This window comes from Mesorhizobium sp. Mes31 (genome assembly GCF_024519675.1).
In the GTDB taxonomy this organism is placed as follows: domain Bacteria; phylum Pseudomonadota; class Alphaproteobacteria; order Rhizobiales; family Rhizobiaceae; genus Mesorhizobium.
This window is the reverse complement of the sequence record NZ_JALJRL010000002.1, coordinates 225378-282302: the sequence shown is the minus strand read 5'-3', so window position 1 is coordinate 282302 and position 56925 is coordinate 225378. Positions and strand designations below refer to the sequence as shown.

Genomic DNA, 56925 nt, shown 5'->3' with positions numbered 1-56925 from the left:
TTTGCCGCCGCGCTGTCGGACCCGCTGCATCGAGGTGTTTCCAGCACAATGACGCAGCCGTCGAGGTCGTTCGTGGCCAGATGCGCGTAACGCATGGTCATCGACAGCGTCTGGTGGCCGAGCCACATCTGTACGCGCCTGATATCGATGCCGCCCTGGACAAGACGCGAAGCGCATGTATGGCGTAGGATGTGCGGCACCACCTGATCGTCAGCGCCAAGACCAACCTCGGCCTTTGCGTCGTTCCAGATGGCACGGAACTGTGCCTGGCTGAGCTTGGTGAATGGGCCTTTGGGCCGGCGGCCTTCGGTGGCAGGCAGCTTGATGACCTCCTTCACCCGCTCGGTCATCGGAATGGTGCGGCTGCGGCCGGACTTGGTGATCCAGAAACTGACGCGATGCTCCTGGATGTCATTCCAGATCAGCCCCAGAGCCTCACCGAGGCGGCATCCGCTATCGACCAGGAAGACCGAGAGCCTGTAGGCATCCTCGCTGCGGCTCTTGATGGCAGCAAACAGCCTGGCCTCTTCGTCCCTCTCGAGGAAACGAATCCGCCCCGCCCGCTCCTTCTGGCGGCGGAACTCAGGCAGGCTGTGGATGTCTCCCATCTTGTGAGCCTTGCGCAGCAGTTTGCTGAGGGCAGCCATCTTTCGATTGATGGTTGCGTTGCTGTTGCCGCGCTGGCGCAAGGTGCCGATAAGGTTGTCCAGGGTACTCTGGTCAAAGGCGCTGAAACGCTCCCCGAGGAGAATCTCGTCTATCTCGCCGATGAAGGAGCTGACATTGTATTTGTGCCGCCCATCATCCCACAATATATCCCGATATGCTGAAAAAAGATCCCCAACCCTATGCGACGTTACTTCTCGTATCTTGTTGTAGGTATATTTAAACTTTGAATTTTGAGAAGAGAACACCGCAAAATGATCAGAGGGATTACCCTCTTGAATCGCTTCGTTTGTCATTATGAGCCACACCCCCGAGTGGATAGGTCAGACCTAGCCCACATCAAGGCGTCCTTTCAAGAGTTTTGAATCACGCGATTGTGATTTCATCCGCCAGATGGGGATCCCACGAAATCCTATCGCAGATTCAATTCAGCTACCGATTCCCCCTTTTCCTTCTGTCTGCCCAAGCCCAGTCACGAAACAAAAACAGCCCGGGCGTGGAAGCGCCCGGGCTGGATTTCACCTGTAAGGAACCAGCCCTTAGAACGAGCGCTGGAAGCGGAGGATACCGCCGACGCCGTCGCTGCTGGGGTGCCAGTCGCTATCGGCCTTGTTGAAATAGTCGACTTCGGCCGTGATCGTGAAGCCGGGGACGATGTCATAGGCGATGTTGGCAGCGAGACCGAGGGTCTTGCCTTCGTCATACGAGGCCTGGACGTTGAACGAGGTCTTCTCGTTGATCTTGTAGGTGCCACCACCCCAGATCGCCCAGTTGCCATCCCACAGCTTGTAGAAGTTGTAGTCGGTGTTCGAGTCCGAACCGTAGCCGCCGATGATGAACAGCGACAGCTCGTTGGTAGCATTCACATCCAAGCGAACCTTGCCGGCAACTTCTTCCGCGTTGCTCTCGTAAGCGAGAACGCCGGTGATGGCGCCCCAGCCCTGCGTGTACTTCACGCCGCCGACGACATGCGGGACATAGCTGTTGATCGTGTAGTCGCCCTCGCCTTCTTCGAGCGAGACAACGGCCGAGAAGCCGTTACCAGCGTCGAAGTAGTACTGGATGACGTTGGTGTCGAAGTCGCCATAGGGAACGATCGTGTCGTCGATGACGTTGCCGGCGTAGCCGATGAACGTATCGAAGGCCGATTCGTCCTTACCGACGCGCAGACCACCGAGCTGGATCCAGGCAAAGTTCAGCGAGATGCCCTTGTTGCGAGCCTGCCAATGGTCGGCAACATCCGTGGTCGCGTCGAAATAGTCGCCCGAGTTGTTGCCGAAGTTGATGCGGGTTTCGGTGTAGGTCTTCAAGGTGCCGAGTTCGGTTTCCTGGCCGGTCCAGGTCTTCAGCGTGAAGCGAGCCTGCTTCCAATAGGTGTCGTGGAAGCCGCCGTCGACGATGTCCGGAGCGTTCTGCACGCCTTCGCGGTCACCCACGCCGATGTCATAACGGACATAGCCGCCGATGCGCAGGCAGGTTTCGGTGCCGGGAATGTAGAAGTAGCCAGCGCCGTAGACGTCGCAGATCTTGACGTATTCAGCGGGTTCCGGCTCGGCGACGACGACGGCGTCGGCGGCGCGCGCACCGGAAACTGCGATCAGGGCCGCAGCGGAGCCGAGAAGAAGGCTCTTGATGTTCATTTTCTGACCTCCAGTCAGAATCGAACAAAACAGCGTTGTCTTCGGCGTATTTTGGCGCGAAGTCGCGCGGCCAAAGCCGCGCCAATCGTATCTATCTACCTGTTTTAGTAGGGTAACTTCTGGCTTGCCGCCACTGGGGCGGGCAAAAGTGGCGGAGAGGATGGGATTCGAACCCACGAGAAGCTTTTGACCTCTACTCCCTTAGCAGGGGAGCGCCTTCGACCACTCGGCCACCTCTCCGTTGCGCCGCTGGATAAAGAAAAGCGCCGGCACAATCAACAAGCCCGCGTCATTATATGGAAAAATAAGAAGGCACCGAACCCCGGCTTTTCCGCGATGTGGCGGTTCTGCGGCAATTCCCCGGCCAGCGACTCGGGGCTTTGCCATGATTCCGTCGGCCGATCGCCGGATTCGCCCGCAAACAAGGGGTTGCGGAGGGGCGGATGGTTAACGAGAGCTTTCTGAGTGAGGCCAAATCGTGTCATTTGTGCAACAACGCCAGGGGATAGCAGCCGAACAGCCCTTTCGCCGGTACGATCGTTGTTGAACGCCGCTGCCTCATGGGTAATGTCGATTTCGAAGGAGCGGCGCGGTGCGCATCTTTTTCGGTAGTGGGGATGGGGCAGGGAACGCTGTCCTTCAGCAAAGAATACCCAGACCCGTTTTTTAACTTTTGACTGGAGGTCAGAAAATGAACATCAAGAGCCTTCTTCTCGGCTCCGCTGCGGCCCTGATCGCAGTTTCCGGTGCGCGCGCCGCCGACGCCGTCGTCGTCGCCGAGCCGGAACCCGCTGAATACGTCAAGATCTGCGACGTCTACGGCGCTGGCTACTTCTACATTCCCGGCACCGAAACCTGCCTGCGCATCGGCGGCTATATCCGTTATGACATCGGCGTGGGTGACATCGGCTCGTTCGATGGCGCGAGAAGCGCAGATCACATGACTCCTGGCGACAACAACGCTACCTACTACAAGAATGCCCGCTTCACGCTGAAGACCTGGACCGGCCAGGAAACCGAGCTCGGCACCTTGAAGACCTACACCGAGACCCGCTTCAACTTCGGCAACTTCCAGACCGATACGGGTAGCTACATCAACGACGCCCACAACAAGGACGTTTCGCTGAACTTCGCCTGGATCCAGCTCGGTGGCCTCCGCGTCGGTAAGGATGAATCGGCCTTCGATACGTTCATCGGCTACGCCGGCAACGTCATCCAGGATACGCTGGTTCCCTACGGTAACTTCGACACGAACGTCGTCCAGTACTACTTCGATGCCGGCAATGGCTTCTCGGCCGTGGTCTCGCTCGAAGAAGGTTCCGGCATCGATACGATCGACAGCTATGTTCCGCATGTCGTCGGCGGTGTGAAGTACACGCAGGGCTGGGGCGCCATCACCGGCGTTGCCTCGTATGACAGCAACTACGAAGAGTGGGCCGGCAAGGTTCGCTTGGATGTCAACGCTACGAACGAACTGTCGCTGTTCATCATGGCTGGCTATGGTTCCGACGACAATCTCAATGACTTCCGCGGCGGTCGCGGCTTCTACAAGCAGTGGGGCGGCAACTGGGCAGTGTGGGGCGGTGGCACCTACAAGTTCAACGAGAAGACCTCGTTCAACCTCCAGGTGTCGGCTGACGATGACAAGAACTGGGGTGTCGCGGCTAACGTAGCCTACGACGTCGTCCCCGGCCTCACGGTCACGGCCGAAGTCGACTATGCCCACGACGGCAAGTTTGGCGATCCGGACAATTTCAACTGGACTGGTGCGGACAAGAAGAACAGCGTCGGCGGTATGCTCCGCTTCCAGCGTTCGTTCTAATAGATTTCGCTTCGTCGAAATCGGAACCCGGCGGGCAACCGCCGGGTTCTTTTTTTGGAGTTGCCAGGCGCAGCCGATGGAATTCGGCATTGCAAGTGCAAAATCTGACGAAGGAAGCGTTAGTAGTTATCTACGAGGTCGCCCCGGGCCTCTCGGGATTCGCACGTCTTTTCGCTCGGGCACGTTGTTCGAGAAATAAACGTACTACCGCTGGGGACGCGATAGCATAAGCAGATTCGTGACCTTCAATCCGCTATGGGATCGTCGAGCTCAGCTTACGCCTCGGCAAGGTCACCCAGAGACTGTATCAACGGCTGAATCTCGTTCTCATAATTCTTCCAGCGCTTGACCGACGATTTGTAAATCGGTTGACGAACCTGCCACCGACTGGGCGTGTTGACCGAGCCATCCCTATCGAAAAAGCGCAGGCAGGCATCGTCCCAGGGCAATCCGAGATAATCTATGAGCCGGCGCGACTGCTCCTCCTGATTTTCGATCAAAGTCTCATAGCGATTTTCGAAAATACGTCCGGGGAAAACCCTGCCCCAATGGCGCATCAAGCGATCATATTCCCTGTAGTAAAGGCCCAGTGTCTGAAGATCGGCGCTGTAGCTGTGCGCTTTACTGAATTGCAGGACGAAGCAGGAGATGCAATTGTCAACGGCATCGCGGCGGCAATGAATGATGCGCGCGTTGGGGAAGAGAATGCCGATCAGACCGATCAGCTCGAAATTGTGAGGCATCTTGTCGACGATCCGAAGCGCATCAGGAGCCCGCTCACGCAGATAGGCAAGGTGTTCCTCGGCCAAAGTCCTGGTCAGATCGGGACTAATCGTCGCGATTGATTCGCCAAAATTCGCGTTGGAGCGGTCTCCCAGGCCAATCCCATGGGCCATTCGTCTAAGCTTGCTGAGCTCGCCGGCGCCATGAACATCGGGATGGCTGGCGCAGATCTGCTCAGTCAGCGTCGTGCCCGAGCGAGGCATGCCAACGACGAATACCGGCAGCTCCGAGGGATTGCCATAAGCGGCCGTTGAAGCCACCAGCTCCGGCGTGAACGTTTCGATCATGGCATCGACCCAACGACGGTAGTTTTCCAGATCGAATTTGTGACCGGCGGCTTGATTTCCCTTCTTGAAGTGGTCCATCGCCTCCTTGTAGCGATGCATGTCATTGAGCACCTTCCCGGCCGCGTGATGAAGCGCTGCCGCTCCCTCCGACCCGTGGTTCGGGTCTCGAAGCTCTAGCAGGATTGCCGCGAGTTCCGGCGGCTCTTCCGTGTATTTGCGTGTGTGTACAAGCGCATAGTACGCAGCCGGCACCTCGATGCGCCGCTCTACTGCCTTTTTCAGATGAGCCGCGGCTTCGTCCATACGACCAAGGTTTGCGAGTGCGCGGGACAGCCCTATCCGAGCCAAAGGATGATCTCGCGCGAGTTTCAGCGCCTTCTCGAAGAGCGGCAGCGCCATCTCCCCCTTGTCAAACACATTGTAGGTGTTGCCGAGGGCGCAAAGCGCCTCCACCATATCCGGCTTCATGGCCAAGGCGTACTGAATGTGCCGTATCGCTGGCGAAAACTCGCTGACCTTGAGATAGGCTTCCCCCAAGCTAAGGTGGTAATAGGGGTTGCGAGGCTCGGCTCCCACCGCGCGTGCGAAATACCGCAAGGCCTTTTCGCTATCGAACTCGAGCCCCAGCGTCCCCAGTATGTACAGCGCCAGGGGATGTTCGGGCGTTCGCGCCAGAACCCTGAGGCAAAGTTCCTCGGCCTCAGGCAGCCGCTCGGCCTGCTGCAGTTCGAGTGCCTGCCTCAACAGCATGTCGTCAGCATGCGTGCGGGACAGGGCGACCTTCGGCTGGGCTTTCGGAGGGGCGGCCTTAGGCGATACCGCCTTCGTCGAGGGTTGGGTCTTGAGGTGCTTTGCCCAGGCGGGCGGCAATCGGTTGCTCATCCTATCTCGCTAGCAAAAGCGGCACGGAGAATCCAGTCTTGGTGCCGCAACGGGATGCTAAACCAGAGCTGATCTCAACGGACCGGCCATCGGCCGATCTCGCCAAACGTGAGAACGGCCGCCCCGTTTCTGTTCTGGCCGAGCAGCGTCACGGATCTGCCTCCCGGCAACTTGCGTGCGCCCTGCCGGCAGGTTAGCAAGAAGGCCCTTTCCAAGCGAGCCTTCGCCATGCGCCAACGCCCTCCCCTGACGCCGCTCATCGCGGCACTTCCGTCGACGGTCCCGTTTGTCGGCCCCGAAGCGCAGGAGCGCGAGCGCGGTCGCGCCTTTCGCGCCCGCATCGGTGCCAATGAGAGCAGCTTTGGTCCCTCGCCACGCGTCATCGCCCGCATGGCCGAGATCGCCCGCGACATGTGGATGTATTGCGATCCCGACAATCATGATCTGAAGGTTGCCGTTGCCGGGCATCTCGGCGTGGGCGCCGAAAACGTGGTTGTCGGCGAAGGCATAGATGGCCTGCTCAGCCTCGTGGCACGCATGTATGTGGCATCAGGCGATGCCGTGGTGACCTCGCTCGGCGCCTATCCGACCTTCAACTTCCATATTGCCGGCGTCGGCGGGCGGCTGGTCACGGTCCCCTATGAGAACGACCGGGAAAGCCTGGACGGCCTGCTTGCGGCGGCGCGCCGGGATAAGGCGCCGTTGGTCTACCTGTCCAATCCGGACAATCCGATGGGCAGTTGGTGGGAAGCGGGCGAACTCACCCGCTTCATCGAAGCACTGCCGGAAACCACCATGCTGGTGCTCGACGAGGCCTATGGCGAACTTGGACCGGCCTCGGCGCTGCCGCCGATCGACATCTCACGGACGAACGTCATCCGCATGCGCACCTTTTCGAAGGCCTACGGGCTGGCCGGCATACGCTGCGGTTATGCCGTTGCGGAGGCCGAAGTCATCCGCGACTTCGAGAAGATCCGAAACCATTACGGCGTCAGCCGCATGGCGCAGATTGCCGGCGTCGAGGCGCTTGCCGACCAGGACTATCTCGAAACCGTGGTGACGCGGGTCGCGGCCGGTCGCCGGCGCATCGCGGCAACCGCCGAGCAGAACGGGCTGAAGCCGCTGCCTTCAGCGACCAATTTCGTCACCATCGACTGCGGCCACGACGGCGCCTTCGCGCTGAAAGTGCTGCAGGGGCTGTTGTCGCGCGACGTGTTCATCCGCAAGCCGATGGTGCCGGTGCTCGACCGCTGCATCCGTGTCAGCGTCGGCCTCGACCACGAACTCGACATCTTTGCCGAGGAACTGCCTGGCGCGCTGGCAGCGGCGCGGGGCAATTAGGGTCCGTTTGTAAGCAAACCGCGGGCATACGAAGCTCACAAATCCAGTTCCCAGGTCTGACCGGTCAATTCCTTGCCGAAACTGTGATGGCGCTCCTGCGAGACCAGCTTGAAGCCGGCGCGCTCGTAGATCGCGCGCGCCGCGATGAGGATGTCGTTGGTCCATAGCATGAGCCTGATGTAGCCACTGGCGCGGGCCTGGCTCACGCACTCCGCGACAAGGCGTTTGCCGATGCCCAGGCCGCGGGCCGCCGCCTCGACATGCAGCATCCTCAGCTTCGCAACCTCGTCGTCCAGATGCACCAGGAACACCGCGCCGACCGGCTCGCCGCCGCGTTCGGCGATCCAGCAGAAATCGCGGCCGGGCACGAAATTGCGGATAAAATCGACGCCAATCTCCGCGAGCATGGCTTCGAACTCGATGTTCCAGCCATATTCCTCGGCATAGAGTTGGGCCTGCCGCTGCACGACCCAGCCGATGTCCCCGACACGGTGCGGCCGCAACACCACCACGTCATTCCCGCAGGCAGGATCACCCAGCAATTTCCCAACCTTGCGCAACGCGTCGCCCAGTTCATGCAGCCTGTCGTCGGGCACACTTTCGATCAACCGCGCCGTGTCCCGGTCGGCGGCCGCCTGAAGCCTCGCAAGTGCTGCCTCGCCCCTGGGCGTCAGCGAGAGAACCCTGCGCCGCCGGTCGGTCGGATCCGTTCGGGCTTCGGTCAGCCCCTCGCCCGCAAACTTCCGCAGAATCCGCGTGAGATAGGCGGGATCGACACGCAATTGCCTGGCGATTTCGGACGCCGCCGGGCCATTCTCCAACCGAAAAGCTCCGGCCAGGAACCCTCGCTCGCCAGCGATTTCGGGAGCAGCGGGGCTGCTGTGGTGGCCCAACTCAAACAGCACGCGCGCCTCTGTCAAGGTGAACGCGCTCTGTGTCAGGGTCTCGTCGAGAAGGCCGACGGTCCGGGTGTAGAACCGGTTGAAGTGGCGTATCTGCCCCACCAATGCGTTGCGTTCGTCCAACATCTGCATCCAACTCCCGACAAGGCAGTTGCATTTTCCAAAATTGATGGACTGAGTCAATTAAATTTCGAACCCGGAGAACCCAGCTATTGCGTCATGCGCGCAATTCTCAGGTTGCATTCCCTGAGCCAGGCACCAGATTCCATGGAGACAGGCTTGGAGAGATTCATGGCTGGTCGTCGCAGGGAAGTGCGGGCGCACGTTTACGGCAACGTGCAAGGCGTCGGCTTCAGGCTCTGGGCTCGGGGCGAAGCCACAAGCCTTGGTCTTGCGGGCTGGGTTTGCAATGAAGCGGACGGATCTGTAACGGCCCAGATTGCTGGCCGCGATGAAGCGGTCTCGACAATGATCGAGCGACTCTGGAAAGGGCCGACCGGGGCTTCGGTTTCCCGGGTCGACGTCGAGGAATTGGCAGCCGGAAGCGTCCCTGTCGGGTTCAGGATCATTGCATGACGGCGAAGTTGGCCGGCACTCTTGAATTAATTGAACGTTCGTTTTAATATCGTTCCACGAAGGGACGACAATGGCGCGCACCACCGGATCCGATGGCGAAAAGACCGAAGCGGCGATCCGCGAGGCGGCGGTCAACCTGATCGCGCGTTTTGGCTACGAGGCGATGTCGATGCGCCAGCTTGCCGCCGAGGTCGGCGTTCAGGCAGCCGCGCTCTACCGCTATTTCCCGACCAAGGAAGACCTTCTGTTCACGCTGATGCGCGAACACATGCAAGGCCTGTCCCAAGCGTGGGAAGCAGCCAAACCGGTCAATGCGAGCCCGGCACAAAGGCTCTCGGCCTATGTCGAAAACCATATCGCTTTCCATATCGAGCGTCGCCATGCCACGCATGTGTCGAACATGGAATTGCGCAGCCTGTCGCCCGAAAGGCTGACACAGATCCTGCGCATGCGCACTGCCTACGAAAAGGAACTGCGCGCCATCCTGCGCGATGGCGCCGAAGCTGATGTGTTCAGCATCGACGACACCGGGCTGACGGCCATGGCGCTGATCCAGATGATGACCGGCGTCATTGTCTGGTTTCGGCCGGGCGAGCGGCTGTCGATCGCTGAAGTGACGGCGACATATCTTTCAATGACAATGCGCCTGGTCGGCGCGGCATCCGCTACAGCGCCGCGCGTCTTTTTAGACGCGCAAAGGACGCTGTAGAATTTTTATTTCGCGCATGATCCCTTTCCGAAAATCAAAGTCGATTTTCGGGGTCATGCGGCAGGAGGAACGACATGTACACGAACACGCTCAGCTTCGGGCATGACGAGGATATCGAGGCGCTGCGCGACATGGTGCGGCGCTTTGCCCAGGACAGGATCGCGCCGATCGCCGCCGACATCGACCGGTCGAACGAATTCCCGGCGCATCTGTGGCGCGAACTCGGCGCGCTCGGGCTGCTCGGCATTACCGCCGATCCCGATTTCGGCGGCAGCGGCATGGGCTATCTTGCCCATGTGATTGCCGTCGAGGAGATTTCTCGCGCCTCGGCATCGGTCGGCCTCTCCTACGGCGCCCACTCCAATCTTTGCGTCAACCAGATCAACCGCTGGGCGACACCGGCGCAAAAGGAGAAATTCCTGCCACCGCTATGTTCGGGCGAACGCGTCGGCGCGCTCGCCATGTCGGAATCCGGCGCCGGCTCCGACGTCGTCTCGCTCAAGCTGCATGCCGAAAAGCGCAATGACCGCTATGTGCTCAACGGCACCAAGATGTGGATCACCAACGGGCCGGACGCCGAAACGCTGGTGGTCTACGCCAAGACCGATCCGGAGCGGAAATCGCGCGGCATCACCGCCTTCATCATCGAAAAGGCTTTTGCCGGTTTCTCCGTGGCGCAAAAACTCGACAAGCTCGGCATGCGCGGCTCCAACACCGGCGAGCTGGTGTTCGAGGATGTCGAGGTGCCGTTCGACAACGTGCTGCACGAGGAAGGGCGAGGCGTCGAGGTGCTGATGTCGGGTCTCGACTATGAGCGCACCGTGCTCGCCGGCGGCCCGATCGGCCTGATGGCCGCGTGCCTCGACGTGGCGATCCCCTATGTGCATGAGCGCAAGCAGTTCGGCCAGGCGATCGGCGAGTTCCAGCTGGTGCAAGGCAAGCTGGCCGACATGTACACCACCATGAACGCCGCGCGCGCCTATGTCTATGCCGTCGCCGCCGCCTGCGATCGCGGCCAGACGACACGAAAGGATGCCGCCGGCTGCGTGCTGTTTGCCGCAGAGAAGGCGACGCAGATGGCGCTCGACGCACTGCAGCTGCTCGGCGGCAATGGCTATATCAACGAATATCCGACCGGCCGTCTGCTGCGCGATGCCAAGCTCTATGAGATCGGCGCCGGCACGAGCGAAATCCGCCGCTGGCTGATCGGGCGCGAGATCATGGCGGAGGGGGTATAGAATGGCCGTTCTCCAGACCCAGATATCCCCCTCCTCCGACACTTTCCGCGCCAATGGCGAACGCATGCGCGCACTGGTCGCCGACATCGCGGAGAAGGCCGCGGCCGTCGAGCGCGGTGGATCCGAGGAGGCGCGTGAGCGCCACGTTTCGCGTGGCAAGCTGTTGCCGCGCGAGCGCCTTGCCCTGTTGCTCGACACCGGCTCGCCCTTCCTCGAGATCGGCCAGTTCGCCGCATGGTCGATGTATGGCGAGGAGATTTCCTCGGCCGGCATGATCGCCGGCATCGGCCGCGTCGAAGGCACCGAGGTGATGGTCGTCGTCAACGACGCCACGGTGAAGGGCGGCACCTACTACCCGCTGACCGTGAAGAAGCACCTGCGGGCGCAGGAGATCGCGCTGCAAAACAATCTGCCTTGTATCTACCTCGTCGACAGCGGCGGCGCCAATCTGCCCAACCAGGACGAGGTATTTCCCGATCGCGAGCATTTCGGCCGCATCTTCTACAACCAGGCAAACATGTCTGCCGCCGGCATCCCGCAGATCGCCTGCGTCATGGGCTCCTGCACGGCGGGCGGCGCGTATGTGCCGGCGATGTCGGACGAGACGATCATGGTGCGCAACCAGGCAACCATCTTCCTCGGCGGCCCACCGCTGGTGAAGGCGGCCACTGGCGAGGATGTCAGTGCCGAGGATCTTGGTGGCGCCGATGTGCACACAAGGCTTTCCGGTGTTGCCGATCACTATGCGCTGGACGACGAACACGCCTTGGCTATCTGCCGGCGCATCATCAAAAATCTGAATCGGAACAAGACGGTAAGCCTTAACTTACAGAAACCGATTCAGCCGCTTCATCCGGCGGATGAACTCTATGGCATCGTGCCGACGGATCTGCGCCAGCCCTATGACGTGCGCGAGGTGATCGCCCGCATCGTCGACGGCTCCGAATTCGACGAGTTCAAGCAGAACTACGGCACGACGCTGATCACCGGCTTCGCCCACCTGCATGGCATGCCGGTCGGCATCATCGCCAACAATGGCGTGCTGTTTTCCGAAAGCGCGCTGAAGGGCGCGCATTTCATCGAATTGTGCTGCCAGCGCAAGATTCCGCTGGTCTTCCTGCAGAATATCACCGGCTTCATGGTCGGCAGGAAATACGAGGCCGGCGGCATCGCCAAGGACGGCGCCAAGCTGGTGATGGCGGTGGCCACCGCCAGGGTGCCGAAGGTGACCGTCATCATCGGTGGTTCGTTCGGCGCCGGCAATTATGGCATGTGCGGCCGTGCTTATTCGCCGCGCTTCCTGTGGATGTGGCCGAATGCGCGCATTTCGGTGATGGGCGGCGAGCAGGCGGCGACGGTGCTCGCCATGGTCAAGCGCGAAGGCATCGAGCGCAAGGGGGGCGAATGGAGCGCCGAGGAGGAAGCAAAGTTCAAGAAACCGATCCTGATGAAATACGAGCATGAGGGCCATCCGCTCTACTCATCCGCCCGCCTCTGGGATGACGGCATCATCGACCCGGGGAAGACGCGCGAGGTGCTGGCACTTAGCCTTTCAGCGGCGCTCAATGCCGAGATCGAGGACACGCGCTTCGGCGTGTTCAGGATGTGACATGTACGACATCGGCGACAGGGTCCGCATCCACACCGGCGACATCACCAGGCTGGCCATCGACGCCATCGTCAACGCCGCCAATTCCTCACTGCTGGGGGGTGGTGGGGTAGACGGCGCCATCCACCGGGCGGCCGGGTCGGAACTGGAGTTCGAATGCCGCATGCTCAATGGCTGCAGGACCGGCGATGCGAAGCTGACGAAGGGCTATCGGCTGCCGTCGCGCCATATCATCCACACGGTCGGGCCGGTCTGGCAAGGTGGTGGCAAAGGCGAGGCCGAACTGCTCGCGTCCTGCTATCGCCGTTCACTCGAACTCGCTGCCGCCAATGACTGTCGCACAGTGGCGTTTCCGGCGATCTCGACCGGCATCTATCGCTATCCCAGAGATGAGGCCGCAGAGATCGCTGCCAGGACAGTCAGTACATTCCTCGAACAGAAGACAATGCCGGAGACCGTCATTTTCTGCTGCTTCGACGATCAAATGGCGGAACTATACCGGCAGGCCGTTGCTGCCCTGCGAAAAGGCTGAACTGTATGGACCAACCGATTCACCAGCATAGGCAGCCAAGAATCTCCACCAACGAACTGGCAGCGAAGCAAAAAGTTCGCTACTGCTCGTCGCGCTCAGTGCAATGGGAATGGGGTAAAAATGAAACTGAAATATCTGCGGACAGCGTCCACTTCGATACTTGCAGGGTTTCTTATATTCGCCTCGTCGGGTGCCGGCGTGGCCGGATCGCTAGCCGGAAGCGAGGGCGACAAGCGGTTCCCGCCGGCTTTGAATGGCGATCCGAAATCGCCATGCACCAAGGCCTACAAAGCCTATGTCGCGGCCAGCGGCCATTCCGCCTACGCCACCACGCCGTATTCCAGGGTGGTGTCACTCTACATCCTCTGCGGCGCGCGGCTGAATGCGCCGTCGCAAAAGGTGGCGGAAGAGCTGGCGATGAAATCCTGCCTTGGCACGCGCGCGCACTACAAGGTGACGAATGGCGGCGCCTGCGAGATCGCGGCGTCGAAGTAGGCAGGCGTCTGTCTGGCTGGCGCCGCCCGAGGCTAACCCGGGAGGTTCCATGTTCGGCAAGATCCTGATCGCCAATCGGGGCGAGATCGCATGCCGTGTCATTCGCACGGCACGAAAGCTTGGCGTGCGCACCGTCGCCGTCTATTCGGATGCCGACGCGAGATCCCTGCATGTCGAGATGGCCGACGAGGCCGTGCACATTGGTCCCTCGCCCGTCGGCGAAAGCTATCTGCGCGGCGACAGGATTGTCGCCGCAGCGCTGGCGACGGGCGCGCAAGCCATCCATCCCGGTTACGGCTTCCTGTCGGAAAACCCTGAGTTCGTCGACCAGGTGGTGGCAGCGGGGCTGACCTTCATCGGTCCGTCGGCGGCCTCGATCCGCGCGATGGGGCTGAAGGACGCCGCCAAGCGGCTGATGGAAAAAGCCGGTGTGCCAGTGGTGCCGGGCTATCATGGCGAGGCGCAGGAGATCGTGCTGCTTGCCTCCAAGGCACGCGAGATCGGTTATCCCGTGCTGATCAAGGCGCGCGCCGGCGGCGGCGGCAAGGGTATGCGGCGGGTCGAGCATCCCGATGAGTTTTCCGAGGCGCTGTCTGGCGCGCGACGCGAGGCAAAGGCCGCCTTCGGCGACGACCGCGTGCTGGTCGAAAAATATGTCGACAAGCCGCGGCACATCGAAGTGCAGGTGTTCGGCGATAATTTCGGCAATGCGGTTCACCTCTATGAGCGCGACTGCTCGGCGCAGCGCCGCCACCAGAAGGTGATCGAGGAGGCTCCCGCCCCCGGCATGACGGACGCGCTGCGCAAGGCGATGACGGAGGCGGCGGTAAAGGCCGCCAAGGCGATCGGCTATTCGGGCGCCGGCACCGTCGAGTTCATCGTCGATGCCTCGCAGGGCCTGAAAGCCGACCGCTTCTGGTTCATGGAAATGAACACCCGCCTGCAGGTCGAGCACCCCGTTACCGAAATGGTCACAGGCACCGATCTGGTCGAGTGGCAGCTCAAGGTCGCGTCAGGTGAGAAACTACCGAGGACGCAAAGCGAGATCGTGCTCGCCGGCCATGCCTTCGAGGCGCGCATCTATGCCGAGGATGCGGCAAAGGGCTTCCTGCCCGCGACCGGCACGCTGCACCATCTGAAATTTCCGGACGCAGCACTTGAAGGTGCCCGCATGCGCATCGAGACCGGCGTGCGGGCCGGCGATGCCATCTCGCCCTATTATGACCCGATGATCGCCAAGCTGGTCGTCCACGCAAAAGACAGGCAGGCGGCACTGAAAGCGCTCGGCGCGGCGCTGTCGCAAACCGAGATCGCCGGCTCGACCGTCAACACTGCCTTTCTCGCCGCTCTTGCCGCGGATCCAGACTTCGCGGCGGGCGATGTCGACACTGGCCTGATCGCCAGGCACCAGCCGGCGCTGACCGAGGTCGCGCCGCCGAGCGGCGAAACCATCGCGGCGGCCGCCCTTGCGGCCTCTGGCGCGGGAGCACTGCCGCTGTCCAGCGAGCCATGGTCTTCGCTCGCGGGCTATGCACATTTCCACAGCGTGGCGCGGCGCACACGGCTGAAGTTCGGCGAAGAGGATATCGTGGCGCGGGTTTCGGTGCGGCCGGATGGGCGGTTCCAGGTGGCGCTCGATGCACCCTATGACAGCACCAATTCGCATGACTTTCGCGCCGTCCCTCGCCTCGCCGTCTGGCCAGGCCACGTCACCGTGTTCGAAGGCGCCGTCGGCTATACTTTCACAGTCACGGACCCGTTGGCGAGAGCCGATGAGGCGGCTGGCGCCACCGGCAGCCTGCGTGCGCCGATGCCGGGGCTGGTCAAGCTGGTGCGTGCGGCACGGGGCGATGCCGTGACCAAGGGCCAACCGCTGCTGATCCTCGAGGCGATGAAGATGGAACACACCATCGCCGCGCCGCATGACGGAGTGATCGCCGACATCGCGGCCGAGGGAGCACAGGTTACCGACGGGACAGTGCTGGTGCGATTCGTCGAGGAACAGAGCGCTTCGACCACTGCTGCGACCTGACAGTTCGGAAGCGGACAACGGATCGGAAGCAAGAATGGCCGGGGCGAACCCGGCCAGACGGACCTTCAGGCGCAGTTCCCGAACAGACGCGCAAAAGCGTCAATACGAGCAATAGTCCTGAATACGAAACCCGACCTGTCATTGCTGGACAAATTTGGCCGGCATTCGAATGTCGGTCTGTATTCCCAGAGCCTCCGCTGCCCAATCTCTCATTTCGGGGGAGGCATCACCTGATCGTAGTATGGACACGGCCAGCGCCGCGACGTCCGCGGGGGGTTTTTGGTTGGCGCCTCTATACATGAAGTAACCAGCCAGGATGGCACATCCTATCGAGATGGCCGGTGGTGCAAACTGCATTGCCGTCAAAGCCATTGCGCGCCAGCGGGCGGTTGGGCTGATCTTGGGAAGCACATCCTCGTCGTCAATAAGCTCAGTCATTCCAATCCTCCCGCGGTCGGTAGAATGCCTTCCAGTAGAGTGGACTACATTAGTTAAATTGCGATAAAACTTATCGGGAATGGCGGGAGGGGCGATTCATCCTAAGCGTGTTCGCGGCGCCGCATTGGCAAACTGTGCTGGATTGCCAAGGACAAGGCCAAGGGCGTTCGCCATGACCAAGGCTGGAATGTGGGCGATCTCCCATGGATGTAAAACCCGTCACATGGGTTTTGGCTCCGCCTTGTCGGGCAAGCGGTTAACACCGCCAACCGCGCTTGCATCAGCCACAATCTCTTGAATGACAAATGGCCGGGACGAGCCCGGCCATTTCATTGGTTATCTGGTCGCCGGAGCGACGTCAGCGATTACTGCGCGATCGGCGCGTATTTGCCGTCGTGCCACTGGTTGATGTCGTAGCTGGCATTCTTGAGATCGCCCTTCTCGTCGAAGGTGACATCACCGACAACGGTGCTGATCGGTGTGCCGTTCTTCAACGCTTCGGCAACCTTGGCCGGGTCGTCGCTGCCGGCGCGCTTGATGCCCTCGGCGAAAGCCTGGATCACGGCATAGGAGAACAGCGTGAAGCCTTCCGGCACGAAGCCGCCCGCCTTGATCTTCTCGACCGCCGCCTTGGCTTCTGGCTTTGCCTGCGGATCCGACGGGAATACGAACATGGTGCCTTCGCCGGCCGGGCCGGCAACCTGCCAGAATTCCGGCGAGGCGATCGAATCCGGCATGATCAGCTGGAACTTGACGTTCTGCTCTGCCGACTGGCGCAGGATCAGACCGGCTTCAGGATGGTAGCCGCCGAAATAAACGACGTCGGCCTTCAGTTCCTTCAGCTTGGTGACGAGTGCCGAGTAGTCCTTCTCGCCAGCATTGATGCCTTCGTAGTCCACCTCCTTGAGGCCGCCGGCATTCATGGTTGCCTTGACGGCGTCAGCCACGCCCTGTCCGTAGGCGCTCTTGTCGTGCAGGACGACGACGTTCTTGCCGGCATACTTCTTGGCGATCCACGGGCCGATGAAGGCGCCCTGCGCATCGTCACGCGTATAGAGGCGCATGATCGTCGGCCAGCCGGCCTTGGCCGCAGCGTCGGTCAGCACCGGGTTCGAAGAGGCCGGGCTCATCATCAGGGCGCCGGCTTCGGCATAGACAGCGGAGGCCGGGATGCTCGAACCCGAGCAGGCATGACCGTCGACGAATTTGGTGCCGTCGGCGACGATGCGATTGGCGACCGAGACCGCCTGCTTCGGGTCGCACTGGTCATCCTGGATGTCGAGCTTGATCTTGCTGCCATTGACGCCGCCGGCGGCGTTGATGGCGTCGGCGGCGGCTTGCGCTCCCTGCTTGAACTGGTCGCCGATGGTGGCGAGCTGGCCGGTCATCGGGCCGACCACCGAAACGGTGATGTCGTCGGCGAATGCGACCGGCGCACTCATCATCAGGCCAAAAACGGCCGCGCTCAAAATACTCATTTTTTTCATGATAATAGAACTCCTCCACTCACGCGCGGCCGCCCCGGCCGCGCTTCTTCCAGAGAGGCGGGACAATTTCATCCTTCGTTGGGCCTGTCTAGGCGCATTGGCGGCACTCGATTGGGCCTGCATGATCTCATCCACGCCAAAAAAACCATGCCAACCTTGTTCCGGCTGGTCATGGCTCTTTTGCCCGTCGAGCAATTTCCAAGCGCCCCCGCGCCAGAAAATCCCGCTCGCCTTCCCCGTGTCGCACGGCTCGGCCTGGCAGGCCTGCCGCGTTCTTTTTCTTAACGTCGTCGACCGTCTTGCGCGGCCTTCTATTCCGCCGGGTCTGGCCGTCTGTGCGGTCTTGATCCCGGAGCTTCCCTGTCTTCGATAGGTCTGTGGGCGGATCTCAGTGCATGGTCATCCATTCGCGGGCTTCGCGCAGCGCCTTGGCGATCTCCACCTTCGACATGGCGGCCGACAGTTCCGAGCGCAATTCCGCCGCGCGGGCCGAACCCTTGATGGCGGCAATGTTGAACCATTTGTGGGCGGCGACGACATCGGTCTCGCAATCGCGGCCGGTCGCATACATCATTCCCAGCTCAAAAAGAATGTCGGCCTGGGCAGTTGCCCCCATGGCGCCGAAGCCGGCTTCAAGCATTTCAAAACGTGCCATTTTCAATCCCCTGTTCTGGCCCTGTCTGGCTCCCGAGAGCTGCCTCCGTTTGTCTTGCCGGGCCGCTCTTTCGATGCTTTCGAGAATGCCGTGCAGGCTTGAATCCGTCGTTAAATGGCGTGCTTAATTTGAGGAAAACAAAGCTAAAACAAGAGGTAAACGCGGAAATTCGTTAAGGATACGAAGCCAGCAACTCAGCCCGTTTGCGCCAAATTTGACGAAAATTTTAGCGGCGGCCTTCAACACTCCGCTAACCACGAGAGACAAAGGCAATGCGCCGATCGTTTCAGTTTCCCGCCGACGGGGCGTATTCAGACGTCTTTAAAATCCCGAAGTCTTCCGCAGCGGCACCGCTTTTGTTTTGCCGGGAGCTGGATTAACTTACGTTTGCGTAAACGGCAGACCGGCGAGGCGGAGCATCCGGCCGGATATCCAAAGGGAGGAAGAGCATGTTTCGAAAAGTGAGCCTGGCCCTTGCGGCCACGTTGATCATGGCGGGTGCGGCGTGGGCCGATCCGATCGAAGGCAACTGGAAGACCCAGGCCGGCTCAACGGCCGCCATCACGGGCGGCGGCGACACGTTTTCCATCACGCTGAAGTCGGGTAAATATGCCGGCAAGAACATCGGCTCGTTCAAGGTGGCCGGTGACAACAAGTATACCGGCACCATAACGGACCCGGAAAACGACAAGACCTATTCGGGCAAGGCGTCGGTCTCCGGCACCTCGCTCAAGATGAGCGGCTGCGTGCTCGGCGGGCTGATCTGCAAGAGCCAGACCTGGCACAAACTCTGATCTACCGCATGCTTGCGAGATGACGACGGGGCCCCGGCGGGCCCCGTTTTCGTTTGTCGAGGCGCGACACGCCGCTTCGGCCGCTCTCGTACCGGCGCCCGTCGGGGCCGACGCCGGCGCCTTCAAAACACCGTCAACCAATTTGAACCGCAGATGAACGCCGGCATCAGAGCCGGTTCAGTCGCGCTCGGGCATGCTCCTGCGTGTTGAAGGAGACACGACCCAATGCTTGCCCGCCGCTTCACCATCGTCTGCCTGCTCATGAGCCTGTTTGGAATGTTTTTCGCCATCCTCGTCGCCGAGGCCGGTCGTCCGACCCGCGCCTGGGACGAAGCAAGCTCCAGAACCTGCCGCCTCGGCTGCCCCACCCACCTTCGCAACTGAGCCAAAGAACCAAGATCTCGAAAAGAAAAGCAGAACACCATGAACCGCATCGCCGCCAACGCTCTCAAGACCCTTCGGCTTCTGCCGCGGGCGGCGCTTATCCTGATGGTTCTGGCCGCTCCGGTCCTGGCCGTGCCGATGATGCGTGCCGATGCCGGGTCGACGATCGACGCACCGGCCCTGAAGAAGACCGGCGTCGGCTTCGTGCTTCTGGTCAGCCTGCGGCGCGGTTGAAGAAAAACGACGCTCTGGCCGCCTTCAGTCGCGTAACCCCTCCCAACATGTCGTCCAAGTCTCTATATTGAGACATGGAAAAGCGAATCTACCCTCAAGCCATCGAATCTGTCGTCATGCCGGAGCCTTTTGGCCGGCAAAGCTTCAACAGCGCCGAAAAAGCCGTCACGGCGCTGCAAGTGCTTTACGACCGCAACACCAGGTTCCTGCGCGACTCCTTTGCGGCGCTTGCCGCAGCGGGCGGCGACAACGGCAAACGCTACCGCGCCTTCTATCCGGAGATCGGCGTCACCACCAACTCGTTCACCCAGATCGACTCGCGGCAGGCCTACGGGCATATGCCGACGCCAGGGCATTTTTCGACCACCATCACCCAGCCGGGCCTGTTCGAAAGCTACCTCGTCGAGCAGTTGCGCCTGATCATGCGCAATCATGGTGTCGCGGTCACAGTGTCGGAATCGACCACTCCCATCCCGCTGCATTTTGCCTTTCTCGAAGGCACTCATGTCGACGGCGCGGCGGCCGAGCGCATCAAGCGGCCGATCCGCGACCTGTTCGATGTACCGGACCTCGACGGCACCGACGACCAGATCGCCAACGGCACATTCGAAGTGCCATTCGGCGAGCCGAGGCCGTTGGCGCCCTTCACGGCGCAGCGCATCGACTATTCCCTGCACCGCCTGTCGCACTACACGGCGACTACGCCGCAGCATTTCCAGAACTTCGTGCTGTTCACCAACTACCAGTTCTACATCGACGAGTTCGTCGCCCGTGCCCGGGCACAGATGGCGGAAGGCGGCCACGGCTATGCCGAATTCGTCGAACCGGGCAATGTCGTCACCAAGGCCGGACAGAGCGCGCCCAGCGAAGGCGTGGCGCCGCCGCGCCTGCCGCAGATGCCGGCCTATCACCTGAAGAAGCCGAACCATGGCGGCATCACCATGGTCAATATCGGCGTCGGGCCTTCCAACGCCAAGACGATCACCGACCACATCGCCGTGCTGAGGCCGCATGCCTGGGTGATGCTTGGTCACTGCGCCGGGCTGCGCAACACCCAGGCGCTGGGCGACTATGTGCTGGCGCATGCCTATGTGCGCGAGGATCATGTTCTCGACGACGATCTTCCGGTCTGGGTACCGATCCCGCCGCTGGCCGAGATCCAGGTGGCATTGCAGGAAGCCGTCGCCGAAGTCACCGGCCTGTCCGGCTATGACCTCAAGCGCATCATGCGCACCGGCACCGTCGCCACCATCGACAACCGCAACTGGGAACTGCGCGACCAGCGCGGACCCGTGCAGCGCCTGTCGCAGTCACGCGCGATCGCGCTCGACATGGAATCGGCGACCATCGCCGCCAATGGCTTCCGCTTCCGCGTCCCTTACGGCACGCTGCTGTGCGTCTCGGACAAACCGCTGCATGGCGAACTGAAGCTGCCGGGCATGGCGACCGAATTCTACAAGCGGCAGGTGGCGCAGCATCTGACCATCGGCATCAGGGCGATGGAGAAGCTGTCCGAAATGCCGATGGAGCGGCTGCATTCGCGCAAGCTCAGGAGCTTTTCGGAGACGGCGTTCCAGTAAGACGATCCGCGCACTGCCATGGGGCATTGCGTCATCTTGATTGGGCCGCATTCTTGCCGATAACCGAGCCAGTATCCTATCTGGCAACCCATGCAGACCTGACCCAATGAGACGCAGTCGAGACATGGCGGCTTCACTGGCATTCATCGCGATGATGATGTTCTCGGTTGCCGTGGTGGCCGGGTTCTTCGGTGCCCTGCATCCGGCCTTCGATTCTTTTTCGCATTTCCGCGTCCATCTGGCCGTGTTGATGGCGCTTTGCGCGCTGCCGCTGCTGGCCACAACATTTCGGCTGCAAGCGGTCGCGGCGCTGCTTTTCGCCGTGGCGGCCTCTGCCACCACCTTGAACGCGCTGCCCAGCCCGTGGCCGGTTCAGGCTGCCTATGAAGCCAAAAACAAGGGCCTCGCGGTCTACCGACTGCTGCAGATGAACCTGCGCTACGACAATCCGACGCCGAAGAAGGTGCTGTCGCTGATCGGCCGGACCAATCCCGACGTGATCACCCTCGACGAGGTGTCGGCGATGTGGACGACCGAGCTCGGCTATATCGGCAGCGCATATCCCTATCGGATTCTCTGTCCTTACCCGAACGGCATATTCGGCGTCGCGCTGCTCTCGCGGCGGCCCTTTGCCGCTGGCACCGAGCCGCATTGCGAGCGGCGCGGCGCCATGGCGATGGCGACCGTCGACTTCGGCGGCATTGGCGTCGATGTCGCCGCGATCCATCTGAGCTGGCCATGGCCACGCGAGCAGTACTGGCAGATCGGTGAGCTCACGGAATCGCTCTCGTCGCTCGGCGAGACCGCCATCATGGCGGGCGACTGCAACGCTGTGCCATGGAGCGCGGCCGTGCGTCGTGTAGCCTCGCTCGGCGGGCTGACCGTCATGCCGTCCGCCGGACCGACCTGGACCTACATCAAGTTGCCGGATTTCCTGCGCCGCTTTGCGGGGCTGCCCATCGACCAGGTTTTCAGCAAGGGATCGGTGCTGATCCATGGCGCATCCAGGCTCGAGGAGACAGGTTCGGACCATCTTCCGGTCCTGGTGGAGTTCTCAGTCCAGGCCGACGGCAAGCAGCCTGACGACGAGCACGCGACGGCGCTCGCTGCGAGCGATCTGCCCAGCAAGCCCCACGGCTGACACAGGCTCTTCGTCATCTCAGGCAATTCCAGGAAAAAGGGCGGAGCAGCAAAGCGACGCCGCAAGGACCCTGGATGATGAACGGATCGCTCAAGGCTTTCCCATCAGGGCGGCGATCAGATGTTCGACATGGCCGCCCTCGCTATGCTCGCGTTGATCGAAGGCGTTCTGCCTGGCCTCGTATTCGGCATAGGCGACCTTGATGCGTCGCCGCGCCTCGCCGCGCGTCTTGTAGCAGGATGGGTCGTCGGCGATCTTGAGGCCGGTGATCGACCTTTCCGTGGCGCGCATCATCTCTCTGGCAATGCGGCCATGGGTTTCCTCATGGGCGCGAACGCCGGCGAAGAACCGGTTCCAGCGCTTTTTCAGCGCCGGCGTCGTGGGCGAAGCAACGCGAGGGAAGGTATAGAAGAGGTTGAGCGTGCCGTTGGCCCGCCGCAGCCGGCAGAAGCCATTTACCTGCCCGACGTCGAGATCCCAGTCGACGGTATAGGCGGTTTGGGCGATGGCATGCGTCATGAAGCCGTGCTTGGGGCCCTTGCTGTCCATGGCGTCGACGAGAGTGGCGCCCGAGCCTCCCGTGATGTCGTAGGTCCGCGTCTGGACCACGACCCTGGTGCCGGCCAAGGCTTCCGGCGCACAAAGGGCGCCGATGGCAACGAGGCATGTCAGAATGGTCCGGCGCATGGGTCTTTCTCCCTATCCGTAGATAAGGGAACCACAAGCCGGTGGCCGTTTCAACGGTTCTGCTGCTCTACATGCCTTGGTGGACCGGCGTTTCGCCGCTTCCTTGCCGCCGATGGTCGACGCGGCCCAAGTCGGCGCCGTGGCTCACATGTTCTGGTAGACCGGCCCTTCACCGCCTTGCGGCGGCACCCAGTTGATGTTCTGGTTCGGATCCTTGATGTCGCAGGTCTTGCAGTGGACGCAGTTCTGCGCGTTGATGACGAAGCGCACGTCCTTCGCCGCGGGATCGGCTGCTGCATTGCCGTCCTTGTCGACCCATTCGTAGACGCCGGCCGGACAATAGCGTGTCGAGGGTCCGGCAAAGACATCGTGTTCGGAACGCTTCTGCAGGTCCATGTCGCCGACCAGCAGGTGGACCGGCTCGTTTTCCTCATGATTGGTGTTGGACAGGAACACCGAGGACAGCCGGTCGAATGTCAGCACGCCATCGGGCTTCGGATAGGCGATCCTCTTGTGCTGGGCGGCAGGCTCGAGCGCGGCATAGTCGGCCTTGCCATGCTTCAGCGTACCGAAGGGCGAGACGCCGAACAGCGTGTTCAGCCACATGTCGAGGCCGCCGAGGCCGACGCCGACAATGGTACCGAAACGCGACCAGAGCGGCTTGACGTTGCGCACCTTCTTCAGGTCCTTGCCTATGTCGGTCGCCCGCCATGCCGCCTCGTAGGAGGAAAGCTCGTCATTGGCGCGGCCGGCGCCGATCGCCTCGGCGACATGCTCGGCCGCCAGCATTCCTGACAGCACCGCATTGTGGGAGCCCTTGATGCGCGGCACGTTGACGAAGCCCGCGGCGCAACCCATCAGCGCGCCGCCTGGGAAGGACAGTTTCGGCACCGACTGCCAGCCACCCTCGGTGATGGCGCGCGCACCATAGCCGAGCCGCTTGGCGCCTTCGAACGTGCCTGATATCGCGGGATGGGTCTTGAAGCGCTGGAATTCTTCGAAGGGCGACAGCCAAGGATTCTTGTAGTTGAGATGGAGGACGAAACCGACGGCCACCTGGTTGTCCTCGAGATGGTAGAGGAAGGAACCGCCGCCGGTCTTCATGTCGAGCGGCCAGCCGAAGGAGTGCTGAACCAGGCCCGGCCGATGGTTCTCCGGCTTGACCTGCCAGAGTTCCTTGAGGCCGATGCCGTATTTGCCGGGCTCGCGGCCGTCGGAAAGATTGTATTTGGCGATCAGCTGCTTGGCGAGCGAGCCGCGCGCGCCTTCACCGATCAGCACATACTTGCCCATCAGCGCCATGCCCGGCGCGAAACCCGGGCCGTGCGTGCCGTCCTTCTCGACGCCCATGTCGCCGGTGACGACGCCGGTGACGGCGCCTTCTTCATTGTAGAGCAGGCCGGCCGCGGCAAAACCCGGATAAATCTCGACGCCAAGCTCTTCGGCCTTGGTCGCCAGCCAGCGGCAGACATTGCCGAGCGAGACGATGTAGTTGCCGTGATTGTTCATCAGCGGCGGCATCAGGATGTTGGGCAGACGGAACGAGCCGGCAGGGCCGAGCACCAGGAAATGGTCCGCCGTGACCGGCGTCTTGAACGGATGGCCTTCCTCCTCGCGCCAACCCGGCAGCAGCCGGTCGATGCCGATCGGATCGACGACGGCGCCTGAGAGGATGTGGGCGCCGACCTCACCGCCCTTTTCCAGCACGACGACGGAAAGCTCGGGATTGACCTGCTTGAGGCGGATGGCCGCGGCAAGGCCGGCCGGCCCGGCACCGACGATAACCACGTCGAATTCCATGCTTTCGCGTTCGATGTCGCTCATCAACCCCTCCGCACTGGCTTGCCGCTGTTGCGTATCTTGCTGGCTCCTGCGCTGCATAGCGCATCAATTGGCGACAGGAAACCGGCGCATACGTGACAATGCGGATTTGGCCAAAAAGTCGCGCATCGTGCGCCAGGGCGGCTGCTTTCGTTCAGCCTGGCCCGCGGCGCTTGCGTTTTTAATTGTTCGACGGCTTGCTTATCGGCCATACTTCACGCCATGCGCATTCCTGGGCCAGCCGGCTTGTCATCGACGCGCTTTCCTTCAACGCCCGGCCGGGCCCGCCGGGCGATCCTTTTGGCCCTTCTGCTGCTGGCACCGGTCGACGCCGTCGCCGACGAGGTGAAAGTCTGGGCGACAGGCGCCTATTCCTTCTCCGACGAGCTTGGCGGCTTCCGCATCACCGGTGCTTCGGGCATCGGAACCAAGGAAGATCCGCTGGTGATCACCGAAGAGCTCAATTCGGCGACACCGGTGACTTTGACCATCCGCACGACAAAGCCGATCCAGGCATTCGGCAAGGCCGGCGAGTTCGCCAACGGCGTCATGTACATGCGCATCGACGTGCTCAACAACAGTGGCCAGGCCTGGATCGAATTCCAGTTCGAGCTTCAGGAGATACTTGACCAGCCGAGCGTGTTCGGCGACGGGCTTTCGTTCGACCAGCGCAACAAGACGCCCGACAATATCTGGTCGAGCAATTTCGCCGATTTCGATCGCGATTTCGAACCCTATGATCGGTTGCTGTTCAAGAACGGCAAGGTCGACCCGCTGAAAACCGCCAGGTTCGATTTCCTGATGACCGACTACACGCCGCGATGGACCTTCTATCTGGTTCAGGATCCGCGCATTCCGACAGGCTAGGGCAAGCGGCCAGCCTTGCAAATTGCCGCCATGCGGACGAATGTGAATCCATGACTGCCGCTTCCCCCAACAACAGACCGGACCTTGCCGACCTGCTGGCCTTCTATGCCAGCGCGGGCGTCGACGAGGCGCTTGAAGACCAGCCGGTGAACCGGTTCGCGGAGGCTGCGCCCAAACCAGCCGAGCGCGCGCCGGCGGCGCCGCCCTTGGGTGACACCGCCGCACCGCCTCGCTCCACTGGCGTACCCAGTGCCGACGCGGGTGACAGACCAAACGCGCCGCCCGTCGCGCGCGCACCGGCCAAGACCTCTACGGTCCCCGATGAAGCGCAAGCGGCGCTGGCGCGTCAGCTGGCGACGACGGCAACGACGCTGGACGAGCTTCGCCAGCACATGGCGGCGTTCGACGGCTGCAACCTCAAGGCCACCGCCAAGAACCTGGTGTTCGCCGACGGCAATCCGGAGGCCGCCGTCATGCTGGTCGGCGAGGCACCAGGCCGCGACGAGGACATCGAGGGCTTGCCCTTCGTCGGCCGCTCGGGCCGGCTGCTCGACCGCATGCTGGCCGCGATCGGCCTCGACCGAACCTCGGCCTACATCGCCAACGTCATTCCGTGGCGGCCGCCGGGCAATCGCACGCCAACGCCGCACGAGACCGAGATCTGCCGGCCGTTCATCGAGCGGCAGATCGAACTGGTCAATCCCAAGGTGCTGATCAACCTCGGCGGTCCGTCCGCGAAAACCTTGCTCAATACCAGCGAAGGCATCTTGCGGCTGCGCGGCAACTGGCGCGTCCACACGACGGCATCCGGCATCGCCATTCCCTCCATGCCGACCCTGCATCCTGCCTATCTCTTGAGGACCCCGGCGCACAAGAAACTGGCGTGGCGGGATTTTCTCGAAGTGAAGGCGAAGCTGCGGGCGCTCACCTAGTCGCTCACCTGGTGATGACCTCGCAGGTAATTGAAATGCGCCTCTCGCCGGCCTAGTCATTCGCTCATGACGACATCCCAAAACTCCGCCGGTAGCCTCATTCGCGAATGGCGCACCCGCCGCCGCATGAGCCAGCTCGGCCTCGCCATAGAAGCCGAGATCTCGCAGCGACATCTGAGCTTCGTCGAGAGCGGCCGTGCCGCGCCCTCGCGCGACATGGTGCTGCATCTGGCCGAGCAGCTGTCGATCCCGCTCAGGCAGCGCAACCAGCTGCTGCTGGCGGCGGGCTTTGCGCCGAGCTTCAGCGAACGCCCGCTGACCGACGGGGCGCTGGCGCCGGCAATGGCGGCGGTGGAGATCGTGCTCAAGGGGCACGAGCCTTTCCCGGCGCTCGCCGTCGACCGGCACTGGAACCTGGTTTCGGCCAATGCCGCTATCGCTCCGTTCCTTGCCGACATCACGGAGGCTTCGCTGTTGACGCCGCCGGTCAACGTGCTTCGCCTCAGCCTGCACCCCGGCGGCATTGCGCCGCGCATCGTCAATCTCCAGGAATGGCGCACGCACCTGCTCGAGCGTCTGAAGCATCAGAATGACGCAAGCGGCGATCCTGTGCTGGTCGAACTGGAGCGCGAGCTGCGCGGCTACCCGTCCGGGCTGAAAGGCAGCCGGCCCATGCCCATCGAGCCGAACGCCATCGTGCATCCGCTGCGCCTCGCCCATGGCGACCAGGTATTGTCGTTCATCAGCACCATCACCGTGTTCGGCACGCCGCTCGACGTCACGCTGTCGGAACTGGCGATCGAATCCTTCTTTCCGGCCGACGAGCAGACGCGGGCGGTTCTGGCGCGGCTGGCGAAGGAGCGGGCCCAGTAATTATCTATTGCAATATCCCACCGTTCGGACGCATTCAAAGCGAAGCCCCACACACGGTGAAGCTAACCCCCAGAGATTGAACTGCCAGCAAAATGGAAGCGAACAATAGCGCCAATGCTATGCTCGTCAAAAACCCGAATACTCCATACTTGAACATTCGTCCTTCGGTCGTCGACATCTCCTGCAGCAGGAAGGCCAAGCGTCCGATCTTAGAGAAATCGGATTCATCGTGGTCCCAGGATCTTTTTCTGATTATGACGGCCATAGACATCCAGGCCGTAAAAAACGATGCCAAGACGAAGCCCATGAACAGATATGCACCCGACATTGCAAGAATGCAGATCAATTAATTCTCCGCTTCGGTCTGCTCCGCTCGTATCATACACCACTAAACCGGGCGAAGGTTGCTGTATCGCTAGCCCTGCGGCAACGCAGCCTTGCGGGTGCGGGTACGCTCCAGGCCGAGCCGGCGCTCACGCCAGATGATAAAGATGCCGGCCGCGACGACGATCAGGCCGCCGACAAGCATGTTGAGCGTGGCGACGTCGCCAAAAACGAGATAGCCGACGACGACGCCAAGAATCATCGACGTGTATTCGAATGGCGCCACGACCGAGGCCTCGGCATGGCGATAGGCTGCCGTCATCAGGATCTGGCCGAGGCCACCGCAAAAACCGGCGGCAACCAGCAGAGTTGCCTGGAGTGGCGTCAGCGCCTGCCAGCCGAACGGCAGCGACAGCAGCGCCATGACGCTCGCCGTCACCGAAAACCACAGCACGATGGTCGCGGTGCGCTCGCTTTGAACGAGGTTGCGCACCAGCAGCATGGCGATGGCCGAGATGGCCGCGGCAAGCAGCGCGGCAATGACACCGAGCACCTCCTGGTCGCCCAGAGCAGCACCCGAGCGCAGCAGCGTCAGTTCCGGCCACGAGATGATCAGCACGCCGACCAGGCCGACCCCGACCGCGCTCCAGCGATAGACGCGGATGGCCTCGCCGAGAAAGATCGAGCTGAACACCACCACCAGCAGTGGCTGTGCGTAGTTCAGCGTGATCGCTTCCGGCAGTGGCAACCGTGTCAGCGCGAAGAAGCCGAGCCCCATGGCGCAGACACCAACGACACCGCGCGCGATGTGGTTGAGCGGACGCCTGGTCGTGAAGGCGGTGCCAAGTTTTCCCCTGAAAGCGAGGAAGGCGATGATCGGGAAGATGGCGAAGAAGGAACGGAAGAAGACGATCTGGCCCGCCGGCACGGTGCCCGCTGCCTTGATGCAGGTCTGCATGCCGACGAAGACCGCCACCGATACGATCTTGAGCATGATGCCGGTGAGCGTGCTGTGCCCGCCGGCGTGCTCATTAACCCCGACGGTGGGGGTGCCCGGCCCGGCTGTCACGCTCCCGCGGCTTCCCGGATCGTCGCCCAGACGCGCGCCGGCGTCGCCGGCATGTCGATGTGCCTGACGCCGTAGGCGCGCCAGAGCGCGTCGGTTACCGCGTTGAGCGCGGCCGGCGTTGCCCCGATGGTGCCGGCCTCGCCTGCCCCCTTGATGCCGAGTGCATTGGTGGTCGACGGCACGTTGCGGGTCTCGAAGTGGAAGAACGGGAAATTGTCGGCGCGCGGCATGGCGTAGTCCATGAAGCTCGCCGTCAGCAACTGCCCGTCCTCGCCATGGATGGTGTCCTCTATCAGCGCCTGGCCGATGCCTTGCACCACGCCGCCATGCACCTGGCCGGCGAGCAGGATCGGATTCACGGTGACGCCGAAATCATCGACGATGGTGTAGCTGACAATCTCGGTCGCGCCGGTCTCGGGATCTATCTCGACCTCGCAGATGTGGGTACCGTTCGGGTAGGTGCACTCGTCCTGCACGAACTCGCCGAACCCCTTCAGATCGTCCGGCGTCTTGGCGGCCTTGGCGATGCTCGAAAAATCGATCGCCCGGTCGGTGCCGACGATACGGGCAACGCCGTTCGACAGCTCGATGTCGCCGGCTGAAGCCTCCAGCTCATCGGCGGCGATACGCTTGATCTTGTTGGCCAAATCCTCGCCGGCACGCGACGCCGAAACACCGCCGAGCGGAATCGAACGCGAGCCGCCGGTGCCGCCGCCGGCCTTCAATTCGTCGGTGTCGCCCTGGCGGACATGGATCTTGTCGATGTCGAGGTTGAGCTTCTCCGACAGGAACTGCGCATAAGCGGTGGCGTGCCCCTGCCCGTTGGTCTGGGTGCCGATCTTCAACGTCACCGTGCCGTCGCCATTGAGTTCGACGAAGGCCGGTTCGGAACCAGGAAACGCGCAGGCCTCGATATAGGTGGCCATGCCGATGCCGCGGATCTTCCCGCCTGTTTTCGACTGTTCGAGCCGCTCCGGAAATGTCTTCCATTGCGCCTGTTCGATGGCGCGGTTCATGTGCCCTTCGAATTCGCCGGTGTCGTAGAGGCGGCCGGTCTGCGTGCGGTAGGGAAACTGTTCGGGCCGGATGAAATTGCGGCGCCGGATCTCTTCCACAGGCAGGCCCAGATCATGGGCGCAGGCATCGACAAGCTTTTCCAGCAGGAACGCCGCTTCCGGCCGGCCGGCGCCGCGATAGGCATCGACCGGGCAAGTGTTGGTGTAGAGGCCGGTCACCGAGACGTCGAGCGCCTGGATATCATAGACGCCGGTCGACATGGTGACGCCGATATAGGGAATGAACGGACCGTATTGCGAGATATAGGCGCCGATATTGGCGAGCAGGTCCACCTTCATGCCAAGGAAGCGGCCGTCCTTGTCCAGTGCCATCTCCGCCTTCACGACATTGTCCCGTCCTTGAGCGTCGGTCAGGAAGTGCTCGGTGCGGTCGCCGGCCCATTTCACCGGGCGGCCAAGCCGCTTGGCCGCCTCGAGCACCAGCGGATACTCACGGTAGACGAAGCTCTTGGGCCCAAAACCACCGCCGACATCGGGCGTGATGACACGGATCTGATCCTTCTTGATCTTGAACAGGCCGGCCAGGATATATTGCATGGAATGCACGCCCTGCGACCCCGTGGTCAGCACGAAGCGGTTCTCCCGCACGTTCCACTCGCCGATCGCCGAGCGCGGCTCCATGTAGTTGCAGACCAGCCGGTTGTTGACGAATTCGATGCGGGTGACGTGGGCGGCCTTGGCGAAAGCCGCGTCGGTCTTTTTCTTGTCGCCCATGTGGTAGCTGAAGGCGCGGTTGGAACCGAGTTCCGGCCAGACCAGCGGCGTGCCTTCGGCAAGCGCCGTCGCGGTGCCGGAGGCGGCGTCCTCGGAATCATAGTCGACATCGATCAGTTCGGCGGCATCCTGCGCCAGGGCGCGACTGTCGGCGACTATAAAAGCGACGGCATCGCCAACATAGTTGACGCGGTCGCGGCACAGGATCGGAATATCGCGGGTCGGCGCCTTGGTGCCATCCGGCTGTGCCTGCATGACACCGGACCTGAGATCACCGAGATGGGCAAGGTCCTTGCCGGTCAGCACCAGATGCACGCCAGGCGCGGCCTTCGCCGCCTCGGTCGAACCGATGCTGAAGCTTGCCTTGGCCACCGGCGAGCGCAGCACATGGCCATGCAGGACGCCAGCCGGCTGGATGTCGTCGGTATAGCGGCCCTGCCCCTGGATGAAGGCAGCATCCTCGCGCCGCAGCACGGATGCGCCCATCCCGAATTTCGGCGTGACGACGGTCATGGATGCCTCGCGATGATGACTGGAGAAGGAACGCCTGAAATAGGCGTTGGCTCAGTTTTGTCGAGGGACCGTTTCGTGTAAAGAGCGCAGACTTCGAATTTTTTGGACCAGCGGCAACAATCCGCCTCCAACGCAATTGACAGGAAAACCCACGGAATGCGCACGGACACCGGCCAGGTCTTCAAGCTCGAAGACTATCGCCCCAACGATTACCTCATTCCGCAAACGAACCTCACCTTCCGCCTGTCGCCAGAAGCAACGCGCGTCACCGCCGTGCTCACAGTCGAGCGCCGTGACGGCGTATCCGTGTCGGCACCGTTGGTGCTGGACGGCGACGGGCTGCGGCTCGAGCGCGTCGAGATCAACGGCAAGAAAGCGAAGCCGGCGGACCTGCTGGCGACACCAGATCAATTGACCATCCTCAAGCCGCCGGCCGCGCGTCGCTTCCAGTTGGTCATCGAGACCGAGCTGGCACCTAACGGCAACGAAGCGCTGATGGGCCTCTATCGCTCCAGCAATGTCTACTGCACGCAATGCGAGGCCGAAGGCTTTCGCCGCATCACCTATTTCCTCGATCGACCCGACATCCTGTCAGTCTACACGGTGCGGATCGAGGCCTTGCGCGACGAGGCGCCGCTGCTCCTGTCCAACGGCAACCCGGTCGACAACGGCGATCTCGGCGATGGCTGGCACTATGCGGTCTGGCACGACCCCTTCCCCAAGCCGTCCTACCTGTTCGCGCTGGTGGCCGGCAATCTCGGCAAGGTCGCCGACAGCTTCGTCACCCTGTCGGGCCGCAGGGTCGAACTCGGCATCTATGTCGAGCCAGGCAAGGAGAAGCTGGCCGGCTATGCCATGGACGCGCTGAAGCGGTCGATGCGATGGGATGAGGAGGCGTTTGGCCGCGAATACGACCTTGACGTCTTCAACATCGTCGCCGTGTCGGACTTCAACATGGGTGCGATGGAGAACAAGGGCCTCAACATCTTCAACGACAAATATGTGCTGGCCGACCAGGAGACGGCGACTGATGCCGATTTCGCCAATATCGAGGCGATCATCGCGCATGAATATTTCCACAATTGGACAGGCAACAGAATCACTTGCCGCGACTGGTTCCAGCTTTGCCTGAAGGAAGGGCTGACGGTTTTCCGCGACCACGAATTCTCCGCCGACCAGCGCTCGCGCGCGGTCAAACGCATCGCCGAGGTGCGCACGCTGCGCGCGCACCAGTTTCCCGAGGACCAGGGGCCGCTGGCGCATCCGGTGCGGCCGCGCCGCTACCGCGAGATCAACAATTTCTACACGGCCACGGTCTACGAGAAAGGCTCCGAAGTGGTGCGCATGATCCGCACCATCCTTGGGCCTGACGCCTTTCGCGCCGGCATGGACCTCTATTTCGAACGGCACGATGGCGAGGCGGCGACGATCGAGGATTTCATCAAGGTGTTCGAGGATGCGTCCGGCCGCGACCTGTCGCAGTTCGCGCTCTGGTATCATCAGGCGGGCACGCCCAACCTGACGGTCAGTTCGACGCACAATCCGGCCGCGCGTGAGTTCACGCTCGAGATCGAGCAGTCGGTGCCGCCGACGCCATCCGAGAGCCGCAAGCGGCTGATGCACATTCCGCTCGCCTTCGGCCTGATCGGTGCCGGCGGCAAGCCGGTCGAGTATAGCGGCGTCGAGGGCGCCAGCGTCGAGGACGGCATCATCCATGTCCGCAAGCGCCGCCACATGGTGCGTTTCTCGGGCGTGGCCGAACGGCCGGCCGTGTCGCTCAACCGCGGCTTTTCGGCGCCGGTGACGCTTTCCGTCGAGCAGAAGGCCGACGACCAGTTCTTCCTCGCCCGCCATGACAGCGACGCCTTCTCGCGCTGGCAGGCTTTCAACACGCTGCTGACCGATGCGCTGATTGCCGCCTTCCGCCAGATCCTTGGCGGCGAGCAGCCGGTCTTCGCCCAGCGGCTGACCGAACTCGCCGGCAACATCGCCGGCGACGAGGCGCTGGAGCCGGCCTACCGGGCGCTGGCGTTGGCGTTGCCAGGTGACGCCGACATCGCCCGCGACATCGGCAAGAACATCGATCCCGACGCCATCCATGCGGCCCGCGAGGCCCTGACGCTCGCGATCGGCAGCGCCAACCGGGACACATTTGCCGGCCTCTACGACCGCCTTGCTGACAAGGCCGCGTTCAGCCCTGACGCGGCGAGCGCCGGACGACGCGCCTTGCGCAACATCCTGCTGGACTATCTCTCCTTGCAGCCGGGCGGAGCGGCACTTGCCATCGGCCACTTCCAATCGGCGACCAACATGACCGACCGCGCCGCCGCACTTACCGTGCTCGCGCATCGTCACCACGGTTCGCCCGAGGCAATCATGGCACTGGCGGCTTTCGAGACGACCTATGGATCCGATCCGCTGGTCATGGACAAATGGTTCCAGATCCAGGCCAGCGTGCCCGGGCCGCAGGCCGTCGACACAGTGCGCGCCCTGACCGCTCATCCGGCCTTCTCGATGGCCAATCCGAACCGGGTGCGCTCGTTGATCGGCACATTCTCCAGCGCCAACCAGACCGGCTTCCACCGCGCCGACGGCGAGGGCTACAGGTTCTTCTCGCGGACGGTGCTCGAGGTCGAAAAGCGCAACCCGCAAGTGGCGGCAAGGCTGGCGACGGCGCTCAGATCGTGGCGTTCGCTCGAACCTGGCCGGCAGGCCAAGGCCAGGGAAGCGCTGCTTTCGATCGCCGGCGCCGAAAACCTGTCGGCGGATTTGAGGGACATTGTCGAGCGCACGCTGGCGTAATCGCCCTTCCCTTCTCCCCTTGCGGGGAAAACAGGGACACGAAGCCGGCGAAAGTCCATTATTTTAGTCGATTTTTAATCTTTTTTCGCCGGACCACTGGACAAGGCGAATCACCTTTGATTCTTTACTGACGATTCGGAAGTGCGGCGTTTGCCGGATCACCAAGCATAGGCAAATTCGGGGAGTGCCATTTATGGCGAAGGCGGACGCGTGGGGCGCGCCCGGAGGGAAGGCTTTTGCTCGCCGCGAGGTGCGAAGCGACGGCCTTGCCGGGAATACGCGGCTCATCGCCGAACCGGCCTACCGGCGGCTGCTGGCAGCGGAGCCGCTATTGCGCCGATCGATACCGGCTCTCATCATCACCTTCCTGATCGTCATCGCGGCGCTGCGGGTGCTGTCGCTGATGAACGAGCGCGACGACGTCGAGCGCGATGCCAAGGCAATCCTCACGCTGGCGGCGGGCCAACTGGCAAGTTCGCTCGCCACCACTTCGGACACGGTGCCTGGCGCCATCCAGGATCTTCTGGAAACCACCAGCCGTCAGGGCGCGATGGGCCGCAGCCATGTGCTTGTCATCACCGACAGCGCTTTCAAGATCGTCGCGGTGACACCGCGCTCGATGCCATGGCAAGGCCATTCGCTGGACGGCCTCGTCCAGGGCGGCCAGCCATTGTTCATGTTCGGCGACCGCGCCGGCGTGATGGAGGTCAACATCGGCGGACAGGACTGGTATGCGGCGGTCAGCCTGGCCAATGGGCGAAAAGGCGCGGCGGCGGCCCTGGTTCCGCAGGACGCGGTTTTCGACGCGTGGCGCAAGACCGTCTCGCTCAACGTCACCCTGTTCGTGCTGACGGCCGGCGTGCTGATCATCATCCTCTACGCCTATTTCGGCCAGGCGGCGCGCGCGCAGGCGGCCGACCGTATCTACCTCGAAGCGCATCAGCGCATCGACATGGCGCTGGTTCGCGGCCGCTGCGGCCTGTGGGACTGGGACATGGTGCGCGGCAAGATGTACTGGTCGCGCTCGATGTACGACATGCTCGGCTACGAGCCTTGTGACACGATGCTGTCCTTCGGCGAGGTCGACGAGATCATTCACCCGGAGGATGGCGACCTGTTCCTGTTGGCCAACAGGATCGTCTCGCGCGAGATCGACCATATCGACCAGGTGTTCCGGATGCGGCATGCCGACGGTCAATGGGTATGGATGCGCGCCAGGGCGCAAGTCATCGATCCGGAAGCGCCGGAGATCCAGCTGATCGGCATCGCCGTCGACGTCACCGAGCAGCGCCATCTGGCGCTGCGTTCAGAGGCGGCCGATCTTCGCCTCAGAACGGCGATCGAGAACATCAACGAATCGTTCGTGCTGTGGGATTCGGCCCAGCGCCTGATCATGTGCAATTCCAAATACCAGCAGGACAACGGGCTGTCGGACCGTGATGTGATGCCAGGCGTTGCGCGCGCCGCACTGGAAGAACGCATGCTGGCCTTTGCTTCCGAACGGCGGCTTGCCAACACCAACGGACTGCAAGGCGGCGCCACCTTCGAGCGGCAGCTGGCCGACGGCCGGTGGCTGCAGGTCAACGAACTGCGGACCCGGGACGGCGGTATCGTTTCGGTGGGCTCCGATATCACCCAGATCAAGCTGCATCAGGAGAAACTCGTCGACAGCGAACGCCGGTTGATGGCAACGATCCATGACCTGAGCCTCGCCCGCCGGGCCGAAGAGGAGCGGTCGCGCGAACTGGTCGACCTCAACCGCAAATACATGAAGGAAACCGAACGCGCCGAGGCGGCGAACCGGGCCAAATCCGAATTCCTGGCCAACATGTCGCATGAATTGCGCACGCCGCTGAACGCCATCATCGGCTTCTCCGAGCTGATGGAACAGGGCCTGTTCGGTCCGCTGGGGTCGGAGCGCTACGAGGAATATGCCACCGACATCAACAGCAGCGGCAAATATCTCCTGGGCGTCATCAACGACATTCTCGACATGTCCAAGATCGAGGCCGGCCAGTTCTCGCTGGACCGGGAAGAAATCGATCTCGGTCCGCTGATCAGCGAAACGGTTCGCGTCGTCTCGCTGCAGGCGGCGCAAAAGGCGATCACCGTGGAAACACGCATCGCCGACGCACTGACGCTGATCGCCGATCGCCGCGCGATCAAGCAGATCGTCATCAACCTTTTGTCCAACGCGGTGAAATTCACCGGCCAGGGCGGCCACATATCGGTCAGGGCCCGCAACACATCCGGCGCGCTGGTGCTGACGATCGAGGACAATGGCTGCGGCATCCCGAAGGAAGCGCTCGGCAAGCTCGGACGGCCCTTCGAACAGGTGCAGAACCAGTTTTCCAAGAACCATGCCGGTTCCGGCCTTGGCCTTGCCATCTCGCGCTCGCTGGCCGAGCTGCAGGGCGGCGCACTGAAGATCCGCTCGACCGAAGGCGCCGGCACGATCGTGTCGGTGCGCATTCCAGTCAAGAAAGCGACGCTGGCGGTGAAGGCCGCGGCCTGACGGGTTCCGCCGGTCGGTCGGGGAACGTGTCGCCGGCGGCGGCCTGCCGCCGGAATTCCACGTTTCACATGTCGGAGCCTCAGTCAGGCCCTCAGGGCGCGGCTTGCTTCCCTACTGCATGTCGCCGCCATTGCCGTCGCCATCCCATTTGCGGTGGCGGCCAAAGCGGTCGCCTTTCGGCAGCTCACTCTTTTCGATCTTGCCGTCATTGTTCCTGTCGAGCATGGCAAAGACCTTCTTCTGGCGACTGGTGATGTCGTCGGTGGTCAGCGTGCCGTCGCCCTTGCTGTCGTAGCGGGCGATGATGCGCTTGGCCATCCGCTCGAAACGCGCCTTCTCCAGCGCGTCGGCGAGTTGGGCGACGGTCAGCTTGCCGCCATTGTCGGCAACGAGCTTCTTCAGCCGCGCGTCCATGGCGTCGGAAAACTGGTCGAACGTGATGGTGCCGTTCGAATCGCTCATCACCTTGTTGAGGCGCATCATCATGCCTTCGCGCATTTTTGCGCTGGCATTGTTTTCGGCATAGGCCGTGGTGCCGACGGCGCCGGCCAAGGCTACGAAGGCAAGGGCAAGTTTGGTCGTCTTTCTCATGGTCTTCTCCTGTTGCATCGTCACCCCCGATGCTAGAGCGATCTTCGATCCTGTTGCCGCTCTATCTCCTTGTTTTAGCCTCGGATTTTCCCAAAATCGGTTCCCACCGTTGGGTCCGATGCTCTGGCTGGGCAACCGTTCGTCACGGTCGTCCGGCACGAAGCAGAAGGTTGAAATCCTTCCTGACCTTCCGCGACGTTTCCTTGAGATGTGCTTCCAGCACACCGAAATCCGGCAGGTCGGCGACCGCCAGAAGCAGATCCGAAAGCCCCGGCGGAACGTCGTCGCGCTCGAAGGCTCCGGTGAGGCACAGCCGAGTCATCTGGGTCAGCGCCAGATAGAGTGCATAGGCATCAGCAAGCTCCTGCCTGACCCCGGCATCGGCAAAGCCCGGCGCCAGACGGGACAGGATCTCGGCCGTACCGGTGACGCGCGGCCCGGCTTCGACCCTCGCGGTGATCACCGCCACCTGGGCGATGAATTCGAGATCGATCAGACCGCCGGGAATGAGCTTGATGTCCCAGAGATCACGCGGCGGCTTTTCTGCCTCGATCATGGCGCGCATGTCCGCGGCCTCGGACATCACCTTTGCAGCGTCGCGCGGTTGGCCAAGCACTGCGGCAACTTCCGCTTCAACCTCGCCGCACAGGCTGGCGTCGCCTGCAATGGCGCGCGCCCGCGACAGCGCCATGTGCTCCCACGTCCAGGCCTCCTGGCGCTGGTACTTCTTGAAGGCATCGATGTGGGTGGCCACCGGACCCTTGTTGCCGGATGGCCGCAGCCGCAGGTCGAGCTCGTACAGCACCCCTTCCGCGGTTGGCGCGGACACCGCTGATATCAGCCGTTGCGTCATGCGGGTGTAGTAGTGCGAGGGCGCCAGTGGCTTGTCGCCGTCGGAGTCCTCGGCGTCCGGCTCGTGGTCGTAGAGCAGGATCAGGTCGACATCCGACCCGGCGGTCAGCTCGCGGCTGCCGAGCTTGCCCATGCCGAGCAGCGAAACCGCGCCGCCGGCAATCGTGCCATGGCGTACCGCGAATTCGGCCGTCACCGCCTGCAGCGCCGCCCCGATGGTGAGATCGGCCAGGTCGGAAAAGGCGCGGCCGGCCCGGGCCGGATCGATCGAGCCGGCGAGCAGCCTGACGCCGATCAGGAATTTCTGCTCGGAGGCAAATATGCGCAGCCGGTCGAGCACGTCCTCATAGGCCCTGTCGCCTTCGAGGAAGTCGGAAAGCCGCCCCGACAGATAGGCGCGATCGGGCAATTCCGTCAGCAGGGCGGGGTCAAGCAGGCCATCGAAGACATGCGGCCGGCGCGTGATGATCGCCGCCAGCCGGGGTGCAGCACCCATGATCGTCGCCAAGAGCTTCAACAGGGCCGGATTGGACTGCAGCAGTGAAAAGAGCTGGATGCCGGCGGGCAGGCCGGCAAGGAACTCGTCGAAGCGGAGCAAGGCTTCGTCCGCCCGGCGCGTCTGGCCGAAAGAGCGCAGCAGCGCCGGCGTCAATTCCGTCAGTCGCTCGCGTGCCTCCGCCGACTGAGTGACGCGATAGCGGCCGAAATGCCAGCCGCGGATGACGCGGCAGATGTCGCTCGGCCGCTGGAAGCCGAGGCCGTGCAAGGTCTGCAACGTATCGGGATCGTCGACATCACCGGTGAAGACCAGATTGCCGATGCCCGTCGAAAGCTCCGGCGCGGTTTCAAACAGCGCGGCGTAGTGGCGTTCGACCTGTTGCAGCGAGGCGCGGAGCGCCAGGGAAAAGGCAGCCGCATCGGCGAAACCAAGCATGCGGGCGATGCGCTCCAGCCCCTTATCGTCGTCCGGAAGCGTGTGAGTCTGCTCGTCGGCAACCATCTGCACGGCGTGTTCAACACGGCGCAGGAACCAGTACTGACGGGCGAGCGCATCGCGCGCATCGGCGGTGATCCAGCCGCGCGCCGCAAGCTGGCCGAGCATCGGCACGGTCTCGCGACCACGCAGTTCCGGAAAGCGGCCGCCGGCGATGAGCTGCTGCGTCTGGACGAAGAACTCGATCTCGCGAATGCCGCCACGCCCGAGCTTGACGTTATGCCCCTTCACGGCGATCTCGCCATGGCCCTTGTGCGCGTGGATCTGGCGCTTGATCGAGTGGACGTCGGCAATCGCCGCGTAATCCATGTATTTGCGCCAGATATAGGGCTGAAGCTCCTTGAGGAAGGCCGCCCCGGCGGCCAGATCACCGGCCACCGGCCGCGCCTTGATCATCGCGGCGCGCTCCCAGTTCTGGCCGCGCGCCTCATAGTAGCGCAGCGCCGCTTCGACAGGGATCGCCAGCGGCGTCGAACCGGGATCGGGGCGCAGCCTGAGATCGGTGCGGAAGACATAGCCGTGCTCGGTGCGGTCCTGCAGGATGCGCACCAGACGGCGCGTCAGGCGCGAAAACAGCTCGGTGGCGTCGAGGGGATCGACGATGGCGGGCGCCTCCGGATCGAAGAAAACCACAAGATCGATGTCGGAGGAGAAATTCAGCTCATGCGCACCAAGCTTGCCCATGCCGAGCAGGATCCAGCCCGATTGCCGCGACGGATTGTCGAGATCCGGCAGTTTGAGCTTGCCCTGGCCATGCGCGTCACGCAGCAGGAAGTCGACGGCGGCGCGCGCGCAGGCATCGGCCAGGTCACTCAACCGCCGTACCGTCAGCGCCGTTTCGGCCTCGCCGGCGAGATCGGCCAGCGCGATCAGGAAATGCGCCTCGGCCTTCGACTGGCGCAGTTCCATCATCAGGCTGGATTCCGAGATTGCCTCGGCCAAATGCGCGCGATCGATCGCGGCACCGATCGCTTTCAGCCGAGCCTCGACCGTCTGGTCGAAAAGCCCGTCCAGGATCCGCGGCCGGCGACGCGCCGTGTCACGCAGGAACGGCGACAGGTCGAAGACAGCTGCCAGGAAGTCCTGGCCCTCCCCCTTGCCGGCCAGGAATTTGGCCAGCCGCGCCAGGCCTTCTTCGCGTGCCGCCGAGGCGATCTCGGCCAGTTCCTGCCGCGCGTGGCTTTCGTCCAGGGGAGAAAGCCTTGCCGCCGCCTTCAACAGCCACTCCGCCTCCGCCCGCTTTGCAACCGCGCCCATCAATGATCCTCCCGTGCGGGAAAACTCATGACCACGGATAATCCGGGATTGCCAGGCAAGAGATCAAGCCGGCCATTGTGAAATATCATCACGGCCTTGGCGAGGCTGAGACCGAGACCCGAACCGGGCTGCGAACGGCTCTTCTCCAGCCGCACGAAACGTTCGGTCACTCTAGCGCGGTCGGCATCGTCCGGGATGCCCTGGCCATTGTCGGTGACGGAAAGCCTGATTTCGCCGCCAACGCGACCGAGCGTCACGCGGACGGCGGGTTTGGAGGTGGAATCGGTCGAGTATTTGATGGCATTGTCGACGATGTTGGACAGCGCCTGGCCAATCAGCTCGCGATTGCCGTTGACTATGAAGGCGCCATCCGTCGCGGCTTCGAGCGAAACGTCAGCCTCTTCCGCCACCGGCTCGTAAAGCTCCACGACATCGCGCACCGCCGCCGCCAGATCGACGCGGTTGGTGTTTTCGGAAGAGTAGCCCGCCTCCAGCCGGGAGATCATCAGGATGGCATTGAAGGTCTTTATCAGCTGGTCGGACTCGGCAATCGTGCTTTCCAGCGCCTGACGGTAGTCGATGGACTTGTGCTTGCCGGAAAGCGTCGCTTCGGCGCGGTTGCGCAGCCGCGTCAACGGCGTCTTCAAATCATGCGCGATGTTGTCGGAAACCTGCTTCAAGCCTTCATTGAGCGTGGCGATCCTGGCCAGCATGGAATTGAGGTTCTCGGAGAGACGGTCGAACTCGTCACCGGCCCCGGTGACCGGCAACCGGCCCGACAGGTCGCCGCCCATGATGCGGCGGCTGGCTTCCGACACACTGTCGATGCGCTTCAGCGCGGCGCGGCCGACAAAGAACCAGATCAGCAGCCCGCCAACTCCCATCATGCCGAGCGCCAACGTCAAGGCGCGGCGGATGACGGCGCGAAGCCGCTCCGGCTCGCCAAGGTCGCGGCCGACCAGCATGATCATCTGGTTCGGCAGGCGAAGCACCAAGGCAATGGCGTTGTGACCCTTTTCGCCTTGTGCCTGCGTATCGTTCTGATCGGGTGGTGTCGTCGTGCCCTGTTCAGCAGGCAGATTGCGCAGACGCTCGAGCTCTCCCTCGCCAAAGCGCTGATAGGAGAACGGGCTGCTGGTCCAGCCTTCGTTTTCCAGAACGCCCGGCTCCAGGCTCTGCACGTTGCCGGTCAGGATCTGGCCATTGGCGTCGGCGATCAGATAGAGGTTGGCGCCAGGCTGGCGGGAACGCTGTTCGACCACGCGCACCAGGATAGGCAAGCCGCCGCGCTGATAGGCGCGAGCCAGGCCGAGCACCTCGTCGTTGATGGTCTCCTGCGTCTGCGCGGTCAGCATGCGCGCCGACAGCGAGGTCATGTAGAAGACAAGCAGAACGGCGCAGAGTGCGAAGAGCAGAAGATAGAGCGCCGAAAGCCGCGCTGCCGTCGTCTTCATGATGGCTGGCACGGAAAGAGCCATGCTGCTGCTAGCCGCTTTTCAGCATATAGCCGGCGCCGCGAACCGTATGCAGGATCGGCTTGTCGAAACCCTTCTCGATCTTGCCGCGCAGCCGCGAGACATGGACGTCGATGACGTTGGTCTGCGGATCGAAATGATAGTCCCAGACGTTTTCGAGCAGCATGGTGCGCGTCACCACCTGGCCGGCATGGCGCATCAGATATTCGAGCAGGCGGAATTCGCGCGGCTGCAGCGTGATCTCGCGCGCCGCGCGGCGGACCGAATGCGACAGCCTGTCGAGTTCGAGATCGCCGACACGGTAGACGGTTTCGGCTTCCTTGGCACTGGCGCGCCGGTTCAGGACCTCGACGCGGGCCAGAAGCTCGGAGAAAGCGTAGGGCTTGGTCAGATAGTCGTCGCCGCCAGCGCGCAGGCCGGTGACCCGGTCATCGACTTCGCCGAGCGCCGACAGGATCAGCACCGGCGTCGTGTTGCCCCTGGACCTCAGACCGGTAATGACCGACAGGCCGTCGCGGCGCGGCATCATGCGGTCGATGACCATCACGTCGTAGTCGCCGGCATCGGCGAGCGCGAAACCGGTTTCGCCATCACCGGCGACATGCGCGGTATGGCCGGCCTCGGTGAAGGCTTTCTGCAAGTAATCCGCGGCCTCGCGATCGTCTTCTATGACGAGAATCTTCATCGGACTGTTATACGCGATTTCGCCGGAAGGTTGAGTAGCAGGCATCTGCATTGTGGCCTTTGCCAAAGCGCATCGCGATCAAGATGATTGGAAGCCGCGCGCGATGAAAATCCTCGTTCCTGATGTCGTTTCGTCAAGATTGCTGAAACGCGTTTTTGGAAATGTGCGGCAGCGGGCGATGGGAGCCCGCTGCCGCCGGAGGAGAGCACGATGACTGACTAACGTGCTCGGCTCCATGCTCTCCCGTGCGGCGGCTCGGGGGTGTTTGAAACGGCCGCACTGGAAAAGTCGAACCTGCCGCCTCCGAAACCGAACTGCGGTTCCGGAGCCAGCGTCAGCCCTTGGCGACGGGCAGCGCGACGAAACGGTTGTTGTCGTCGCGGGTGATCTGCATCAGCACTGCCTTGCGGCCGGATTTGACCGCTTCGGTCATGGCCTTGGCGACGTCCTCGGTGCCGTTCACTTCGGTCGAGTTGACGGCGGTGATGATGTCGCCCGGCTGGATACCGCGATCGGCGGCATCGCTGTCCGGATCGACGTCGGTCACCACAAGACCCTTGCCGTTTTCGGACTTGGTGACGGTCAGACCGAGATCGGCCAGGGTGTCGGGTTTTGCCGGAGCGGCGGGCTGCTGCGGCTGGTCGGCCGAAGCCTGCTTGTCGCTCGTGGGCAATGTGCCGAGGTCGACCTTGACCGTCTGGCTCTTGCCGTCGCGCCAGACCGTGACATCGACTGATTTGCCGGGCGAGTAAGCCCCGATAAGCCGGGCAAGTTCCTTCGGCGAAGCGACGTCCTTGCCGTCGACCTGGGTGATCACGTCACCGGCCGATATGCCCGCCTTCTTGCCGGGGCCGTTGTCCTGGGCGCTGGACACCAAGGCTCCCTTGTCCGACTTCAGGCCAAGCGAATCGGCGATGTCCGCCGTGACCGGCTGGATTTCCACGCCAAGCCAGCCGCGCTGCACGCTGCCGCTCTTCATCAGGTCCTGCACCACCTGCTTGGCGGTCGAAGCCGGAATGTCGAAGGCGATGCCGACGCTGCCGCCGGAAGGCGAGAAGATCGCGGTGTTGATGCCGACGACCTGGCCGTTGAGGTTGAAGGTCGGGCCGCCCGAATTGCCGCGGTTGACCGAGGCATCGATCTGGAGGAAGTCGTCATAAGGACCAGCGCCGATATCGCGGCCGCGGGCCGAGACGATGCCCGCGGTGACGGTGCCGCCGAGCCCGAACGGATTGCCGACGGCCACCACCCAGTCGCCGACGCGAACCTTGGAATCGTCGGCGAAGTCGACATAGGTGAACTTCCCGACACCGTCGACCTTGAGCACGGCGAGATCGGTGCGCGGGTCGGTGCCGATCAGCTTGGCGTCGAGTTCCTTGCCATCATTCATCACCACGGTGAAGGCCGAGCCTTCCTCGACGACATGGTTGTTGGTAACGAGATAGCCGTCATCGGAGATGAAGAAGCCGGAACCCTGCGCAACCGGCCGCGGCTGGCCGTTGTTGTGGTCACGGCGTCCGAACCGGCGATGACCGTCCTCATTCTGGCCGCCCTGGTCGCCAAAGCCGCGGAATTCCTTGAAGAAGCGGCGCAGCTGCGGATTGTCGGGCATGTCGTTCATGCCATCCTGACCATCGGACTGGTCGGAGCCATCGTCCGCCGCCGGGCTGATCTTGGCCTTGACCTTGACGCTGACCACGGCCGGCGAAACGCGCTCGACGACATCGGCGAAGCCCGGCACCTGCGGTGCCTCGACGCGCACGGCATCAGCCAGCACAGGCCCGGTTCCGGTCGTCAGCACGCCGACGCCGATCGCACCGGCAACGGCGACGGACGCGACGGCAGCCATGAGACGCTTGCGGGTGACGGAATATGAATTGGGGGCAATATTCATGGGTCTCGTATCCTCTTCAGATGGACGCGCTTGATCGGCATCCTCGGGAAAGGAGACTTAGAGAGGCGCACATTACAGCGCCATTTCCGACACATGAAACTTTGGTAATGTTCGCGGGTGACCGCAGCCGTCAGTCGCGGCGCAATATGGCGTCCAACGATGCCTGTTCTTCGGCCGACAGGGATTTCGTTGCCAGCGTGCGGCGCGACCGCGCCGTCAGCAGGATGAAAAAGCCTCCCACCAACAGCAGGATGACCGGCGTGCCCCACAGCAAGGCATTGCGCGGCTCGAAGCGCGGTTTCAACAGCACGAACTCGCCGTAACGCGACACCACGTAATCCATCACCTGCTGGTCGGTATCGCCGGCAACGAGGCGCTGGCGCACAAGGATGCGTAGGTCGCGAGCAAGATCGGCGTCGGATTCATCGATCGACTGGTTCTGGCAAACCATACACCGCAGGCCTTCCGAGAGCACTCGCGCCCTCGCCTCCAGCGCCGGATCGGCCAGCATCTCGTCCGGCTTCACCGCCAGTGCCGTGCCGGCAAAGAACAGGGCCAGCAGCAGCACAATCGAGGTCAGCGAAAGCCTCGCGCTCATGGCAGGCCCGCGGACGTCACGGTGCTCGCCTGCCTGCGGCGGCGCGATGGGGCGCCGACGCGCAGGCGCCTGTCCATCAGCGACATGGCCGCGCCCGCCATCATCACCAGGCCGCCGCCCCAGATCAATGTCACCAGCGGTTTCCACCACAGACGCACCACGACCGAGCCATCCTTGCCCTCGTCGCCGAGCGAAAGGTAGAGCTGACTGAACCAGAGCGTCTTGATGCCGGACTCGGTCGTCGTCATCTGCCGCACCGGATAGAAACGCTTGGCGGAACTCATTTCGCCAATAGCGCTGCCGCTGACGCCGATCAGCTCGAAGCGGCCACGATCCTCGCTGTAGTTCGGCCCCTGGGCAGGATAAAGCCCGACGAAACGCAGCGTGTGGCCGGACAATTCCACCGTCTCGCCGGCATGCATCGACAGGATTTTTTCGGTACCGAAGCAAAGCGTACCGACGATGCCGAGCGTGGTCAGGCCAAGACCAAGATGGGCGAAGGCAGTGCCGAAGACCGAGCGCGGCAAGCCAAGCAAGCGCTTGACCATGATCCCCGTTGCAACATTGCCAAAGCCGGACTTGACGGCAAGGTCGGTGAGCGCGCCGAGGATCAGCCAGACGGCAAGGCCGACGCCAAGCGCCGCGAACACCGAGGCGCCGTCGATGAACAGAGCGGTGACCAGCGTTACCAGAAGGGCCGCGGCAAAGGCCACCATCAGGCGCTGCGCGGCGGCGAAGACGTCGCCACGCTTCCAGGCCAGCAGCGGACCGAAGGGAACCATCACCAGCAGCGGCACCATCAACGGCCCGAAGGTCAGGTTGAAGAACGGCGCGCCGACCGAGATCTTGTCGGCTGAAAGGGCCTCTACGGCCAGCGGATAGAGCGTGCCGACGAGCACAGTCGCGGTGGCCGTGGTCAGGAACAAATTGTTGAGGACGAGCGCGCCTTCGCGCGAAATCGGATGGAACAGACCGCCGGCCGTCAATCGGGAGGCGCGCAGCGCGAACAACGCCAGCGAGCCGCCAATGAACAGTGTCAGTATGCACAGGATGAAGATGCCGCGCGTCGGATCTGTGGCAAAGGCGTGCACTGAGGTCAATACGCCCGAGCGCACCAGGAAGGTGCCGAGCAGCGACAGCGAAAAGGTGAGGATGGCGAGCAGCAGCGTCCAAATCTTCAGCGCCGAGCGCTTTTCCATGACGATGGCCGAATGGAGCAGCGCCGTGCCTGCCAGCCAAGGCATGAAGGAGGCATTCTCGACCGGATCCCAGAACCAGAAACCGCCCCAGCCGAGCTCGTAATAGGCCCAGTACGATCCCATGGCGATGCCGCCGGTCAGGAACATCCAGGCGACCAGCGTCCACGGCCGCACCCAGCGCGCCCAGGACGCGTCGATGCGCCCCTCGATGAGAGCGGCTACCGAGAAGGAAAAGCAGATCGAGAAGCCGACATAGCCGAGATAGAGCAGCGGCGGGTGAACGGCGAGACCGAGATCCTGCAGGATGGGGTTGAGGTCGCGGCCTTCGATCGGCGCCGGATTGAGCCGGAGGAACGGATTGGACGTTGCCAAGATGAACAGGAAGAAGGCGGCGCCGATCGCCCCTTGCACGGCAAGCACGTTGGCGCGCAGCGTCGCCGGCAGGTTGGACCCGAAAGCAGCGACAAGCGCGCCGAAAAAGGTCAGGATCAGCACCCAGAGCAGCATCGAGCCTTCGTGGTTGCCCCACGTTCCGGTGATCTTGTAGATCAGCGGCTGCAGAGAATGCGAGTTTTCCCACACGCTCGCCACCGAGAAGTCCGAGCTTGCATAGGCGCTCGCCAGCGCCATGAAGGACAGCGCCGTCAGGGCAAAGCCGGTCACCGCGACCGGACCACCGACAGCCATCAGGCGCTGGTTGTTCAAACGCGCGCCAAACAGCGGCACGATCGTCTGTACCAGCGAAAGCGCAAACGCGAGAACCAGGGCGAAATGTCCGGTTTCAACCATCATGGCGTCCAGACTTTTGTTTTGCCGCGGATTCCTGCCGCAAAACCGTGGGGCACTTTTGCGGAAACTGCCTATTCACTTTTGCTTTCCTCCCACACGCCCTTGGCCTTGAGCTTGTCGGCCACGTCCTTGGGCATATAGTTCTCGTCATGCTTGGCCAGCACGCTGTCGGCGACGAAGACGCCGCCCGCGTCAAACGAGCCTTCGGTGATTACCCCCTGCCCTTCCCGGAAAAGGTCGGGGAGGATGCCGGTGTAGCTGACCTTGACGTCCTTCTGGTTGTCGGTCACCGAAAAAGCCACCGTGGCACCCTGGCCGCGCTCGACGCTACCCTTTTCGACGAGGCCGCCCAGCCTGATGCGCTGGCCGGGCTGCAGGCTGGCGGTGGTCAGGTCGGCGGGCATGTAGAAATAGGAGGCCTTCTGGCCGAGCGCGTAGAATGTCAGTCCGGTGGCGGCGCCCAGAAAAGCCAGCCCGCCCGCGATCACCGACAGTCGTTTCTGCTTGCGCGTCATTCTGGTTACTCCGTTGCCGTCAGGCCAAGCGAGGCGGCAAAGGCGGTGAATTTCTTCGCTTCGTCACTGTCGGCCCCAAAGACGGCAATGGCGCGACCCAGCGCGTCACGCGCCTGATCGGCCTTGCCCAACACGACATAGGAACGAACGAGCCGCATCCATCCTTCCGCGTCACGTGGGTTTTGCCGCAATTTGTCATCGAGGCCGGCGACCATCGTGTTGATCATGGCTTCCCTGTCGGCGGGAGACATGGCGGAAGCGGCGTCGATATCGCCGGCACCGGGACCGTTCGCGGTGCTCCCGGAAGCGACCTCGGGGCTGCTGGATTTCGCCAGCGCCTGCTCGACCGCGCTGCGCCATGGCGAATTCGGCGGCAACTTGCCCAGCATGGCCTGCCAGGCCGTGACAGCCTCCGCGCCGCGCCCCTCCTGCGCCAGCGCCACGGCCAGGTAGAAGCTGGCTTTCGCATTGGCCGGATCGAGCTTCAGCGCCGCTTCGAACGCATCCTGGGCATCGGCCGAGATAATGCCGCCCGCAGCACTGGCGATCGCCTCGCCAAGACCAGCCTGGCGATCGGCGCTGTCGCCATCGAGACGAATGGCGTTGCGATACGCCGCTGCCGCATCGGAAAAGCGCTGCATGCGCAGATAGACCGGCGCCAGCACGTCCCATCCCCTGCCATCGGAAGGATTGGCGGCGAGATGGGCTTCCGCCCGCGCCACCAGTTCGTCGACCGAACTGTCGGCCGGATTCTTGGCCAACCGCTCGCTGAGCGGTTGCGACGGCAGATCGGGCGAGCCGAGCTGGCTGTAGAGGCCCCAGCTGACAAGCGGCACCACCAACACGGCCGCGGTTGCCACCAGCCTGGCCGCGACCGATGCGCGCCTGGCGGATGCCTCGCCGGCCACTTCCGCATTGTCGAGGCGAAGGATGCGACGGGCGATCTCTGCGCGCGCCTCAGTCGCCTCCCCCGGCTGGATCAAGCCGCGCGCGGCGTCGCGGTCGAGCTCGGACAACTGATCGCGATAGACTTCCAGATCGTGATCGCCGCTCGACGACGCGCCCTTCGAGCCGCCAGCCAGCGGCAGCAGTACCGCCAGGCTTGCGCCCAGCGTGAGAATTGCGGCTATGACCCAGAACAGCATGGTTCTTCCAATAACGGCAGAGCCCTGCCCTGCCAACTCAGGCATCCTGCGACGCTTTGACGGCAGGCGCGCCGCATGTCCTTGATCGACATCAATCGGCCGGATCCCAGCTGGACCCAACTGGTTGTCAGGTCAGCGGCGTCCAGCTGCCGTCGGCGTTGCGGCAGGCGGTTCCGCGCGCCGTGACCCCGGCCCCGCCGTTAAACACCGTCTGTGTGTACTGGCGGCAGTCCTGCGACCCGACGCGGTAGGGCTGGGCCGGAACCACCTCGCCATAACGCGAAGCCTGGGCGCCCTTCCACGTCACCTTCTGGCCACTGTTCGTATATTCGAGCGCCTTGTATTCAGCCTCGAGCGCACTGCGCTTCTCGGCATCGCTGAGGCCGGCGCCGATCGACCCGCCGATGAGACCGCCGCCCATCGCGGAAATGATCGTCGTGGTGACCTTGCCACCGCTGGCCGGAGGCGTCGCGGCGAGCGTCGGTGCGATGGTGGGGCCCTTGCCGCTCAGGGTGGTGCAGCCGGATACGGCCAGCAATGCGGAAACGAGCGCGACGCGAATCTTCATGCCAACAACCGGTTTTCTTGAGTTGGAGCCTGCCATGGACGAGCCGCGGGCCGCGTCATCGAAGAAGTCGGCGTGGCCATAGTATTGATATTTGTCGGAAATTTGGCCGGGGCCGGTCGCCGCGGAACAATCGACATGCCGCCGATAACATGCCCCGCCCATCGATGTCGATTGACCCTGGAAAGCGTCATTGAAGGCTCCGCAACCGCACCACCGCCTTCAATCCGCCCATACCGGACCGTTCGAGCGCCAGAACGCCTCCATACTCGTTGACGAGGTCGGCGACAATGGCCAGCCCGAGACCTGTTCCGGGCTTCGTCTCGTCCAGGCGCCGTCCACGCTTCAGCGCGTCGCGCGCCTTGTCCTCGGGAATGCCAGGACCGTCGTCCTCGATGGCGATCTCGAACAGGCTGGCCGTATCATCCTTGCCCGTCAACGGCACGACCGACACCGAGACGGCGCTCCTTGCCCATTTCATGGCGTTTTCGAGGAGATTGCCCAGCAGTTCCTCCAGATCCTCGCGCTCGCCGGCGAAGACGATCTCGGTGGCCGGCAGCGACAATGACAAGCTCGTTTGCGGGTTGAGCTTCTGCAAAACCCGCACCATGCGCTGCACCAGCGGCGCCACCGGCGTGCGGTAGACGACGCTGTCGCGTTGCGCCGCGACACGGGCGCGTTGCAGATAATGCTCCACCTGCTTCTGCATGGAGGCGGCCTGCTCGGCGATCAGTTGCCCCTTGGCGCCGCCAAGCGCCCGCCCCTCGTTGAGCAGCACCGCGAGCGGCGTCTTCAGCGAATGGGCGAGATTGCCGACCTGGGTTCGCGACCGCTCGACGATGCGCCGGTTGTTTTCTATCAGCGCGTTGGTCTCGTTGGCGAGCGGTTCGATCTCGGCCGGAAAGCGGCCGTCGAGCCGCTGCGCGGTGCCTTCGCGCACCATGGCGAGGGCATTCCTGACCCTGCGCAGCGGCTGCAGGCCGAGCAGGATGGCGATCGCGTTGATGGCGATCATGCCGACGCCGAACAGAGAGAGATAGGTCAGCAGGCGGCGCTGGAAGGTGGAGATTTCCTGTTCGAGTTCGCTCTGGTTGCCCATGACGCGGAAGCGCGCGGCGCGGTTCTTGGCATCGAGAACGAATTCGCTCTCGAACACTTCGAGTTGCTCGCCGTCGATGCCTTCGGCAGCATAGCTGCGCTGGAAGCTGGAGTTGAAAGGCACCTCGGCGACGCTTGGCGAAGGGATGTTTTTTGTCATCGACGACGAATGCAGATCGCCATGCACGCCTTCCGAGGCGGGCTCAACAGACCAGTACCAGCCCGAATTCGGCTCCGAGAACCGGAGGTCGCCAAGGTCGGGCGCGCCGGTCAGCGCTCCCGTATCGGAAATACCGACGGAGCCGATCAGGTTGAACAGATGCGCCGACAGCAGGCTGTCGAAGCCGCGTTCGCTGGCCTGGCGGTAGAGCGTAGTGATCAGGGTGAAGATGACGACAAGGGTCAGGATCGCCCAGACCGTGGAAAAGGCGATCACGCGGAACGTCAGCGAACGCGGCCACAAACGCAGCGAAAGCGGCGTCCCTGCGAGTGGTTTGAGCGGTTCCGAGTTACGCCTCCGGCTCACGCATGCGGTAGCCCATGCCACGCACGGTTTCGATCATGTCGATGCCCATCTTCTTGCGCAGCCGCCCGACAAACACCTCGATGGTGTTGGAATCACGGTCGAAATCCTGGTCGTAGAGATGCTCGACCAGTTCGGTCCGCGAGACGACCTCGCCCATGTGGTGCATCAGATAGGCAAGCAGGCGGAATTCGTGCGACGTCAGCTTCAGCGGCACGCCGTCGACATCGGCCTTCGATGCCTTGGTGTCGAGGCGAAGCGGCCCGCAGGTCAGTTCGGACGAGGCATGGCCGGCGGCGCGCCGGATCAAGGCCCTGAGCCTGGCCAGCACTTCCTCGATGTGGAACGGCTTGGTGACATAGTCATCGGCGCCGGCGTCGATGCCGGAGACCTTGTCGCTCCAGCGGTCACGCGCCGTCAGGATCAGCACCGGCATCTTGCGGCCGCCGCGACGCCAGCGCTCGACCACGCTGATGCCGTCCATTTGCGGCAGGCCGATGTCGAGTACGACGGCGTCGTAGGGCTCGGTGTCGCCGAGGAAATGGCCTTCCTCGCCGTCGAAGGCGCGGTCGACGACATAGCCGGCATCGACCAGCGCGTCCGATATCTGACGATTGAGATCCTTGTCATCCTCGACGACGAGTACGCGCATGCGGAGTTCGATACCTGTTGAAGAACTTGGTGAGATATAGGCCGATTCCGGCGGCCTGGGAAACGTAGCCCTGCAAGACGGAGGATTGGGTCAGTTCAGCGGAACGACGATTTCGGAGCGGCGCGGACGCTGTCCGTCCTTGCCCGGGACGAGCACGACGATGACGCAGACCGGCTGACCGCCGCGGGTCGATTGCGAGGCCTTGGCCAGCGTCCCGCCGTTCTGCTCGGCCACCTGCTGACCGATCGCGTAGCAATCGGACGCCGCCAGCAGGATCGGGCTGGCCTGGTCGGGCGCGATGACCGGTATCGCCAGCGCCTGCGACGCAAACAGGCCGGCAGCATAGAGCGCCAGTGTCGCGGTTCGGAAGTGGGAGCGAAGCGTTTTCATGGCCGGCGTTGTAACGCATCGGTGCTGAACGTGAAATGAACAGTGAACGCTGCCAAGACCATGCCGCTACCCCCTGAAACATGAGACAACCGACCAGAGATCTCGCCGCCGACCCGGCGAAATCCTGGAAACGTCAGTCTAGACTCCGTTTCGATCATATTGAAAGCGTATCAGGCACTTTCCTGCGTCAGCGCACGAAAGCGCAGCAGCCCGTGATGCACCAACAGGTCCTCGTCATAACGGGCCTCGGTGAATTCCAGCGACAACCGCGTCTGGCCGCGAGGGCCAATTACCAGCGCTGCGTCGGCAAGGCGTGCCTTGATGGCGTCCATAATGGCAAGCGTTTCGGCCTCGCCATGGGCTTTCGACCAGACGTGCAGCGTAATCAACTGATCATCGCGGTTCTCGGCGCCTGTGTCCCAGTCAAAGGCGCAGGTCTGGCCGCAAGTCACATACGGAAAGGCGACGTTTCCGGTTGGACTTTCCACCAGCCCGGCGCCGCCCAGCAGCGCCGACAGCGACGCGTCGCCTTTCAGTCTCAGAAACAGTGCCTGCTGCAGATCGCCAGGTGCGGTCATCGTCCTTTTCCCCTAACCGTTGCGCTGCCGGCCATTGCTGCCTTGCCAGATATAGCCGTTCGCCACGCAGTGACGATAGCGATTCGTCATCGGCAGCATGAATGCCGATGATCTGGAAAATACGATCCGACAGAGGGCAGCCCAGCCATGATGCCCGGGAGCGGATCCCGTCGTATGTGATGGATCGCTCGGCGGCTCCGCTTTTCGGCTGGAAGATTGCCGCAACCAGCCTGGCCGGACAAAGGCACATCAACGTCGACAGCCCGGTGGCCGGGCCGCCATGCACCCGGCGATCGAAATTCCGGACTCGCGATATGACGATTTCTGTGCTGTCGGGGGCGCCGCAGCTCATAGCCGACAACGCCTGTGCCAATCTATTTGTGATCGGCGAGGCTAACCGGCACTTGCGTGACGCCGACAAGTGTCGAGGCCGGTGACGAAGTCATCGGCGATCTGGGCCGGTTCGGCCGCGTCTCGGTGAGATTTGTCTGAATTCGCTCCGTGCTGCCTGACCGCACCGCGGTTCAGAAATGCCCAACGGATTGCAGGATCAAAACGCTTGAAAGACCGAGCAAGGCGAAGCCATAGAGCCGGTCGATCCACACTGCGTTCGGGCCGGCCAACAGCTTGGCTGCCCGTGAGCCAAGCGTGGCGTAAAGCATCAGGACGAAAACATCCGACACAGCAATGATAACGGCCAGAACCGCGTATTGCATCGCGATTGGCTCGTTCGTGTCGACAAAGGCCGGGAGGATGGCTGGAAAGAGCATCCATGCTCCGGGATTTGTGATTGCCACCACGAAACAACGCAGGATCAGTGTCCTGGCCGAGTGAACCTTGTCCGGAAAGCCTGGGTCGAGTGCATATCGCGCCGCGGTGGAGGTGCGAAGCGCGCCAACGGCGATGACAAGCAGATAGAAAGCGCCGACCATCCTGACAGCTGAGAGGTAGAATTCCGAAGCCACCAGCAGCGCTCCGAAGCCGAGCCCCACCATGCAGGCAAGGACGAAGTCCGAGAGCACCACGCCGGCCATGCCAAAGAAGGCGTGCCTGACCCCGTAGCGTGATCCGTTGGTAATGGCGAGCACGACATCCGGCCCTGGAACCGCCATCCCGAGTACCGATATCAAGGCAAATGTCACCAGCGGCAGGTTTTCCATGGCGCTGGATAGTGTGCTGGAGGCACGCCTTCCGTAACGTCCTTCACATAGCGGTTGGGACTGTCGAGGATGCCCGCATGAACCGAACGCGTTACGGTTGGACGGCTTCGTCTAATGCGCCCCACGCAGCCTGACCACGAAGCTGCGCACCGCCAGCACCAGCACCGTGATGATGATCAGGATTACCGACAGCGCCGCGATCGCCGGATCGATGTTGTCGCGCAGGCCCATCCACATCAGCCTCGGCAGCGTGATGGCATTGACCGAGGTGATGAACAGCGTGACACCGATTTCTTCCCAGGACAGCACGAAGGAGAGCAGTGCCGCGGTGATGATGCCGAACTTGATGTTGGGCATGATGATGCGGGTGGCGCGCTCCCAGACCGTTGCGCCGAGGCCGCGCGCGGCTAGGTCGATGCGGCGGTCGAGCTGGCTGAGCGCAACCAGGATCAGCACCGTGGCGAAAGGCACCGTCATCACCGAATGCGCCATGGCGACGCCGAGCCAGGTGTCATAGCCGAAGAACGAGCTGACGCCCGACATCGAGGTCAACAGGAAGTAGAGCGTGATCGCCGACACCACCGGCGGCACCACCATCGGCAGCAGCACGAAGCCGACAAGGGCTGCCGTGAAGCGCGGCTGGAACATCCAGACGCCAAGACTGAAGCAGAGCGCCAGCACGGTTGAGAAGGCGCTGCTGACGATGCCGATGCGGATCGAGAGCAGGATGGAATCGATCCAGCGCGGATCCTCGATCAGTGCCCGGTAATGGCGCAGCGACAGTTCGCCGGACGGCATCGCCAGCATGCGGCTCGGCGTCAACGACACCGGAATGACGGCGAGCAGCGGCATCAGCAGGAACAGCGCCACCAGAGCGGCGATGACCAGCGAAACGGGACCGGGGCGATAGGTCGGCATCAGATCAACTGCTTCGGTCTGACATAACGGAACAGCAGCGCCATCAGCGCGCCGACGAACAGCACCAGCACGACGCTGATCGCCGCGCCCAGACCCCAGTCCGGGCTCTGGAATATCCTGAGGTAGATCAGCTCGGCGATCATGACGCTGCGGCCGCCACCGAGGATCGCCGGCGTGACGAAGAAGCCAAGCGAGAAGACGAACACGATCATCGCCGAGCCGATGATGCCGGAGCGCGTCATCGGCACGAACACCGTCCAGAAGGTGCGCATGCGGCTGGAGCCCAGCCCGCGCGCCGCCAGAAGCACGCGGTCGTCGAGGCTGCGCATGGCCGACGCCAGCGGGAAGACGGCGAACGGAATGAGGAAATGCGTCATGCCGACGATGACGCCGAATTCGTTGCGCACCAGCGCCAGCGGTTCCGAGATGAAGCCGATCGCTTGCAGCCATGTGTTGATCAGGCCGCGATTGGACAACAGCGCCACCCAACCAAAGGCGCGCGTCAGCACCGAAATCCAGAATGGAACCAGGATGCAGAATTCGGCGACAAGCCTCTGTGCCGGGGTTCCGCGCACCCAGACGACGGTTATGGCGTAGGCGGCCGCCACAGAGACCAGTGTGACGATGGCAGCGATGCGCAGCGTGCGGATGAACACCGACTGCACCAGATCATCGGTCAGCAACGCGTTGTACTGGCCAAGCCCCGGCGTCGGCAGCGTAAAGCTCCATTTGACGACGCCGAGGAAAGGCCAGGCATAGGCCAGCACAAGAAACAGGAGCAGCGGCGCCATCAACAGCGCCGCGCCCATCCTGTCGGAGAGATATGCTCTCATCTGGACCCGATTATCCCGGCCTTGGTCAGGCGGAGATGATCTTGGTGTACTCGTCGAGCGCGGCCCCGTAGTTCTTGGCGTACCAGTCCATGTCGAGCGCGATCTGCTTCTTCATGTTCTCGGGGTCAACCGGGTTGATGCGCTTCTTGTCGGCGGGGATCAGCGCATCGGCGGCCGGGTTGGCCGGGCCCTGCCCCAGCTTGTCGAACATGACGAGCTGCTTTTGCGGATCCTGGGCGCTGGCGATGAACTTCATCGCCGCGTCCTTGCCGCCCGGGTTGCCCTTGAGCACGGCGAGCGCGCCGGGCGAGATCAGGCCCTGGTCCCAGATGAACTTGATCTTGCCGCCCGAGTCCTGCTCGATCAGCGAGGCGCGGGTCGACCAGACGATGGCCATCGAAGCCTCGCCGTTGAGCAGCACGCTCTGGCTCTCGGCGCCGCCGCCCCAATAGGCGACGACATTTTCCTTGAAGGCGGCGATCTTGTCATGCGCGCGCTTGAGGTCGAGCGGGTAGAGCGAAGCCGGTGCGATGCCGTCGGCCAGAAGAGCGGCTTCCCAGCTCGACACACCCCATTTGTAGAGCGAGCGCTTGCCGGGGAATTTCTTCACGTCGAAGAAATCGGCCATGCCGGTCGGTGCGTCCTTGCCGTATTTCTCGGAATCGTAGGCGATGACGTAGGAGAAGAAATAGGTCGAGGCGGCATAGTCCCAACCGAAGCCCGGCCGCATCTTCGTCTTGTCGACGATCTTGTAGTCGATCGGCTCGAGCATGCCTTGCGCACCGAGCGTGATGGCCGAGAACGGATCGACGTCGACGAGGTCCCAGGTCGGCGCGCCGCTCTTGAATTGCGCGGCGATGGCGCCTTCGGTCGGACCCGATCCGTCCATCTTGACGGTGATGCCGGTGTCCTTGGTGAAGGCCTGGCCATAGGCGGCGTCATAGGCGGTGATGGCGTCGCCGCCCCAGTTGACCAGCACCAGTTCCTTGGCCGCAGCAAAGGCTCCGGTCGAGCGCAGCAGCATCGGCGTGCCGGCCAGCACGAGCGCCGCCAGTTGCGTGAATTGCCGGCGCGAGATCTCGCCGCGACCTGCCCTGGCGGAGAGGTTCTCGATGGCTTGTTTCTTGGTATCATGTGTCATGTCAGTTCCCCTTTTTGTCGTTGATCGTACCGGAAAGCGGTGGCGCGAGTGTCTCGCCACACCGTTCGTCATCGTCCTCCATCCGGAAGGAGGAAACCCTTTTCCGCTGGCCAGGTCAGCCAGACGGAATTGCCCTTGCTGAGCGCGGCGGCGGCAACCTCGTTCGGCACTGAAACCGTGACCTTGGCGCCCTGGCGCGTCGTCAGGTCGAGCCGCGTTGCCGCACCGAGATAAGTCGAGTTGGTGGCTGTCGCGGTAATCCCATTCTCGCCCGCCGCCGCCTCGCTGGCGATCGACATGTATTCGGGTCGGATTGCCAGGATGGCGTTGCTGCCGATGCCGTTGGCGCTGCCGCGCAGGCTGACAGTGCGGTCTTCGCACAGACCGGTGGCGCCGTTGTCGGCGCTGCGAATCCCCTTGAGCGGCAGCATGTTGATCTCGCCGAGGAACTCGGCCACGAAACGGTTGGCCGGGCGGTCGTAGACTTCGTCGGGGGCGCCGACCTGCAGCAGTTTGCCATGGTTGAAGATGGCGACGCGCGACGACAGCGCCAAGGCCTCGCTCTGGTCGTGGGTGACGAAGACGAAGGTGGTGCCGGTCTCCTGATGCAGCCGCTTCATCTCGGCCTGCATCTGGCCGCGCAAGCCCTTGTC

At 62.8% G+C, this 56925-nt stretch carries 50 protein-coding genes, 1 tRNA gene and 1 pseudogene (2 of these 52 running past the window's edge); 20 read left to right on the top strand and 32 right to left on the bottom strand.

Features of this window, described 5'->3' with window-relative positions; all coding sequences use genetic code 11:
* The 3 genes from NR193_RS03970 to NR193_RS03960 form a co-directional block, all read right to left on the bottom strand.
* On the bottom strand, positions 1-962 hold the 5' portion of the coding sequence (locus tag NR193_RS03970; RefSeq protein ID WP_256749573.1) for a site-specific integrase. Its footprint begins 94 nt before the window's first position; the window shows 962 of its 1056 coding nt (coding positions 1-962); it begins with the start codon at positions 960-962; its stop codon lies off the left edge, out of view.
* Positions 963-1205: 243 nt separating this feature from the next.
* Positions 1206-2306 (bottom strand): porin, encoded by a 1101-nt coding sequence (locus NR193_RS03965; protein ID WP_256749572.1) that lies wholly within the window; start codon positions 2304-2306, stop codon positions 1206-1208.
* A gap of 149 nt (positions 2307-2455) precedes the next feature.
* Positions 2456-2546, bottom strand: a tRNA-Ser gene (locus NR193_RS03960).
* Between the two features lie 451 nt (positions 2547-2997).
* Between NR193_RS03960 and NR193_RS03955 the strand changes: the two genes are divergently transcribed.
* Positions 2998-4128, top strand: coding sequence for a porin (locus NR193_RS03955; protein WP_256749571.1), 1131 nt, complete (start codon positions 2998-3000; stop codon positions 4126-4128).
* A 275-nt stretch (positions 4129-4403) separates the two neighbouring features.
* Here NR193_RS03955 and NR193_RS03950 read toward each other — a convergent pair whose 3' ends face one another.
* Positions 4404-6080: a tetratricopeptide repeat-containing sulfotransferase family protein gene (locus NR193_RS03950; RefSeq protein ID WP_256749570.1), complete on the bottom strand. Its 1677-nt coding sequence runs from the start codon at positions 6078-6080 to the stop codon at positions 4404-4406.
* Positions 6081-6308: 228 nt separating this feature from the next.
* On the opposite strand from NR193_RS03950, the gene NR193_RS03945 reads away from it, so the two are divergent.
* Positions 6309-7421, top strand: a complete 1113-nt coding sequence (locus NR193_RS03945; protein ID WP_256749569.1) for a pyridoxal phosphate-dependent aminotransferase — start codon at positions 6309-6311, stop codon at positions 7419-7421.
* Between the two features lie 35 nt (positions 7422-7456).
* Here NR193_RS03945 and NR193_RS03940 read toward each other — a convergent pair whose 3' ends face one another.
* Entirely contained in the window at positions 7457-8449 is a 993-nt protein-coding gene (locus tag NR193_RS03940; protein WP_256749568.1) for a GNAT family N-acetyltransferase, read from the bottom strand.
* A gap of 165 nt (positions 8450-8614) precedes the next feature.
* Between NR193_RS03940 and NR193_RS03935 the strand changes: the two genes are divergently transcribed.
* The 7 genes from NR193_RS03935 (at position 8615) to NR193_RS03905 (ending at position 15514) form a co-directional block, all read left to right on the top strand.
* The gene (locus NR193_RS03935; RefSeq protein WP_256749567.1) at positions 8615-8899 is read left to right on the top strand and encodes an acylphosphatase; all 285 of its coding nucleotides are present in this window, start codon (positions 8615-8617) and stop codon (positions 8897-8899) included.
* Positions 8900-8969: 70 nt separating this feature from the next.
* Positions 8970-9608 carry a TetR/AcrR family transcriptional regulator gene (locus NR193_RS03930; protein WP_256749566.1) on the top strand — a complete coding sequence of 213 codons (639 nt, stop codon included), beginning with the start codon at positions 8970-8972 and terminating at the stop codon, positions 9606-9608.
* Positions 9609-9682: 74 nt separating this feature from the next.
* The gene (locus tag NR193_RS03925) at positions 9683-10846 is read left to right on the top strand and encodes an isovaleryl-CoA dehydrogenase (protein WP_256749565.1); all 1164 of its coding nucleotides are present in this window, start codon (positions 9683-9685) and stop codon (positions 10844-10846) included.
* 1 nt (position 10847) lies between these two features.
* Complete coding sequence (locus NR193_RS03920) at positions 10848-12455, top strand: carboxyl transferase domain-containing protein (protein WP_256749564.1); 1608 nt, start codon at positions 10848-10850, stop codon at positions 12453-12455.
* 1 nt (position 12456) lies between these two features.
* A complete protein-coding gene (locus NR193_RS03915; protein WP_256749563.1) occupies positions 12457-12987 on the top strand; it encodes an O-acetyl-ADP-ribose deacetylase in 531 nt (176 codons plus the stop codon).
* 120 nt (positions 12988-13107) lie between these two features.
* Entirely contained in the window at positions 13108-13482 is a 375-nt protein-coding gene (locus NR193_RS03910; RefSeq protein ID WP_256749562.1) for a hypothetical protein, read from the top strand.
* A gap of 49 nt (positions 13483-13531) precedes the next feature.
* On the top strand, positions 13532-15514 hold the full coding sequence (locus NR193_RS03905; RefSeq protein ID WP_256749561.1) for an acetyl/propionyl/methylcrotonyl-CoA carboxylase subunit alpha: 1983 nt from the start codon (positions 13532-13534) through the stop codon (positions 15512-15514).
* A gap of 138 nt (positions 15515-15652) precedes the next feature.
* Here NR193_RS03905 and NR193_RS03900 read toward each other — a convergent pair whose 3' ends face one another.
* The 3 genes from NR193_RS03900 to NR193_RS03890 form a co-directional block, all read right to left on the bottom strand.
* Positions 15653-15952: a hypothetical protein gene (locus NR193_RS03900; protein WP_256749560.1), complete on the bottom strand. Its 300-nt coding sequence runs from the start codon at positions 15950-15952 to the stop codon at positions 15653-15655.
* A gap of 365 nt (positions 15953-16317) precedes the next feature.
* On the bottom strand, positions 16318-17439 hold the full coding sequence (locus NR193_RS03895; RefSeq protein ID WP_256749559.1) for an ABC transporter substrate-binding protein: 1122 nt from the start codon (positions 17437-17439) through the stop codon (positions 16318-16320).
* Positions 17440-17827: 388 nt separating this feature from the next.
* Positions 17828-18094 carry a sel1 repeat family protein gene (locus NR193_RS03890; protein WP_010915070.1) on the bottom strand — a complete coding sequence of 89 codons (267 nt, stop codon included), beginning with the start codon at positions 18092-18094 and terminating at the stop codon, positions 17828-17830.
* Positions 18095-18543: 449 nt separating this feature from the next.
* Here NR193_RS03890 and NR193_RS03885 point away from each other — a divergent pair, with 449 nt between their 5' ends.
* From NR193_RS03885 to NR193_RS03865, 5 genes are all read left to right on the top strand, one after another.
* Entirely contained in the window at positions 18544-18888 is a 345-nt protein-coding gene (locus tag NR193_RS03885) for a DUF2147 domain-containing protein (protein ID WP_256749558.1), read from the top strand.
* Positions 18889-19113: 225 nt separating this feature from the next.
* Positions 19114-19272: a hypothetical protein gene (locus NR193_RS03880; RefSeq protein WP_256749557.1), complete on the top strand. Its 159-nt coding sequence runs from the start codon at positions 19114-19116 to the stop codon at positions 19270-19272.
* Positions 19273-19311: 39 nt separating this feature from the next.
* Entirely contained in the window at positions 19312-19506 is a 195-nt protein-coding gene (locus NR193_RS03875) for a hypothetical protein (RefSeq protein WP_256749556.1), read from the top strand.
* 74 nt (positions 19507-19580) lie between these two features.
* Positions 19581-21086, top strand: coding sequence for an AMP nucleosidase (locus NR193_RS03870; protein WP_256749555.1), 1506 nt, complete (start codon positions 19581-19583; stop codon positions 21084-21086).
* Positions 21087-21210: 124 nt separating this feature from the next.
* On the top strand, positions 21211-22227 hold the full coding sequence (locus tag NR193_RS03865; RefSeq protein ID WP_256749554.1) for an endonuclease/exonuclease/phosphatase family protein: 1017 nt from the start codon (positions 21211-21213) through the stop codon (positions 22225-22227).
* Positions 22228-22317: 90 nt separating this feature from the next.
* On the opposite strand, the gene NR193_RS03860 is transcribed toward NR193_RS03865, so the two are convergent.
* Both NR193_RS03860 and NR193_RS03855 read right to left on the bottom strand, forming a co-directional pair.
* Positions 22318-22914 (bottom strand): DUF922 domain-containing Zn-dependent protease, encoded by a 597-nt coding sequence (locus NR193_RS03860; RefSeq protein ID WP_256749553.1) that lies wholly within the window; start codon positions 22912-22914, stop codon positions 22318-22320.
* Positions 22915-23058: 144 nt separating this feature from the next.
* Positions 23059-24738, bottom strand: coding sequence for an electron transfer flavoprotein-ubiquinone oxidoreductase (locus NR193_RS03855; RefSeq protein ID WP_256749552.1), 1680 nt, complete (start codon positions 24736-24738; stop codon positions 23059-23061).
* Positions 24739-24957: 219 nt separating this feature from the next.
* Here NR193_RS03855 and NR193_RS03850 point away from each other — a divergent pair, with 219 nt between their 5' ends.
* The 3 genes from NR193_RS03850 (at position 24958) to NR193_RS03840 (ending at position 27407) form a co-directional block, all read left to right on the top strand.
* Positions 24958-25602, top strand: a complete 645-nt coding sequence (locus NR193_RS03850; protein ID WP_256749551.1) for a hypothetical protein — start codon at positions 24958-24960, stop codon at positions 25600-25602.
* A 50-nt stretch (positions 25603-25652) separates the two neighbouring features.
* A complete protein-coding gene (locus tag NR193_RS03845; protein WP_256749550.1) occupies positions 25653-26534 on the top strand; it encodes a uracil-DNA glycosylase family protein in 882 nt (293 codons plus the stop codon).
* 66 nt (positions 26535-26600) lie between these two features.
* Positions 26601-27407: a helix-turn-helix domain-containing protein gene (locus tag NR193_RS03840; protein WP_256749549.1), complete on the top strand. Its 807-nt coding sequence runs from the start codon at positions 26601-26603 to the stop codon at positions 27405-27407.
* A 34-nt stretch (positions 27408-27441) separates the two neighbouring features.
* Here the strand turns inward: NR193_RS03840 and NR193_RS03835 are convergent, their stop codons facing one another.
* The 3 genes from NR193_RS03835 to NR193_RS03825 form a co-directional block, all read right to left on the bottom strand.
* On the bottom strand, positions 27442-27753 hold the full coding sequence (locus NR193_RS03835; protein WP_256749548.1) for a hypothetical protein: 312 nt from the start codon (positions 27751-27753) through the stop codon (positions 27442-27444).
* A gap of 69 nt (positions 27754-27822) precedes the next feature.
* On the bottom strand, positions 27823-28725 hold the full coding sequence (locus tag NR193_RS03830; protein WP_256749826.1) for a DMT family transporter: 903 nt from the start codon (positions 28723-28725) through the stop codon (positions 27823-27825).
* 71 nt (positions 28726-28796) lie between these two features.
* Positions 28797-31103, bottom strand: a complete 2307-nt coding sequence (locus NR193_RS03825) for a xanthine dehydrogenase family protein molybdopterin-binding subunit (protein ID WP_256749547.1) — start codon at positions 31101-31103, stop codon at positions 28797-28799.
* Positions 31104-31259: 156 nt separating this feature from the next.
* Between NR193_RS03825 and pepN the strand changes: the two genes are divergently transcribed.
* Both pepN and NR193_RS03815 read left to right on the top strand, forming a co-directional pair.
* The gene (gene pepN / locus NR193_RS03820; RefSeq protein WP_256749546.1) at positions 31260-33905 is read left to right on the top strand and encodes an aminopeptidase N; all 2646 of its coding nucleotides are present in this window, start codon (positions 31260-31262) and stop codon (positions 33903-33905) included.
* Positions 33906-34098: 193 nt separating this feature from the next.
* Entirely contained in the window at positions 34099-36420 is a 2322-nt protein-coding gene (locus NR193_RS03815) for a PAS domain-containing sensor histidine kinase (RefSeq protein WP_256749545.1), read from the top strand.
* A 111-nt stretch (positions 36421-36531) separates the two neighbouring features.
* Here NR193_RS03815 and NR193_RS03810 read toward each other — a convergent pair whose 3' ends face one another.
* From NR193_RS03810 to NR193_RS03745, 14 genes are all read right to left on the bottom strand, one after another.
* Positions 36532-37011, bottom strand: a complete 480-nt coding sequence (locus NR193_RS03810; RefSeq protein ID WP_256749544.1) for a hypothetical protein — start codon at positions 37009-37011, stop codon at positions 36532-36534.
* 142 nt (positions 37012-37153) lie between these two features.
* On the bottom strand, positions 37154-40114 hold the full coding sequence (locus NR193_RS03805) for a bifunctional [glutamine synthetase] adenylyltransferase/[glutamine synthetase]-adenylyl-L-tyrosine phosphorylase (protein WP_256749543.1): 2961 nt from the start codon (positions 40112-40114) through the stop codon (positions 37154-37156).
* Positions 40114-41592 carry an ATP-binding protein gene (locus tag NR193_RS03800; RefSeq protein ID WP_256749542.1) on the bottom strand — a complete coding sequence of 493 codons (1479 nt, stop codon included), beginning with the start codon at positions 41590-41592 and terminating at the stop codon, positions 40114-40116. The genes NR193_RS03805 and NR193_RS03800 overlap by 1 nt, the downstream gene beginning before the upstream one ends.
* A 7-nt stretch (positions 41593-41599) precedes the next feature.
* Complete coding sequence (locus NR193_RS03795; protein WP_167365012.1) at positions 41600-42274, bottom strand: response regulator transcription factor; 675 nt, start codon at positions 42272-42274, stop codon at positions 41600-41602.
* Between the two features lie 334 nt (positions 42275-42608).
* On the bottom strand, positions 42609-44168 hold the full coding sequence (locus NR193_RS03790; protein ID WP_256749541.1) for a Do family serine endopeptidase: 1560 nt from the start codon (positions 44166-44168) through the stop codon (positions 42609-42611).
* 130 nt (positions 44169-44298) lie between these two features.
* A complete protein-coding gene (locus tag NR193_RS03785; RefSeq protein ID WP_256749540.1) occupies positions 44299-44766 on the bottom strand; it encodes a cytochrome c-type biogenesis protein in 468 nt (155 codons plus the stop codon).
* Positions 44763-46754 (bottom strand): heme lyase CcmF/NrfE family subunit, encoded by a 1992-nt coding sequence (locus NR193_RS03780; RefSeq protein WP_256749539.1) that lies wholly within the window; start codon positions 46752-46754, stop codon positions 44763-44765. The genes NR193_RS03785 and NR193_RS03780 overlap by 4 nt, the downstream gene beginning before the upstream one ends.
* 71 nt (positions 46755-46825) lie before the next feature.
* Entirely contained in the window at positions 46826-47269 is a 444-nt protein-coding gene (gene ccmE, locus NR193_RS03775) for a cytochrome c maturation protein CcmE (protein ID WP_256749538.1), read from the bottom strand.
* Between the two features lie 5 nt (positions 47270-47274).
* Positions 47275-48414: a c-type cytochrome biogenesis protein CcmI gene (gene ccmI / locus NR193_RS03770; RefSeq protein ID WP_256749537.1), complete on the bottom strand. Its 1140-nt coding sequence runs from the start codon at positions 48412-48414 to the stop codon at positions 47275-47277.
* A gap of 127 nt (positions 48415-48541) precedes the next feature.
* Positions 48542-48982, bottom strand: a complete 441-nt coding sequence (locus tag NR193_RS03765) for a hypothetical protein (RefSeq protein WP_256749536.1) — start codon at positions 48980-48982, stop codon at positions 48542-48544.
* Positions 48983-49169: 187 nt separating this feature from the next.
* Entirely contained in the window at positions 49170-50603 is a 1434-nt protein-coding gene (locus NR193_RS03760; protein WP_309145394.1) for an ATP-binding protein, read from the bottom strand.
* Positions 50587-51252 (bottom strand): response regulator transcription factor, encoded by a 666-nt coding sequence (locus NR193_RS03755; RefSeq protein WP_023812809.1) that lies wholly within the window; start codon positions 51250-51252, stop codon positions 50587-50589. Before NR193_RS03755 ends, NR193_RS03760 begins: the two co-directional genes overlap by 17 nt.
* A gap of 90 nt (positions 51253-51342) precedes the next feature.
* Entirely contained in the window at positions 51343-51642 is a 300-nt protein-coding gene (locus NR193_RS03750; protein WP_256749535.1) for a hypothetical protein, read from the bottom strand.
* A 170-nt stretch (positions 51643-51812) separates the two neighbouring features.
* Positions 51813-52220 (bottom strand): DUF3168 domain-containing protein, encoded by a 408-nt coding sequence (locus NR193_RS03745; protein WP_256749534.1) that lies wholly within the window; start codon positions 52218-52220, stop codon positions 51813-51815.
* 164 nt (positions 52221-52384) lie between these two features.
* Here NR193_RS03745 and NR193_RS03740 point away from each other — a divergent pair.
* Positions 52385-52615: pseudogene (locus NR193_RS03740) on the top strand (hydratase); the annotation flags it as partial.
* Positions 52616-52744: 129 nt separating this feature from the next.
* Here NR193_RS03740 and NR193_RS03735 read toward each other — a convergent pair.
* The 5 genes from NR193_RS03735 to NR193_RS03715 form a co-directional block, all read right to left on the bottom strand.
* Positions 52745-53380: a LysE family translocator gene (locus NR193_RS03735; protein ID WP_256749533.1), complete on the bottom strand. Its 636-nt coding sequence runs from the start codon at positions 53378-53380 to the stop codon at positions 52745-52747.
* Positions 53381-53491: 111 nt separating this feature from the next.
* Positions 53492-54298, bottom strand: a complete 807-nt coding sequence (locus tag NR193_RS03730) for an ABC transporter permease (protein WP_256749532.1) — start codon at positions 54296-54298, stop codon at positions 53492-53494.
* A complete protein-coding gene (locus NR193_RS03725; protein ID WP_256749531.1) occupies positions 54298-55131 on the bottom strand; it encodes an ABC transporter permease in 834 nt (277 codons plus the stop codon). The genes NR193_RS03730 and NR193_RS03725 overlap by 1 nt, the downstream gene beginning before the upstream one ends.
* 25 nt (positions 55132-55156) lie before the next feature.
* On the bottom strand, positions 55157-56272 hold the full coding sequence (locus tag NR193_RS03720; protein ID WP_256749530.1) for an ABC transporter substrate-binding protein: 1116 nt from the start codon (positions 56270-56272) through the stop codon (positions 55157-55159).
* A 68-nt stretch (positions 56273-56340) separates the two neighbouring features.
* Positions 56341-56925: the 3' portion of an ABC transporter ATP-binding protein gene (locus tag NR193_RS03715; protein ID WP_256749529.1), read on the bottom strand. Its footprint extends 510 nt past the window's final position; the window shows 585 of its 1095 coding nt (coding positions 511-1095); the start codon falls outside the window, past its right edge — the gene reads right to left on this strand; its stop codon occupies positions 56341-56343.

What these genes read in the sequence shown, in the direction of transcription:
- NR193_RS03725 (WP_256749531.1), bottom strand. Translation starts at nt 55,131, where the DNA reads ATGAGAGCATATCTCTCCGACAGGATGGGCGCGGCGCTGTTGATGGCG.
- NR193_RS03785 (WP_256749540.1), bottom strand. Translation starts at nt 44,766, where the DNA reads ATGAGCGCGAGGCTTTCGCTGACCTCGATTGTGCTGCTGCTGGCCCTG.
- NR193_RS03945 (WP_256749569.1), top strand. Translation starts at nt 6,309, where the DNA reads ATGCGCCAACGCCCTCCCCTGACGCCGCTCATCGCGGCACTTCCGTCG.
- NR193_RS03790 (WP_256749541.1), bottom strand. Translation starts at nt 44,168, where the DNA reads ATGAATATTGCCCCCAATTCATATTCCGTCACCCGCAAGCGTCTCATG.
- NR193_RS03845 (WP_256749550.1), top strand. Translation starts at nt 25,653, where the DNA reads ATGACTGCCGCTTCCCCCAACAACAGACCGGACCTTGCCGACCTGCTG.
- NR193_RS03825 (WP_256749547.1), bottom strand. Translation starts at nt 31,103, where the DNA reads ATGACCGTCGTCACGCCGAAATTCGGGATGGGCGCATCCGTGCTGCGG.
- NR193_RS03950 (WP_256749570.1), bottom strand. Translation starts at nt 6,080, where the DNA reads ATGAGCAACCGATTGCCGCCCGCCTGGGCAAAGCACCTCAAGACCCAA.
- NR193_RS03890 (WP_010915070.1), bottom strand. Translation starts at nt 18,094, where the DNA reads ATGGCACGTTTTGAAATGCTTGAAGCCGGCTTCGGCGCCATGGGGGCA.
- NR193_RS03755 (WP_023812809.1), bottom strand. Translation starts at nt 51,252, where the DNA reads ATGCGCGTACTCGTCGTCGAGGATGACAAGGATCTCAATCGTCAGATA.
- NR193_RS03780 (WP_256749539.1), bottom strand. Translation starts at nt 46,754, where the DNA reads ATGGTTGAAACCGGACATTTCGCCCTGGTTCTCGCGTTTGCGCTTTCG.
- NR193_RS03765 (WP_256749536.1), bottom strand. Translation starts at nt 48,982, where the DNA reads ATGAAGATTCGCGTCGCGCTCGTTTCCGCATTGCTGGCCGTATCCGGC.
- NR193_RS03855 (WP_256749552.1), bottom strand. Translation starts at nt 24,738, where the DNA reads ATGAGCGACATCGAACGCGAAAGCATGGAATTCGACGTGGTTATCGTC.
- NR193_RS03895 (WP_256749559.1), bottom strand. Translation starts at nt 17,439, where the DNA reads ATGAAAAAAATGAGTATTTTGAGCGCGGCCGTTTTTGGCCTGATGATG.
- NR193_RS03910 (WP_256749562.1), top strand. Translation starts at nt 13,108, where the DNA reads ATGAAACTGAAATATCTGCGGACAGCGTCCACTTCGATACTTGCAGGG.
- NR193_RS03875 (WP_256749556.1), top strand. Translation starts at nt 19,312, where the DNA reads ATGAACCGCATCGCCGCCAACGCTCTCAAGACCCTTCGGCTTCTGCCG.
- NR193_RS03865 (WP_256749554.1), top strand. Translation starts at nt 21,211, where the DNA reads ATGGCGGCTTCACTGGCATTCATCGCGATGATGATGTTCTCGGTTGCC.
- NR193_RS03830 (WP_256749826.1), bottom strand. Translation starts at nt 28,725, where the DNA reads ATGCTCAAGATCGTATCGGTGGCGGTCTTCGTCGGCATGCAGACCTGC.
- NR193_RS03860 (WP_256749553.1), bottom strand. Translation starts at nt 22,914, where the DNA reads ATGCGCCGGACCATTCTGACATGCCTCGTTGCCATCGGCGCCCTTTGT.
- NR193_RS03795 (WP_167365012.1), bottom strand. Translation starts at nt 42,274, where the DNA reads ATGAAGATTCTCGTCATAGAAGACGATCGCGAGGCCGCGGATTACTTG.
- NR193_RS03965 (WP_256749572.1), bottom strand. Translation starts at nt 2,306, where the DNA reads ATGAACATCAAGAGCCTTCTTCTCGGCTCCGCTGCGGCCCTGATCGCA.
- NR193_RS03730 (WP_256749532.1), bottom strand. Translation starts at nt 54,298, where the DNA reads ATGCCGACCTATCGCCCCGGTCCCGTTTCGCTGGTCATCGCCGCTCTG.
- NR193_RS03905 (WP_256749561.1), top strand. Translation starts at nt 13,532, where the DNA reads ATGTTCGGCAAGATCCTGATCGCCAATCGGGGCGAGATCGCATGCCGT.
- ccmE (WP_256749538.1), bottom strand. Translation starts at nt 47,269, where the DNA reads ATGACGCGCAAGCAGAAACGACTGTCGGTGATCGCGGGCGGGCTGGCT.
- NR193_RS03920 (WP_256749564.1), top strand. Translation starts at nt 10,848, where the DNA reads ATGGCCGTTCTCCAGACCCAGATATCCCCCTCCTCCGACACTTTCCGC.
- NR193_RS03900 (WP_256749560.1), bottom strand. Translation starts at nt 15,952, where the DNA reads ATGACTGAGCTTATTGACGACGAGGATGTGCTTCCCAAGATCAGCCCA.
- NR193_RS03735 (WP_256749533.1), bottom strand. Translation starts at nt 53,380, where the DNA reads ATGGAAAACCTGCCGCTGGTGACATTTGCCTTGATATCGGTACTCGGG.
- NR193_RS03805 (WP_256749543.1), bottom strand. Translation starts at nt 40,114, where the DNA reads ATGGGCGCGGTTGCAAAGCGGGCGGAGGCGGAGTGGCTGTTGAAGGCG.
- NR193_RS03750 (WP_256749535.1), bottom strand. Translation starts at nt 51,642, where the DNA reads ATGAAAACGCTTCGCTCCCACTTCCGAACCGCGACACTGGCGCTCTAT.
- NR193_RS03840 (WP_256749549.1), top strand. Translation starts at nt 26,601, where the DNA reads ATGACGACATCCCAAAACTCCGCCGGTAGCCTCATTCGCGAATGGCGC.
- NR193_RS03935 (WP_256749567.1), top strand. Translation starts at nt 8,615, where the DNA reads ATGGCTGGTCGTCGCAGGGAAGTGCGGGCGCACGTTTACGGCAACGTG.
- ccmI (WP_256749537.1), bottom strand. Translation starts at nt 48,414, where the DNA reads ATGCTGTTCTGGGTCATAGCCGCAATTCTCACGCTGGGCGCAAGCCTG.
- NR193_RS03870 (WP_256749555.1), top strand. Translation starts at nt 19,581, where the DNA reads ATGGAAAAGCGAATCTACCCTCAAGCCATCGAATCTGTCGTCATGCCG.
- NR193_RS03885 (WP_256749558.1), top strand. Translation starts at nt 18,544, where the DNA reads ATGTTTCGAAAAGTGAGCCTGGCCCTTGCGGCCACGTTGATCATGGCG.
- NR193_RS03850 (WP_256749551.1), top strand. Translation starts at nt 24,958, where the DNA reads ATGCGCATTCCTGGGCCAGCCGGCTTGTCATCGACGCGCTTTCCTTCA.
- NR193_RS03955 (WP_256749571.1), top strand. Translation starts at nt 2,998, where the DNA reads ATGAACATCAAGAGCCTTCTTCTCGGCTCCGCTGCGGCCCTGATCGCA.
- NR193_RS03940 (WP_256749568.1), bottom strand. Translation starts at nt 8,449, where the DNA reads ATGTTGGACGAACGCAACGCATTGGTGGGGCAGATACGCCACTTCAAC.
- NR193_RS03810 (WP_256749544.1), bottom strand. Translation starts at nt 37,011, where the DNA reads ATGAGAAAGACGACCAAACTTGCCCTTGCCTTCGTAGCCTTGGCCGGC.
- NR193_RS03915 (WP_256749563.1), top strand. Translation starts at nt 12,457, where the DNA reads ATGTACGACATCGGCGACAGGGTCCGCATCCACACCGGCGACATCACC.
- NR193_RS03720 (WP_256749530.1), bottom strand. Translation starts at nt 56,272, where the DNA reads ATGACACATGATACCAAGAAACAAGCCATCGAGAACCTCTCCGCCAGG.
- NR193_RS03800 (WP_256749542.1), bottom strand. Translation starts at nt 41,592, where the DNA reads ATGGCTCTTTCCGTGCCAGCCATCATGAAGACGACGGCAGCGCGGCTT.
- pepN (WP_256749546.1), top strand. Translation starts at nt 31,260, where the DNA reads ATGCGCACGGACACCGGCCAGGTCTTCAAGCTCGAAGACTATCGCCCC.
- NR193_RS03925 (WP_256749565.1), top strand. Translation starts at nt 9,683, where the DNA reads ATGTACACGAACACGCTCAGCTTCGGGCATGACGAGGATATCGAGGCG.
- NR193_RS03930 (WP_256749566.1), top strand. Translation starts at nt 8,970, where the DNA reads ATGGCGCGCACCACCGGATCCGATGGCGAAAAGACCGAAGCGGCGATC.
- NR193_RS03880 (WP_256749557.1), top strand. Translation starts at nt 19,114, where the DNA reads ATGCTTGCCCGCCGCTTCACCATCGTCTGCCTGCTCATGAGCCTGTTT.
- NR193_RS03745 (WP_256749534.1), bottom strand. Translation starts at nt 52,220, where the DNA reads ATGACCGCACCTGGCGATCTGCAGCAGGCACTGTTTCTGAGACTGAAA.
- NR193_RS03815 (WP_256749545.1), top strand. Translation starts at nt 34,099, where the DNA reads ATGGCGAAGGCGGACGCGTGGGGCGCGCCCGGAGGGAAGGCTTTTGCT.